Here is a 56,496-nt window from a genome sequence, read left to right on the forward strand (position 1 = left end):
CCCCACGGCACGGCGATGTTCGCGAACTCGACGAACCAGGTCGTCTGGCCCATCCACAGGAACATCGACTCCAGCGGGTTCCCGTTCGCACCAGCCGCGTGCACCAGGTAGCCGCTCGAATCGAACGGCTTGACGATCTTGTCCCAGCCAGCGTGCAGGAACGCATACCCCATCATGAGCCGCAGCGACAGCACGAACCACGCACTCAGGCTGTGTGCCTTCCCCGTGACGTGGATACCACCGAGTCTGCTTTCGAACGTGTTGCTTCCGGACTTGAGTTCGTTGGTTGCCATTGTGATCGTCCTCTTACACCTGAACAGACGCCCCACCACAACATATAAAGAGAACGTAATTCTCGGTTCTACAGAACTGAGAACTGGTACCGCGAGAACTGCCCAAACCGATAGACTGCAGCCACCTCAATGTGCAAGTAGTGTGAGAACAGCCCGCACTGTTGGGGATGTCATTCTACGTATCTGAGAACGGTGTAGAGTCAGGTGAACGCCAGCGAGGAGGGACCGGTGACACTCACGAGCGAAGCGACTGGGTGGGGCGGGACTCGAACTCACTCGTAACGAAGTTGCTCGCTGTTCGACTCCCACAGTCACCGCTCGTGTCCTCACTGACGTTCGGACAACGAGCGGAAGGGGCGGGACTCGAACCAGACCGAGACGGTCCGGGGTGCTCGCGTCGCTGCGCTCCCGGGCTGCGGCTCGGAGGGCTCGAATCCCTTTCTCGTTCTCATGGCTCCCTATCGGTCGCCAGAGAACGGAAGGGGCGGGACTCGAACCACGGTCGGACGTGCTCGCTGACGCTGCGCGAGACCTCCCTGATTCGAGTCCCGCAGTCGCCGCTCGTGTCCTCACTGACGTTCGGACAACGAGCGGAAGGGGCGGGACTCGAACCACGCGAAGCCTTGTATTGTCCGTCGTGGACGACGCCACGACGCGCTCTACCCTGAGCTACCCTTCCTCGGCCGTCCCTACTCACCTGACAGCAAAGTACACATTGGTACGCGCGTCGAATGGAACGGTTTTTATCGGCACCCGCCCGAGTGAATTGACGCTATGAACGTGACACAGGTCTTCCTCGCGACGCTCACCGGGTTCACCGTGGGCGCACTCTTCAAATTCGTCGAGGTCCCCATCCCGGCGCCGCCGAACCTCGCGGGCGTGATGGGCATCGTCGGCATCTTCCTCGGGTTCAAGGCGATGTCGGAGACGGGCGTGACGGTCGGCGACGTGATGCAGGCGCTCGGGCTGGCCTGATACCGGGAAAACGAGAGTCAGTCGAATCGCGGCCCGGGGTCCGTCAGTAAGAGCGGACCTTGGGCTCGTACTTCTTGTTCTCGCCCTCGAGGATGACCGGCCGGTAGAAGATGGTCGGTTCGCCCTCGTGCCACGAGATGAGCGTGTGCTTGAGCCACTCCTCGTCCTTGCGTTCCTGGTGCTCCGCGCGCCAGTGGGCGCCGCGGAACTCCGTGCGGACGAGCGCGCCGAGCGTGATGGTCTCGGCGATGTCGATGAGGTTGCGCGTCTCGATGGTGTGCTGGAGGTCGGTGTTGAACGTGCGCGAGGGGTCCTCGACGTACACGTCCTGGTAGGCCTCGCGGATCTCCCGGATGTCCTTGAGCGCCTGCTTGAGGCCCTCCTCCTCGCGGAAGACGTTGACGTTCTTCGTCATCGTCTTCTGGAGCTTGGCACGGATCTGGGAGTGCTGGATACCCTCGTCCTTCTCCAGCAGGTGGTCCACGCGGTCGCGCTCGGTTTGCACGGCGGCCTCGACGACGCTGTTGGCGTCGGTCGCGACCGCTCCGCCGTCGGCGACGGCGTCGGTCTGCGGGCCGGCCATGCCGACCTCGCCCGGCTGGTAGGGCAGTTCGGTCTCGTCGTACTCGATGTCGCCGCGCTCGCCGGTCTCGATCTCGGCCTCACCGAGGTCGGCGCCGGCGGCGTGGCGGCCGGCGCGGGCGCCGAAGACGATGAGCTCGGGCAGCGCGTTGCCGCCGAGGCGGTTGGCACCGTGGACGGAGACACACGCGGTCTCGCCGGCCGCGTAGAGGCCGTCGATGCAGGTGTGGCCGTTCTCGTCGGTCTCGATACCACCCATCTCGTAGTGCTGGCCGGGCTTGACCGGCATCGGCTCCTTGAGCCCGTCGACGCCCTCGAAGTCCTCCGCGAGGTGGAGGATGTTCTCGAGGCGGTCGACGATGCGCTCCTCGCCGAGGTGGCGCATGTCGAGCATGACGTACTCGTCCTCGAAGCCGCGGCCCTCGTTGACCTCGGTCAGCTCGGCGCGCGAGACGACGTCGCGGGAGGCGAGCTCCCCGTCGTTCTTCGCGTAGCCGTACTCGAACATGAAGCGCTCACCGTCGGCGTTGTAGAGGATACCACCCTCGCCGCGGACACCCTCGGAGATGAGGACGCCCGTGCTGGGCAGGGTGGTCGGGTGGAACTGGACGAACTCCATGTCCTCCAGCGGGACGCCCGCGCGGTAGGCCATCGCGTAGCCGTCACCGGTACAGGCGACCGCGTTGGTCGTGTGGTCGAACGCCTGGCCGGGGCCGCCGGTCGCGAGGATGACCCCGTTGTTGGCCTTGAAGCCCGCGATCTCGCCGGACTTGACGTCGTAGCCCACGAGGCCGTGACAGCTCCGGTCCTCGGGCGTCTCCTCGTCCGTGACGGCGAGGTTCATCACGTACCACTCGTCGTACACCTCGATACCTCGCTTGACGACCTGCTCGTACATCGTGTGGAGCAGGTGGTGGCCCGTCTCGGCACCGGCGTAGGTGGTGCGCGGGAACGACAGGCCACCGAAGGGGCGCTGGGAGACGCGGCCGTCGTCCTCGCGGGAGAACGGCATGCCCCAGTGTTCGATCTGGAAGACCTCGTCGGGGGCGTCCTGCGCCAGCGTCTCGATGGCGGGCGCGTCACCGAGGTAGTCCGAGCCCTTCATCGTGTCGTAGGCGTGCAGCTCCCAGTCGTCGCCCTCGCGAAGGGCCGCGTTGATGCCACCCTCCGCCGCGCCGGTGTGCGAGCGGACCGGGTGGAGTTTCGTGACGATCGCCACGTCTGCACCTTCTTCGTGGGCGGCGATGGCGGCGCGGAGGCCCGCTCCGCCGCCGCCGACCACGAGCACGTCGTGTTCGTACATTGTTATCGTATCACCAGAATTTCAGGTTCTGCTTGACTGCTTCGCGCTTGAGCTCCTGGATGTGCTCGGTCAGCGGGATGTCCTTGGGACAGACCTCGGTACAGGAGAACTGGGTCTGGCACCGCCAGACGCCGTGTTCCTGCTCGAGGATGCGCAGTCGGTGTTCTTTCAGCTCTTCCTCGTTCTCGCGTTCGTCCATGTAGAACCGGTAGGCCTTGTTGATAGCCGCCGGCCCGAGGTACTCGTTGTCACCGGCCGCGATGTTACACGAGGACATGCATGCACCGCACCAGATGCAACGGGTGGACATCTTGACCTTCTCGCGGTTCTCACGGGTCTGGTGTTGCTCCTCGCCCGAGGGTACGTCCTCCGACTGGAAATACGGCTCGACCGCGTGCATCTGGTCGTAGAAGTGCTGCATGTCGACGACCAGGTCCTTGACGACCTCCTGGTGGGGCAGGGGCTCGATGCGGACCGGCTCTTCCATCTCCGAGAGCTGGGTCTTGCAGCACAGGCGCTGGCGGCCGTTGACGAACATCGCGTCGGAGCCACAGACCGCCTGCCGGCAGGAGTGCCGGAACGTCAGCGACGAGTCGTAGTGGTCCCGGGCGTACATGAGCGCGTCGAGGACGGTCATGCCCTTCCGGTACGGGACGTAGAAGTCGTCGAAGCGCGGCTCCTGCTTGCCCTCGACCTCGGGGTCGTAGCGGAAGACCTTGAGGTGGACCGCGTTCTCGGCCGCCTCGAGGTCCTCTTTGGCCTGCTTCTCCGCGTCGCGGAACGCCTTCTTGCGCGCCTTCTCGGCCATCCGCTCGTCCTGGTGCGGCTTGCCGCTCGGTTCGACCTCGCTCTCTTCCGTCTCCGTGTCTGGCAGTTGCGTACTCATGTTAGAGGAACCCGTTCATGACGAGTGCGACTCTGGTGCCCTGGACGACCAGCAGCAGGCCGGCGAGGGCCAGTACGCCCTTGACGGCCGTCTTCGCACTCCCGCTGATGCCCTGGTTGACGAGCGCGTTGTAGACGCCGTTGACGCCGTGGAACGTCGCCGTCACGAGGAACAGCCACATCGTCGCGAAGTAGCCGAGGTCCTGCATGCGGGCCGTCGTCCCGGCGAAGGTGATCTCGAACGCGTGGTGGTAGAAGTGGAGCAGGAAGAAGTGGAACGCGAGCACCACCACGAGGAAGGCGGCCGTGATGCGCTGGAACAGCCAGCCCCAGCCGCCGCGCTCGAAGGAGGTCGGTGCGCCCGCCATCTCAGGCACCCCCCAGTCCCGCCATGAAGGTCGGGACGCTCGCGATGATGATGACGCCCGTCAGCACCAGCGACGCGTAGAACGTCTTGTCCTGCGATTCGAGCCCGATGCCGAGGTCGACCAGCAGCAAGCGGATGCCGTTGAGGATGTGGAACACGGCGACCGCCAGCAGTCCGACCTCGAGCAGGCGGACGACGAAGATGCTCTCGAGCGCCATCAGCGTCGTCGAGTAGACGTCCTCGCCCGCAGCGATTGTACTTGCCGACGCCGACGACGCCTCGATGGCGGTGCTCAGCACGGCGATGTGGGTGAACAGGTACCCGATGAGAACCCATCCCGTGAACTTGTGGAATATCCACGCCCACATCCCGGCCGAGAACTCCTTCCACCGACTGAAGTCCTCGATAAGACCGCGATTGTAAGACTGACTCATACTCTCGTCCGGAGGGTTGGATTGTGCAGTTATAGTAGTTACGTAAGCGAGGTACAACGCCGGTATGTCTCAGGCCATCTCGGCGGGGGTGTCCGGCGGTGCGGACTGTTCGCTCTCGACCGCGCGCAGGGTCGACTGGTCGAGCTCGACGAGGTGGCACAGCGGGTTCCCGGGGTAGACGACCGGGTTCTCGAGGACGCCCACGAGGACGCCCGTGAACGGGGCGTAGATGGGGTCGTTGTCCGTCTTGAACGGGCTGGTGATGGTGCAGATGCGGTCGCCCTCGTGGACGAGCGACCCGCACTCGAAGTGCATGTCGACGATGCCACCGGCGTCCGCGCGCAGCCACGTCTTCTCGTTGTGGCCCTCGATGATGGTCCGCCAGCCGGGCCAGCGCACCGACTCCGCCTTCAGCAGCCCGTACTCCGCGAGGACGCTCCGGACGCCGTCGAGGGCGCGGTCGATGAGGTGGCGCTGGAAGCGGTGGGCCTCGCCCATCTCGATGGTGATGGTCGGGATGCCGACGTCGGAGGCCTCCCGTCGCAGGGTTCCCTCCGGCCCCTCGCTGGAGATGATGACGTTCGAGGCGAACGCGCGCGCCAGCCGCGACACGTCGGGGTCGTCCATGTCGGCGCGGACGTGGAGCATGTTGGTTCGCCCGCGGGTCGACGTGTGGAGGTCGACGCCGAGGTCGCAGGGCTCGATGAAGTTCGTGAAGATGCGGTGGGCCATCCGCTTCGCGCTGGTCGAGTCGTCCCGGCCGGGGAACGACCGGTTGAGGTCGCGATCGTAGATGGGGAGGTAGCGCTGCTGGGCGAGGAAGCCGGGGACGTTCAGCACGGGGAGACAGACGAGACAGCCGTGCAGTTCGTCCAGCGGCCACTCGTGGGCCACCTCGCGGACGACCTCGATGCCGTTGAGTTCGTCGCCGTGGGCCGCCGCGGAGAGGAAGACGGTCGGCCCGGGGTGTTCGCCGTTGATGATGGTGACCGGGATGCGGACCGGGTCACCGAGATACGTCTCGCTGATACCGTAGCGGATGTTCGCCGACTCGCCGGGGTCCACCTTCCCACCGATGTAGGTGAACGCCTCGTTCGTGTCGGTCGAATCCTCCTCGCTGCTCATACAGAGTCTCCGGGGGCACGCTATAAAGGCGTGTGCGTGTCGCCTCGCAGTACAGGTTGCTGGACCGGGTCGCGAATCACGGGCCGGAGCCCAGAATCGTGGGTCGACCATTAAGAGCGTGCCAGTCCTACATCCGGGTATGGAGGTACGTGAAGCGACCCAAGCGGACGCCGAGACGATTCGAGACATCGCCAGCCGGTCCATGCACGCGTCGTACGAGAGCTTCCTCGACGCCGAGGTCATCGACCAGGCCATCGCGGAGTGGTACGACCACGAGGAACTCCACGACCAGCTCGACGACGACAACGTCATCCTGCTCGTCGCCGAAGACGGCGGCGAGGTCGTCGGTTTCTCCCAGAGCGAACTCCTCGCCAGGGAGTCGGTCGATGGGCGCATCACCTGGCTCCACGTCGACCCCGACGCACGCGACCGCGGCATCGGCTCGCGGCTGCTCGTCCGCACGCAGGAGGAGTTGCTCGACCACGGGGCTGAGCGCATCTCCAGTGCCGTCCTCGCGGGCAACGAGTTCGGCAACGAGTTCTACGACGGCCACGGCTACGAGATGGTCGGCGACCGCGTCGTCGAGATCGGCGAGAGCGAGTTCCGCGAGAACGTCTGGCGGAAGGTCGACGGCGAGGAGGTGCCGGAGTGGGAGACGCTCGACCCCTTCGAGACCGAGGACGGCACGGTCTACGTCAGCTACAGCGAGGCGGCCCGCGGCTCGCAGGGGCCGTTCTACCAGGCCTACAGCGACGACGACCGCGACCGCAAGTACGGCTGGTTCTGTGGCGCCTGCCAGTCCTTCGAGAACGCGATGAGCACGATGGGCGAGGTCGTCTGCAACGAGTGCGGGAACCGCCGGAAGCCGACGCGGTGGGACGCCGCCTACCTCTGAATCCGGTACCGCCGGTGTGTGGCCGCCAGAGGCCTGTTGGCGACTCACATCCGTCCTCGTGACTGGCAACGTTTTTGGCGTGGGCGTGAGTTGACGGTGGTATGGATGATACTTCTGACAGCGTGCGCGTAGGGGTGCTAAGCCTTCACAACAGCAAGGAGTCGAAGGCGATCTGCAACGCCGTCGAGGAACTCGGCCACCAGCCGGAGTGGCTGCGCGAGCAGAACACCACGGTCCGTATCAAGGAGGGGGGCGTGACCCTGGAGCCGGACGTCGACGTCATCGCGAACCGGATGCTGCTCTCGAACACCGAACAGCCCTGCGAGGAACTCGGACTCGCGAACACGCTCAACAGCCTCCGACCGATGCTGAACGAGCCGCCGGCGACGCTCCGGGCGACACACAAGATCGCGACCGCCGCTGCGCTGTCGGACAACGGCATCCGCGTCCCCGAGGCGTTCCTCGCGCTCGACGGCGAGAACCTCAACGCCGTCCGCGACGAGTTCGGCGAGGAGGCCGTCTACAAGACCGCCATCGGGACCCACGGCGGCGGGACCTGGAAGGTCGGCCCCGACGAGCGCGTCAACGCCAAGGTCGGCAACCGCTACGCGTTCCTGCAGAAGCTCATCGACCGCGACGGCGAGCGCCACCGTGACATCCGCGTCTACGTCGTCGGCGACCAGGTCGTCGGTGCGATGTACCGCTACGCACCGGACAACGACTGGCGGACCAACGTCGCGCTCGGCGGCGAGGTGCAGGACGCGACCGAGGAACTCCCCGAGAAGGTCCGCAAGATCGCCAAGCGCTCGGCCGACATCGTCGGCCTCGACTACGCCGGCGTGGACATCGTCGAGGGCGACAACGGCTGGTACGTCCTCGAGGTCAACCCGACGGCCGGGTTCAAGGGCCTCTACCAGGCGACGAACCGCTCGCCGGCGCCGTACATCGCGAAGCTCGCCATCGAGAAGGCCGGCGGCGACGTCGACGAGGAGCGCGTCCGCGAACTCTCGGCGACGCTCGACGACTCCTGGCCGTCCTGCGCGCCGCGCGAGCGCACCGAGATGCCCGACAAGCCGGTCGTCGTCGGCTACACCGAGCAGGTCGTCGTCTCCGGGACCTCCGACTCGAAGACCGTTATGGCGAAGTCCGACACCGGCGCGACCCGCACGTCCATCGACACCGGGCTGGCGGCCGACATCGGCGCCGGGCCCATCAAGTCGGTCATGCGTGTGAAGTCCGGCAGCCTGAAACAGGGCAAGTCCCGTCCGGTCGTCGACCTCGTGGTCGGCGTCGGCGGCCAGCAGCACACCGTCACCGCCAGCGTCGAGGACCGCAGCCACATGGACTACCCGGTGCTCCTCGGCCGTGACATCCTGAAGAACTACCAGGTCGACGTCTCCAAGCGCGCCGACAAGGCGAACGAGGACGAGCGCGAGGAAGAGGAAGAGGTCCTCGAGTAGGCCCCGCGTTCGCTCGTTCTGTTCTGCGGCTCTCGCCGGTGTGGTTCGTGCGTCTCGTCCGTGTCTCGCTGTACTACTCCCCCTCCCCGAGCAGCGGCGGCTCCGCGTCGACCCCGAGCTGGTGCTGGTTGTCGCGCAGGTAGTGGACGCCGCCCGCCACGGTGACCGCGACCGCGAACAGGCCCGCCCACGCGAGGCCGGGGACCCCGTCGAAGGGGACGAGGCCGAGGCCCGCGAGCGCGGTGAGCGCGAGACAGAGCCCGCCGAGGCCGAGGTAGAACTGGCTCCACGAGAGCTCGTTCTCCGGGACGACGTCGAGGTACACGTCGAGGTCGTGGCAGGCATCGGTCAGCGTGATGGTGCCCTGGGACGCGTCGTAGTCGACGAGGCCCGCGTCGGCGAGTTTCGGCAGGTGCGTCTGGTGGAGCGCGATGTAGACGCGCTTTCGTTCACTCGAGGAGACCATGTCGATGGGCTCGTCGTTCTCCCACGCTGCGAGCTGGCGCGAGACCTCGCGTTTGGTCGCGGTCTCGTCGTCTTTCTGCAGCAGGTAGTGTAGCGTCTGGCGGCGGCGGCGGTTCGAGAGGACCTCGAATACCTCCTCCTTCGACGGTCCCGACTCCTCGGACGATTCGTCTGGTAGTGGTGTGATCGCTTGCTTCGTTGCCATTGTCCCCATTCCCCCCTGATAACCGAGTGGGTACGTGACACACAACGCGGCCATAACTCTTAATTAACCGGGTTTAGTATTCCGGGCGGCTGATGGTTCTGCCGTTCCGAGAATTCGGGTAGGAACGGCGAAACGGATGCTAGGGGACCGTTACCTGCGGTCTGGCTCCTGCCTACCTGTCGTTACGCTCACGCCAGCAGCCCGAGCGTCCCGGTCGCCCAGTCGACGAGCCACAGGGTCACCATCCCGACGGCGATGGTCGCGAGCACGTCCTCGGTCCGCCACGCGACCGCCGCGGCGACCGCGCCGGCGACGACCTTCGCGGGGTCGTAGGCGAGCGCGAACCCGCCGGTCCCCAGGCCACTTCCCGCAGGACCGACCGTCTCTAGTGCGACGATACTCGGGACCACCAGCGCCGCGAGCACCGCCGCCGGCACGAGCCGGAGCACGGACTCGACCCGGTCCGGGACGTCCTGGATGCGCCCGAGCAGCAGGATGAACGAGAACCGGATGGCGAACGTCCCGACACCGGCGACGACGATGACCGCCCAGACGGCCGCCGAGTCGTACCCCGTCACGGTTCGGCCCCCTCCCGCGCGGCGTCGTGGTCGCCGCCGGTGTCGGGCTCGGTGTCCGTGTCGCTGCGCCAGTCGTAGAGCGTGCCGACCGTGAGCGCGAGCACGGCCGAGACGACCAGGCCGAGGTCGTAGGGGAGCGCGGCCGCCGGAATCGCGATGGCCCCCGCGACGAGCGCGACGAGTTCGGTCGTCCGGTCCGAGAGCGCCGGGAACAGCAGGGCCATGAACGTGAGTGGGATGGCGAACTCGAGCGAGAGCCCGGCGGGGACGCTCGCGCCGAGGGCGACCCCGGCGACGGTCGTGACCTGCCAGACGACCCAGAGGGTGAACGCAGCACCGAGGTAGTACCACTTCCGGCTGCGCTCCCCGGGGTCGGTCTGGCGGTACTCGGTGACCGAGAGGGCGTACGCCTGGTCGGTGAGGACGTAGGCACACAGCGCCTTCCACCGGAGGGCGAACCGGCGGAAGTGCGGCGCGATGGAGACGCTGTACATCATCATCCGCAGGTTGATGACGAGGACGGTGACGACGATGATCGCGAGGGGGGCGTCGCGGCCGAACAGCTCGATCGCGGCCAGCTGGGACGCCCCGGCGAAGACGACGACCGACAACCCGACCGCGTGCAGGGGGTCGAGCCCGGCCTCGACCGCGCTCACCCCCGCGATGAGCCCGAAGGGGACGATGCCGAGGAGCATCGGGACGACGGCCCGCACCCCGGCGAGCAGGTCCGCGCGGTTGCTCACCGGTAGGTCACCTCGGTCGGTCCTGCGTGCCGTGCTGGGCGTGGCTGTCGCATCTACTCCGTGGCATCCACCCGACGACAATAGTTCGTCCGCTTCCGGCGACGGGAGCCGGTATGGCGCGCTTCTTCGGGGGGTCGCTATCGCCCCGGCCGCGTCAGTCGACGACCCGCCAGAGGTACCGGCTGGCGTAGCTCCGGTACGGCCGCCAGCGCTCTGCGGTCTCGACCATCTCGGCCCGCGTCGCCTCGCCGTAGAGTTCCTCCATGCCGCGGCGGATGCCGAGGTCCTCGACCGGGAAGACGTCCTCGCGGCCGAGACAGAAGATGAGGAACATCTTCGCCGTCCAGTCGCCGATACCGGTTATCTCGGTGAGTTCGGCCATCACGGTGTCGTCGTCCAGGGCGTGCAGGCGCTCGACCGAGAGCCCGTCCTCGAAGCGCTCGGCGACGTTCCGGATGTACCGGCGCTTCTGGCTCGACAGCCCCACGTCCGCCAGCGCGTCCTCGTCGGCCGCGAGCAGGGCCTCGGGCGTCACCGCGAACCGGTCGAACAGGCGCTCGCGGATGGCCGCGGCGGACTCGACCGACAGCTGCTGGTTCACGATGGAGACGACCAGTCGCTCGAACGGGTCGGGATGCGGTTCGACCGACAGTTCGCCGTGCTCGTCGACCAGCGGCCCGATGTCGGGGTCTGTACGCAGGAACTCGTGCGGGTCGGCGTCGGACACGTGCGGTTGCAGGACCCCCGGCGGATTAAAGCACGCGCTGTCGGGCGGCGGCTCCGACGAAGAGAAGGAACGGTGCGCCTGCCGCTACAGCCCGCGACCCTCGATGACCTCGACGAGGACCGCCTTGCCGGCGCTCGTGCTGTCGTCGAACTCTTCGACGCGGACCACGACTCGTTCGTCGACGAGTCGCTCGGGGTCGTCGACCCCCTGCACGTACAGTTCGGAGTCGCCGATGCGCAAGAGCGCCTCGCCGTTACGGGCGTCGCTGACGAACCCGGTCACCTCCTCGCCCTGTCCGAACGAGGGGGTGCGGGTCCGGAAGCCGACGCCGGCCAGCAGTGAGGAGAGCAGGCTCATACGCGCTGCACCTCCGCGGACTGGCGGTCGTGGACGTACTCACGGCCGTAGCCGGTCCACGCGGCGACGATGAACACCGCCACGAGGAACCAGCCGTGGAAGACGTACGGCCAGACGCTGACCGGGTTGACGACCATCTCCTGGGTGAACCACGGGATGGACTGGGTCAGGCTCGTCATCGCCCCGTACCCGGCGAGCAGGCCGCCGCCCCACGGGAAGATGTACCCGAGGGCGGAGGTGTTCGCGTCGAGGATGTTCGCGCGCCGGTAGCCGTTCAGGTTGAAGCGGCCACCGAGCTTCGCGATGTACGGCGCGATGGCGATCTCGGCCGCGGTGTTGATGGTGATCATCCCGTTGACGAGCGCGGTGCCCATGACCATCGTGACCTCCGCCTTGCGGACCGAGGTCGCGACGGAGCCGATGAGGAAGTCGAGGATGGCCTCGAAGCCGCCGCCGCGGATCATGATCTCCGCGCCGGCGACGATGAGCAGCGTCAGGACGATGAGCGGGAAGAACCCGATCGCCCCGTTGTAGAGCGCGCCGCCGACCGCGACGGACTGGTCGGGGCCGGCGATCTGGACGAACGGAAGCCAGGTGAAGCTCGAGGCCAGGCTCGTCTCGGCGGGCGCGTAGAACACGATGATGTCCGAGACGGTCGAGAGCCCGAGCAGGAGGTTCGCCGTGATGGCGGTCACGAGCCCCCAGGTGACGGCCTCGACGATGTGCCGGCCGCGGATGGCCGTCCCGATGACCACGCCCATCGAGACGAGGTGGACCAGGCCGACCGCGTTGGCCTGCTCGGCGAGGCTCGTCCCCGCCCCGGTCACGTCGATACCGGCCATCGACAGGCCGGCGAAGACGTACGCGACGAACGCGAACGCCGCCGCGACGAGCGCGTACTTGAGGCGCGAGGAGACCACGCCGCCGATGTCTGCGTCCTGCGTGACCGCACTCACGATGGTCGTGTCCGAGACCGGCGCGAGGTTGTCGCCGAACACCGCCCCCGAGAGGATGGCGGCGAACAGCAGCGTCGGGTTGGCCCCGAGCAGGATGCCGGCCGGGAACACGACGGTCGTGAACGTGATCGCGGTCCCGTAGCCGGTGCCGATACCGGTCGCGAGCAGCGCGGCGAGCACGAACGTCACCGCCGGGAAGAGGCTGCCGGCGACCCCGGTCACGTCGGCGGCCCAGACGAGGCCGTTCACGAACTGCCCTGCCTGCAGGACGTTCGCGAACATCCCGGCCCAGAGCCAGGCGACGACCGCGGTCGCGGCCACGCGCTGTGTCATCCCGTCGAAGATGGTGTCCGCGTAGTCTTTCCACGAGCCCTTCACCAGGAACAGCCCGGCGATGAGGCCGAACAACATCCCGATGACGAGTCCCTGCGTGTCCCCGATGCCGAGCACGCCGCTCTGGAAGATGGCCCAGGCGACGAAGACGGCGAGCGGGACCGCACTCGCGGCACGCCCGCCGTAGAACGAGAGCGACGGCGGGTTCGATTCAGCACTGTCGTCTAACGATTCCATCTCTGCCATCGGGCGTGGGGAGATTATCACTCAGTATAAAACCACACAAAGTGACTGAGGAATATCTGTGTGTCTTACTGTTGCTCCCAGTCAGACCCGTCAGAACGGTCGAGGGTGTCCCCTGTGCCAGATTCAGAGCGTGTACTGGATTTCAGAATCCGAATACTTCGGTGCTATCCCATAGCGCCCGACCATTCTCGACCCTAATTTTAGCCACGGTCGGGGCGAGCCGGTATCGATTCGAAACAGAGAGAAACAAAGCAGATGGTCGTCGGTGCGGGCCCGGCGATGGCCCGTCACACCGCCGCGCCTAGAAGCCCTTGCCGAGCAGCTCGCGGGCGATGATGTTCTTCTGGATCTCGGTCGTCCCCTCGTAGATCTGCGTGATCTTCGCGTCGCGGTAGAACCGCTCGACGGGGAAGTCGTTCACGTAGCCGGCGCCACCGTGGATCTGGACGGCCTCGTCGGCCACGGAGACGGCGACGTTGGAGGCGAACTCCTTCGCCATCGAGGCGAGCATCGTGATGTCCTCGCCCTGGTCGACGTTCCAGGCGGCCTTGTAGGTCAGGTTGCGCGCCGCCTCGGTCTTCGTGTGCATCTCGGCGAGCTTGTGCTGGATGGCCTGGAAGTCCGAGATGGGGCGGTCGAACTGCTCGCGCTCCTTGGCGTAGGAGAGGGCGGCCTCGCTGGCACCCTTCGCGATACCGACGCCCTGTGCGGCGACGGCGGTCCGGGTCTCGTCGAAGAACTGCATCTGCTGGAGGAAGCCCATGCCGCGGGTCCCGATGAGGTTCTCCTCGGGGACGCGCACGTCGTCGAGGATGAGTTCGGCCGTGTCCGAGGCGCGGATGCCGAGCTTGCCCGTGATCTTCTCGGACTTGAAGCCGTCGCGGTCGGACTCGACGACGATCTGGCTGAAGCCGTTGTAGCGGCCCTCGGCCTCGGGGTCGGTCTGGCAGAGGACGACGTAGTAGTCGCCGATGGACCCGTTCGTGATCCACATCTTGTTGCCGTTGATCACCCACTCGTCGCCGTCCTTCTCGGCCTGCGTGCTCACGGAGGAGACGTCGGAGCCGGTGTCGGGCTCGGAGATGGCCGCACCCATGATGGCCTCACCGGTCGGGATGGGCTCGAGGAATCGCTCCTTCTGGTCCTCGGTCCCGAACTCCATGATGGCGTCCGCGCCGAAGGAGGCGGAGGTGAGACAGAGGCCGATACCGGGGTCGACCGCGAACAGCTCCTCGGTGATGAGGGCCGATTCGAGGTTGCCGTAGTCGGCACCGCCGTACTCGAACGGGATGTGTGCACCGAGCAGGCCCGCGTCCGCGGCCTTCTCCATGATGTCCCACGGGTACTTCTCCTCGACGTCGTACTCCTGGGCCACGGGCTCGATCTCGTTCTCCGCGAACCGTCGAACCTCCTCTTTGATCTGTTTCTGCTCGTCTGTAAGGGCGAAGTCCATAGGAAACTATTAACCGATTCAGGGTTAAAAATCTATGTAACCGCTGATAAACTCGAAAAGCGTTTCTGGTTTGGACAGGGGAAACCTTGAAACGGTTGCCAGTTGTCGGTCCGAACATGGAGTTAGAGGAAATCAACACTATCACAGTTCTTGGTGCAGGCAACATGGGCCACGGCATCGCGGAGGTCGCGGCCCTCGCAGGCTACGACGTCAACCTGCGTGACATCAACGACGAGCTCGTCCAGGACGGGTACGACAAGATCGAGTGGAGCCTGAACAAGCTCGCCGAGAAGGAGACCATCACGCAGGACGACGCCGACGCCGCCATCGACCGCGTGACACCCATCGTCGACCTCGAGGAGGCGGTCCAGGACACGGACTTCGTCATCGAGGCCATCGTCGAGCGCATGGACATCAAGAAGGACGTCTGGGGCGAGGTCGACGAGCACGCCCCCGACCACGCCGTCTTCGCGACGAACACCTCCAGCCTCTCCATCTCGGAGATCGCGACCGCGACCGACCGCGCCGACCAGTTCTGCGGCATGCACTTCTTCAACCCGCCGGTGCGCATGGACCTCGTCGAGGTCATCTCCGGCGCGGAGACGAGCGACGAGACGATGGACGTCACCGAGGACCTCGCCGAGGCGATGGGCAAGACGCCCGTCCGCGTCCGCAAGGACGTCCCCGGCTTCATCGTCAACCGCATCCTCGTCCCCCTGATGAACGAGGCCGCGTGGCTCGTCCACGACGACGTGGCGACCATCGAGGAGGTCGACTCCACGACGAAGTTCGACATCGGCCTCCCGATGGGGAGCTTCGAACTCGCCGACTACGTCGGCATCGACGTCGGCCACCACGTCCTCGACTACATGCACGACGAGCTCGGCGACAAGTACGAGCCGTGTCCGCTCCTCGTCGAGAAGGTCGAGGAGGAGAACCTCGGCCAGAAGACCGGCAAGGGCTTCTACGACTACGAGGACGGCGACGGCGCCGACATCCCGATGGACGAGCACAGCGCGGTCGTCAAGGAGCGCCTGCTCGCGTCGATGGCCAACGAGGTCAGCTACCTCATCGGTGACGACGTGGCCTCCGCGGACGAGATCGACGAGGCCGTCAAGCTCGGCGGGCGCTTCCCGAAGGGCCCGGCCAAGATGGCCGACGAGTACGGCCTCAACAAGCTCCTCTCCGCCCTGAAGTCGGCCTACGACGAGACCGAGCACGCCCGCTACGAGCCCGACGAGCACTTCGAGGGCTTCGTCGAGCAGGGCGGCTTCCGCGGCGGCGCGGGTGCGGAGGCCGACGAGGGCGTAGACTTCGACACGCTCAACATCCACTACCCCGGCGACATGGTCGGCCACATCGAGCTCAACCGGCCCCAGCAGATGAACTCCATCTCGCTGGAGCTCATCGAGGAACTCGACGACGCGCTCGACCTGCTCGAGGACGACGACGACGTGCGCGCCATCCTCATGACCGGCGCGGGCGGCAAGGCGTTCTCCGCCGGTGCCGACTTCATGAGCATCGCAGGCGGCGGCGCGGACCCGCTGGGTGCGGTCGAACTCTCGAAGTACGGCCAGGAGACCTTCGGCCGCCTCGGGACGACCGAGATGCCGGTCGTGGCCGCCATCGACGGCTACTGTCTCGGCGGCGGCATGGAGCTGGCGACCTGCGCCGACATGCGCATCGCGACGACCCGCTCGAACTTCGGCCAGCCCGAGTTCGACCTCGGGCTGCTCCCCGGCTGGGGCGGCACCCAGCGCCTCCAGCGCATCGTCGGCATGGGCCGCGCGAAGGAGATCATCTTCACGACGGACCACTTCGACGCCGAGACGATGCACGACTTCGGCTTCGTGAACGAGGTCGTCGAGCCCGGTGAGTTCGAGGAGAAGGCCCACGAACTCGCCGCCAAGCTCGCCGGTGGCCCGCCCATCGCCATGCGCTACACGAAGCGCGCGATGGCCAAGGGCTGGGACGACACCGACGCCGGCCTCGAGATCGAGAGCATGGGCTTCGGCCACGTCGTCGGCACCGAGGACGTCCACGAGGGCATCAACGCGTTCTTCGGCGACGACGACCCCGAGTTCGAAGGCAAGTAAGCCGCCGGTCGGTTTCGAGTTCTCTTCTTTCGCGCGAGTGTGCCGCCACAGACAGGACTTTGTCGACCCGGTCCCGAGCCCCGGGTATGTACACCGGGAAGACGGAGCAACCGTGCTGTCTCTGCGACAACCCGGACACCGCGACCCGCATCGACCTCCCGCCGCGGGCCGTCCCCGAGATGAAGCATTCGGGTCCCATCGCGTGGCGTGACATCGTCGGCGAGGTCTCCATCCACTTCTGTGCCGACGACTGGGAGCTGGTGCGCGACCTCGTCCTGGACATGGGGATGAGCCCGCTCGGGCGGTGCAACGTCGCCCGTGCCTCGTTCGACCTCCGCGAGGACTTCGAGGCGCTGTTGAACGACATCCGGGACGAGCCCGACCACGGCCCCGTCGAGCAGCGCATGCTCGAGGAGAGCGAGGCCGTCCTCGACGACGAGGATGCGACCGACCGGGCGCGCGTCGAGGCCCGGCTCGTCCGGTGGACGCTCGCCGACCGCCTACCCAGTTAGGGAGAACGGGCATCCTGTCTGGGGTAGTTCCTGCGCACATGACACTCCTCGACATCGTCGACCGGGTGCGTCAGCGCGAGAAGACGCTGACGCTCTTCAACCTGCCACCCGGGTCCTCGCTGGACACCCGGCTCGCGTCGTTCTTCGCCGACCAGAACGTCCGCGTCGAGGTCGACGACACCTCGGCTGAGGCACCGTGCTTCGCCACGCTGACCGACCCCGACACCCTCTACGCGGCGGTCGACGCGAGCGACCTGCTCGACCTGCTGGACGGCCCGGCGGCCGGCCCGGACGACCTCGGCATCGACGATTCGGCCCACGCCGCCCTCCTCGCGCCGCTCAAGGAGACGACGTTCACCAGCTACGACCACGAGAACCTGATGCAGGTCACCCGCGAGATCGAGGACCGCGCGTTCCGCGTCGGCGAGGGGACGCTCTCGGCGGGCTTCCAGCAGCTCTCGAACTTCGACCACCAGACCGACGTCTACCGACGCCTCGCGACGACCGACCTCGACCTGCACGTCTTCGGCGAGCCCGACGGCCACGAGGACGTCGAGGGCGTGACGGCCCACGGCCTCGACACCGAGGAGATCCGCAAGACGTGGTTCGTGGTGTTCGACGGCGGCGGCCGCGACGAACTGAAGAGCGCCCTGCTGGCGGTCGACCGCGGCAACGGCACGTTCTTCGGCACGTGGTCGTACGACCCGGCGCTCGTCGACGAGGTGTCCGAGTACCTCCTCGCCCACACCGACCACGTCACGCCCTGACTTCTCGGCTCGACAGGACGACGGTACGGCCGGCGAACCCACAGACGGGAGTGTATACAATCTGCGAACATACCAGAATAAAGAGGGGTGGGCGCGGCATTTATCAACCATAGCCTCCATGGGTCGCATGTGGCAGAAAACGACGGTGAAGGGGCTGGAAGCTCATCGGACGGCCTCGAGGTGCTCGTCGTCGACGACGAGTCACGACTGGCGGACCTCTTCGCGGCGTGGCTCACGAGCGAGTACAACGTCGAAGCGGCGTACGACGGAGAGTCCGCACTCGAACTGATGGAAGAGTCGGTGGAGATCGTCCTGCTGGACCGCCGGATGCCCGGCCTCTCCGGCGACGAGGTGCTCGAACGTATCCGCGAGGAGGGCTACGACTGTCGCGTCGTGATGGTCACGGCCGTCGACCCGGACTTCGACATCATCGAGATGGGCTTCGACGACTACCTCGTCAAGCCCGTCTCGAAGGACGAACTGCTCGAAGTCGTCGAGAACGTCACCTCCCGGTCGGACTACGAGAGCGACATCCAGGAGTACTACTCGCTCGTCTCGAAGAAGTCGCTGCTCGAATCCGAGAAGTCCGAGCGCGAACTCGAGGACAACGAGGAGTACGCCGAACTCTGCGCCCGCGTCGACGAACTCCGCGACAGGGTCGACGACGCGGTCTCCGGAATGCATGACCACGACGACTTCGTCGGGGCGTTTCAGGACCTTCCGGGCGGCAGTTAGGCCGGTTTCACGTCCGAGAACTCGAACCGAGCTCCCCCCTCCGCACTCTCGACCACCGTGGTCGTCCAGCCGTGAGCGCTCGCTACTTCTCGCACCACCCACAGCCCGATACCGAGGCCCTCCTCCGACGTCGTGAACGCCGAGTCGAACGCGTTTTCCCGTATCTCCGCGGGCATCCCCTCGCCGTCGTCGGCGACGTAGAAGCCCGCCGGTCGGGTGATGTCCGGTTCCTCCGGTTGCTCCCCCTCGGGGAACTCGAACCCGCCGGTGCCGTCGATGGCCAGGTCGTCGCCTGCAACCGAGCCATCGCCACCGGTCGGTGACAGCAGGCCCACCTCGATGGCGACGGTCCTGCCGCCGTGTTCGACCGCGTTCCGGAACAGGTTCTCGAGCGCGCGCAGGAGCCGCGACCGGTCGACCGCGATGCGCATGGAGTCGGTGACCGCGAGCGTCGCCTCCTTCGTGTCGACGTTCGACCACGCCTCGCGGACGATGTCCTCGAGGTCGGTCGGCTCGGTCTCGGTGACGGTCTGTCCCTGCCGGGCGATGGCGAGCACGTCGGCGATGATGTCTTCCATGCGTGCGAGGCCGTCCTCGACGTGGCCGATGTACTCCGCGACCGACTCGTCGGTCTGCTCTTCGACCAGGTCGAGGTAGCCCTGTGAGACCCCGAGGGGGTTGCGCAGGTCGTGACTGACGATGCTGGCGAAGGCGTCGAGGCGTTCGTTCTGGCGCTGGAGTTCCTGCTCGCGCTTCTTCCGTTCCGTGATGTCCCGGATGGCGCCGACGCTGCCGCGGAACTCGCCGTCCTCGAAGGGCAGGAGTGCGACCTGCACCTCGCCGGGGTAGGTCCGGCCGTCCTTGGTCTGGACGGTGACCTCCTGGGTCTCGCCCTCCATGCGGCGGTCACGGACCATCCGGCGGATGCTCTCCGCCCCGGCCTCGACGGACTCGTCGTCGAGGATGATGGAGATGTGCTCGCCGAGCAGGCCCTCCCGCGAGTAGCCCGTCATCGACAGCATCGCGTCGTTGACCGTCATGAAGTGCCCGTCGGAGTCGAGCACGTACATCCCGTCGCCGACGGTCTCGACGAGCCGCTCGTACCGCCTGAGGACGCGCTCTTGCTGGTCGATGCGGCCGCGGATGGCGATGGTGTCGAGGACGTGCGAGACGCTGCTCGCGATCTCGCGGACGGCGCTCACCTCCATCTCGTCGAACCCGTCGGAGTCGTTCGAGTAGACGCCGAGGATGCCGTACAGTTCGTCCTCGTACGCGAGCGGGGCGATGGCGACCGCGTTGCAGTCGCGCTCGGTGGCGGTCGCCCGCCACGGGACCGACGCCTCGTGGCCCGGGATGTCGTTGACGACCTGCAGCTCGCGGCTGCGCAGTGCCCGGTCGATGACCGACTGGCGGCCGGAGCGCCCGACCGGGAAGGTCATGCTGATGGGCCAGTCGCCGGTCTCGCTCGCGGCGACCCACGGGACGACCTGTCGCTCGCCGCGGTCGTACTCGCCGACCCAGGCGAACTGGTACCGACCGCCGAGCGTGAGCTGCTCGCAGACCGCCTCCTCGATGTCCATCGGCGAGGAGGCGTCGACCAGCGACCGCTTCACGTCGCGGACGATGTCCTCGGGGCGACTGCCCCCCGGCGGGGAGCCGTCGCGGGGACTGCGGACCACCGAGTTGGCGACCCAGCCGGCGAAGGCGTCGTCGGAGCCGGCCGTCCCGATCTCGTCGAGGAAGTCGACGACCTCCATGACGGCGACGCCGTCCCCTCGCTGGGTGTGGTACTCGGAGAGGACGAGCAGGGGGAGGTCGGGGTGCCGTTCGCGCGTCGCCTGGAAGATGGCCGGGGAGTCCATCGCGGTCGTGTCGTCGGTGACGATGCAGTCGAGCGAGCCGTCGTCGAGGTGGTCGATGATACCGTCGAAGCCCGCCGCCGTCAGCACGTCGACGTTGGGGTAGGACCACTCCAGCGGGGCTGCGAGACGCTGGCGCAACTCGGCGTCGTTACTGATGACGAGGACGGTGTTCGTTGTGCTCATCGACTGCGGTACACCTCGGCACGGACCGACGACTGTTCAGAGTATCCCCACGCGGACATCGAGAGTGTTGTCGCAGATGTTCGCTGGTTCGGATAAAGACGCTTGTGGTTAGCGGGGTCTGCGCCGGTGAGTCGGCCGCCGTGGTCAGGCCTGGCGGTAGACGAGGTTGCGCTGGATGGCGTTGGCGCCCTCGTAGATGACCGGGATGCGCACGTCGCGGTAGACCCGGGCGATGCGACGCTCGTCGAGGACGGACCGGCCGCCGTGGAGTTGCATGCCCTTCTCGGCGTTGTGGGTCGCCGTCTCGGTCGCCTTCGTCTTGGCCATCGCCGCCCAGTAGCCCGCGTTCTGGCCGGACTCGACCTTCTCGCAGGCCCGCCAGGTGAGCGACCGCGCGGACTCGAACTCGATGAGCATGTCGGCGAGGTCGTGCTGGACCGACTGGAAGTCGCTGACCTTGCGCCCGAACTCCTCGCGGTCGTGGACGAAGTCCCACGCCTCCTCGATGGCGGCCGCGGCGAGGCCGAGGCCGTGGCCGGCGACGACGACCCGACCGTGGTTGAAGAACTCGGCGAGCATCATGAAGCCGTTGCCCTCGTAGCCGATGAGGTTCTCCTCGGGGATGCGGCAGTCGTCGAAGGTGATGTGGGCCTGCTTGGACGCCCGGAAGCCCATCTTCTCGGGGATGTGCTCGGCCTCGTACCCGTCGGTGTCGGTCGGGACGATGAACATCGAGTGGTTCCCGTAGCGGTTGTCCGGGTTGTCACCGGTCCGGGCGTAGACGGTCACCCAGTCGGCCTCGACGCCGTTGCCGATCCAGTACTTCTCGCCGTTGAGGACGTACTCGTCGCCCTCTTTCTCGGCGGTGGTCTGCATGCCGGCGAGGTCGCTCCCCGTCTCGGGTTCGGAGACCGCGAGCCCCGAGAGCTGTTCGCCCTCCGCGACCGGTCGGATGTACTGCTCTTTCTGCTCCTCGTTGCCGTACTCGTAGGTTATCTCGCAGCCGAAGCTCGCCAGCTGGAGCGTGAGCGCGATGCCGGCGTCGGCGCGGTAGAACTCCTCGGTGATGGCGAGGATCTGCGGGAGCGAGAGGCCGCGGCCGCCGTACTCCTCGGGGATGTCCTGGGCGACCAGCCCCGCCTCCTGCCCGGCCTCGAGGATGTCGGTCGGGTACTCGCCCGACTGGAAGTACTCCTGGGCGTTGGGTTCGATGTGCTCGGCCGCGAACTCGCGGGCTTCCTGCTTGATGTCGAGCGCGTCCTCGGGGACGATGGAGTCGTCGAGAAGGTCCATGGTCCGGCTTCGACCCGTGGGCCCATATACCGTTTGGCGAGGTGAACGACTGGCCGCTTTCGTCAGCCTGTGGGCCCCCTCAGAGGCCCCGCCGGGTCCGGCGCACCTGGTAGGCCGTCCCGTCGAAGACGAACCGCCGGCGCCGGGCCCGTTCGAGGCCGACGGCGCCGAGGGCGCGCTGGACGACCCGGGGCGACGTCTGGAGGTACACCGCCGAGAGCGAGTCGTCCGCGCGCAGGTACGTGAGCGTGTTCCGCAGCCCGTCGAGTTGCATGACCTGCTCCAGGATGAGCGTCTCGTCGGGACGGTCGCCGGTGTCTCCGACGCGTGTACACTCGAGGAGCGGGTCGTCGGGGCGACGGCGCCGGGACAGCACGAGGTACGTCTCGCCGTCGCGGTCGGTGTCCTCGACGTGGTTCGTGGGGGTGAGGTCGGCGTCGCCGCCGGCGAGAGACAGCAGCGCCGCGAGGCAGGTGGACCCCCTCTCGCGCTCGACCTTCCCGAATCGGACGGCGTAGGTCCCCGGTCGTAGCCCCGGCAGCCCCAGTGTCCCCGACCCCGTCCCGAGGACGCCGGCATCGGCACCGAGCGCGAGGGTCCGGGTCGCGGGCCACCCCGGCGTGAGGGGGTCGTACTGCCGTGTGACGCCGGCGGGCGGCCTGATGGGCACCCAGCGCTCGTCCTGCCGCCGGTACAGCTGGAGCCGCGTCGGCCTGACCGTGCCCTCGCCGTAGCGCTGCAGCGTCACGTCGACCGTCTCCGGCAGCTCGATGCGCTCCTGGGCCGGCGCGAGGAACGCCTCGGCCCCGGCCTCGCGAGCCTGGTGGAACCACGCGGCCGAACAGTCCGGCAGGGACGGGACGAGGCCGCCGGGGAAGGGGTTCGCGTCGCCGGCGAAGACCGACTCGCGTGCCTGGGCTTGCTCCGGGTTCCACACGGAGATGCCGAACGAGAGGTTCGGGACGGCCGACTCGAAGCGGTAGACGCCCGGCTGGAGGCAGGTGTCGCTCCCGGGGTCGGTCAGGACCAGATACTCGCGCCCGACCGTCTGGTCGCTCTCGATGGTCACCTCGATACCGTCCACGTCGGTCGGTATCGCGTCCGTCGCCAGCCAGCAGCCGTCCTCGGGGTCGGCGGGGCGGACCGACGCGAAGCGCTCGTCGCGCAGGGGGACGAGTACCAGTTGCGGGCGCTCGACCATCGTGTCGGCGTCGCTCAGGTCGTCCCCGGGCCGACGGCCGACCAGCCCGTCGAAGGGCACCAGCCCCGGGAACTGGAACTCGCCCCCGCTCGGGAAGGTGTTCGTCACGCCGACCCAGAGCCGCGGCGGGGTCCCCGTCGAGCCGTCGCCGGTGAACCCGACGGTCGCGGAGAGACCGTCCTGCCCGTCGGTGACGTCGCCGACGGCCAGCCGCCGTGGCGGTCCCTCGACGAGCGAGAAGGCCGTCTGCGACGGCTCCGTCGGTGGTGACGCGGAGACCTGCGGCTCCCGCTCGGTCGCCGTCGTCTCGACGCGGAACGGCTCCCGGGTCTGGCGGTCAACCACCTCCCCCAGTCCGTTGCACCCCGCGAGCGCGGACAGCGACCCGGTGAGCCCGGCGAGGAGCGCGCGTCGCTTCACGGTTCGTCCCTACTTCGGGCCGGCGAGACTACTGTCTTCGGGAGGCGGGTATCCACGATGCGGGGGCGCTACAGGGGCCGAGAACTCACTTGTCCGCCGGCACCTGCGCCCGGTACGTGGCCCCGTCGAAGGTGAAGGTGACCGGCCCGCGCCGGGTGTGCTCCCCGGACCCGGTGTCCGGCGCCGACGCCGGGCCGAGCACCTCTGCCACCGCCCCGGTGGTCGTGGTCAGCCGGACCCGCGAGAGACGCTGATCGGCGTGGAGGAACGCCAGCGTGTCCCGGAGCGCCTGGCGCTGGAACACCTGTTCGAGGAGGAAGGTGGTCTCCGGTGCTGCGGCCGGCGCCCGGCCGACCGCGATGGTCGCCCGGTCCTCGTCGGGTTGCGGCGCGCTGCTGGTCGGACCCGCCTCGACCGACAGCACGCCTCCGTCCCGGCTGGTCCGGGTCACGAAGTCGGAGGGGGTGAGCGACACCGGGTCGCCGGTGACCTGCACCATGGCAGTCACACAGCGCGTCGTCTCCACGTCGCGGTAGGCCCCGAACAGCACGGCGTACCGGCCCGAGCGAAGCCCGGGCAGCGTCTCCCGGGAGTCGACGAACGCCGGTTCGACCCCGAGCCGGAGGGTCCGGCGGGCGGTCTGGCCCGGGAACAGCGCGGTCGGTCGCGGCTCGCGACTCGGCGGGAGCAACGCGACCCACTCACCGTCGACCAGTCTGAACACCTGCACCGCGGTCGGGACGACGCGCTGGTCGCTCAGGTCGTGCAGGGTCACCCGGAGCGTGACGGGGGTCTCGACCGCCTCGCTGGTCGGTTCGAGGTAGACCTCGCGCTCGCCCTCGTGGAACCAGTGCGTCGCACAGGCCGGCAGGTCCGGGACCGCCGTGCCCCTGAACCGCGACTCCGGCGGCGGGTCCGGTTTCCACACCGAGACGGTGAACGTTCCCCCGTATCGGTCCTCGCGGAAGCGGTAGACGCCGGGGACCAGGCAGTCGCCCGTGGCCGGCGAGACGAGGTCGTACGCCCGGCCCACGCGCTCACCGGGGTAGAGTTCGACGTGCTCCTCATCGGCCGGCGGGGAGAACTCGTCGGCGACCCGCCAGCACGTCTCGTTGTCGGCGGCCCAGTCGGTCTCGAAGCGGTCGCCGTCAGCTGGCAGGAGCAGGAGCCGGGGCGGTCCGGACGCGATGCCCGACGCGGTGGCGGTCGGGCCGTTCGTCCGGGCCTCGTAGCTCCCGACGAGGTCGCCGACCGGGGCCGAGCCATCGAACCGGAACTCGGCCGGAATCGGGCCACGGTTCGCCACCTCGACCCAGAGCCGGGCCGGGTGCTCGGGCGTCGCGTCGGCCGCGAACCCGACGCGAAGGGCGAGGTGGTCCTCGGCGGTCCCCACGTCGGCGACCGCGAACTGGATGGCCGTCTCGCCGAGTTCGGAGACCGCCCGGGGACGGAGACGGTCGGGTCGGGACGAATCGAGGACGCCGGGCTCGCCCGTGGTCGCGGTCGTCGTGGTCGCCACGGAGAAGGGCCGCCGCGTCTGGGTCTCCGCGACCCCGCCCCCGAACCCGTTACAGCCAGCCAGCGCTGTCAGGGCGCCGGTGACGCTGCCGAGCAGGGTCCGTCGTCGCACGGTCGGTACGAGCATCGGGGCGCGACACAATCGTTCTTCGGGTGGTGCTCACGCCCGGCGCACGAACTCGTAGGTGACGCCGTCGTAGGCGACCGCGAGAGACTGCGCGGACTCCCCGAGCACCTGCGCGACCGCCCCGGTCGTCGTGGTGAGCCGGACCCTGTCGAGGGGCTCGTCGCTGGCCGTCTGCTTCTCGTGGATGAACGCCAGCGTGTCCCGGAGCGCCTGGCGCTGGAACACCTGTTCGAGGACGAGGGTTGTCTGCGGGTCACGCCCGGGCGCCCGGGAGAGTTCGACCGTCTCGCGGTCCGCCTCCGGAATCGAGTCGCGCCCCGGCGGGGCCGCCTCGACGACGAGGGTGCCGGACTCGGTTCCCCTGGCTGGCGGCCCGACGAACGGTGAGGGCGAGAGCGACACGGGCGACCCGGCCGTCACGTCCAGCAGGGCCGCGAGGCAGGTCACCGTCTCCAGGTCGCGGGACGCCCCGAAGGAGACGGCGTAGCGGCCGGACCGCAGCCCCGGCAGTGCGGTCCGGTCGACGATGGCCCGCGGGTCGCCGCCGACCCGGAGCGTCCGCGTCTCGGTCTGGCCGGGGAACAGCGCGGTCGGTGGGTCGGACCGCGGTGGCGGCAGCAACGGCACCCACCCGCCGTCGACCAGTCTGAACACGCGGGTCGCCGTCGGGACGACGCGCTGGTCGCCCAGGTCGTACAGCGTGTACCGGATCGGGACGGGCGTCGTGGCTGCCTCGGCGGACGGTTCGAGGAACACCTCGCCGTCGGTCTCGTGGAACCACCGCGTCGCACAGCCCGGGAGTTCGGGGACCGTCACGTCGCCGAACCGCGAGGGCGGGGGCTGGTGTGGGTCCCAGACCGAGACGACGAACGTCGCGTCGACCGAGTCGTCGCGGAACCGGTAGACGCCGGGCACCAGACACTCGGCGTCCTTCGGGGTCACGATGTCGTACACCCGGTCCGTGGTTTCGCCGGGGGCCAGCTCGACCGACTCCGTGACCTCGGGCGGGTCGAAGGCCGAGGGGAAGCGCCAGCACTGCGCGCTCGCCCAGGACCACGCCACGTCGAACCGCCGGTCGTTCGTCGGCACGAGCAGCAACCGTGGGCCGTCGCTTCCGGCTTCGTCGCCGTTCCCGCCGCCACCGGCGGGTGCGGCCGGGCCGGTCGTCGGTGCCTCGTACGTCCCGACGTGGGCCCCGAAGGGCGCGACGCCGTCGAACTCGACCGTGGTCGCCGTCTCACCGACGTTGGTGGCGGTCACCCGCACCCGGGGTGGGTTGGCCGGCGTCCCGTCCGCGACGAAGCCGACGCTGTAGCCGAGACTGTCGGCCGCAGCCTCGACGCCCGCGACCGCCAGCTGGACCGGCGCGTCGCCGAGAGTCGAGACCGCCCGGGTTCGGAGGCTGTCGACCTCGTCTTCCGTCTCGGCAGACCCGTCGGGTGTCGTCGGCACCGAGAACGGCTCGCGGGTGCCGGTCCTGCCTCGTGCGTCCTCGCCGAGACCGTTACAGCCGGCGAGGGCGCTGAGGCTCCCGGTGATGCCCGCGAGCAGGGTCCGTCGTCGCACGATAGTCGTGCATGGGGTCGCGAGACGATTGTTCTTCGGGTCGTGTTCACGTGTCGCGTGCCAGTTGGTACCCGACTCCGTCGTAGGTGAAGCGCACGCCGGACTCGTCACCGGTGACCCCGAACCGGTCGAGCCACCGGGCGGTCCGGCCCACACGCTCTGCCGACGTGGTGAGGACGACCCGGGCGAGCGTTTCGTCGTGCAGGAACCCGAGGGTGTCGCGGAGGGCGGGTACCTGCAGCACCTGCTCCCGGAGGAGGTGACCGGTCGGAGGGCCGTCCGCCTCGTCGAGGCGCGAGACGACGAGCCCGTCGCCCGACTCGTCGTGGTGGGCCACGCGCAGTTCCTTCCCCTCGCGGCCGACCCGCTTCGCGCCCGGGGTCGGGGCCAGCGGGGCCGGGTCGCCGACGAGTTCGACCAGTGCGGCCTCCGAGGCCAGCCGGGTCGAGGTGCCGCGTGGGTCGACCTCGACGCGACCGTGCTCGACGGCGTAGCGGCCCGGGCCGAGGCCACCGGCCGCGAAGGTCGCGGCGCCGTCGAGGTCGCCCACGTCGGGGGCCGTCGTCCCGTTCGTCAACCGCCCCCGGATGGTGTGGGACTCGCCGGGGCGGACCCTGACGGTCTCCTCGGGGAGGCGGCGCGGCGCGACGTAGTGCCAGTGCCCGTCGTGGAGTTTGAACAGCCGCCAGCCCGCCTCGCGGATGGTGAACGCCGCGTTCGCGTAGCTGACGAACGTCAACGAGAGGCGACCGTCAGAGAGCTGGAGTCGCTCGGCGCTCGGCTTCATGTAGATGGCGGCGTCTGGCTGGTTCCGGTGGTACCAGTCCGTGACGGACACGTCGGGCAGGTCGGGGACCTCCTCGCCGACGAACCGGGACTGGCCGACCCTGTTCTCCCGCGGGTCGAACACCGAGAGGGTGAAGCCGCCGAACTCGTCCCCGGCGAACCGGTACTGGCCGGTCGGCAGGCAGGCGTCCTGGTCCGCGGGCGTGACGAGTGCGTACTCGCGGCCCAGGGTGTCGCCGGGGCCGAGCTGTTCGCTGGCGGCCTGCTGGGCGGTCGGCGGCTCGTAGGTGGGGCTGGCGCGCCAGCAGTCCCCGGCGCGTTCGACGAAGCGCGTCGGCTCCCCGTCGGGGACCGGCCGGAGCGCGATGCGCGCCCCGGTCTCCGGGTCGACGCCCCGGAGCGAACTCACCGGTGGCTCCTCGCCCACGCGCAGGCCGCGCGAGGAGGAGCCCTCGTTGGTGAGGCCGACCCAGAGACGGATGGGCGAGGCGATGGTCGCGGCACTGGTGAAGCCGACGGTCACCGCGAGCCGGTCGTCGGTCTGGGGTTCGAGCGCGACCAGCAACCGGAGCGAGCCGATGCCCTTGTGGGTGACCGGCTGGGCGCGGGCGAGGTCGCCCGGGTCGAGGGTCGCCCGGTCGGCTGGCAGGTCGGTGGTCCGGGTCCGGCGCGCCACGTCGAAGGGCTCCCTCGTCGGGCGGTCGAGGGCGTCGAGGCCGTTACAGCCGGCCAGCAGACTCGTCGTGAGGGTACCGAGAAGTGCGCGCCGGCGCATACGGTTGCTGTGGACGGGTGCGACAAGTAGCTTTCAGTAGCTGCAATCGGGCCGAGCGTGGGGGGAAGACGAAGGGAGGGCGCCTCAGTCGTCGTCGCCTTCGGGCGCGGCCTCCTCGGGCGCCTTGCCCTCGACGAGGTCCCTCTCGTCACCGTACTGCTCGCGCAGCACCTTCTTGTTGAACTTCCCGGTCGCGGTCTTCGGGACCTCCTCGATGTACACCACGTCGTCCGGGACCCACCACTTCGGGTACTCGGACTGGATGGACTCGAGCAGGTCCTGCTGCAGCGCCTCGGTGTCCGCGCCCTCCGAGGGGACGACGAACGCGACGGGGCGCTCCTGCCAGCGTTCGTGGGGGATGCCGATGACGGTCGCCTCGGCCACATCGTCGTTGGCCATCAGCGCGTTCTCCAGTTCGACGCTGGAGATCCACTCGCCGCCGGACTTGATGACGTCCTTGGCGCGGTCGACGATCTGGATGTAGCCCTCCTCGTCGACGGTGACCACGTCGCCGGTCTTCAGCCACGTGCCGTCGGGGTCCTCGACGAAGTCCTCCTCGTTCGCCTCGGGGCGCTCGAAGTACTCGGTCGTCACCCACGGCCCGCGGACCCAGAGCTCGCCGAAGTCCTCGCCGTTGTGCGGGACCTCCTCGCCGTTCTCGTCGATGACCTGCATCTCCAGGCCGGGTACCAGGAGGCCCTGCTTGGCCTGCTTCTCGTACTTCTTCTCGGCGGGCCAGTCCTCCATCTCGGGCTTGAGGTGGGCGACGGTGCCGATGGGGGCCATCTCGGTCATGCCCCACGCGTGGACGACCTCCACGTCGTACTGCTGGTCGAACGTCTTGATGACGGACTTCGGCGCGGCCGACCCCCCGATGATGATGCGTTCGAGCGAGGAGAGGTCGACCTCGTTGTCTTTCGCGTACTCCAGCAGGCCGAGCCAGACCGTCGGGACACCCGCCGTGAGCGTGACCTCCTCCTCCTCGATGAGCTGGGCGAGGTCTGCCGGGTCCGGCGACGGCCCCGGGTAGACGTGTTTCGCGCCCGCCGCCGTGGTCGAGAACGGCATGCCCCACGCGTTGACGTGGAACATCGGGACGACCGGCATGACGACCTCGTCGGCGTCGATGCCGATGCCGGAGTCCGGCAGGGTCGCCATCGTGTGCGCCCACAGCATCTGCTGGGTGTACTCGACGCCCTTCGGGTCGCCCGTCGTCCCGGAGGTGTAGCACATCCCGGCCGGGGCGTCCTCGTCGACCTGCGGCCAGTCGTAGTCGGTCGGCTGGTCCTCGATGAACGACTCGTAGTCCACCACGGGGTCGAGCGAGGTGTCTGGTACCTCGCTGCCCATCACGACGAACTGCTTCACCCCGTCGAAGGCGTCGGACTGTGCGGGTTCCTCCAGTTTGGGGAGGAGCGACTGGTCGACGAACAGGACGCGGTCGTCGGCGTTCTCGACGATGTACTCGATGTGGTGGTCCGGCAGGAGCGGGTTGATGGTGTGCAGTTGCGCCCCCATGTTCGGGATGCCGAAGTACGTCTCGAAGTGCCGGTGGTGGTTCCAACAGAAGGTGCCGACGCGCTCGCCCTCCTCGACCCCGAGGTCGTCCAGCGCCCCCGCCAGCTGGGCGACGCGGTCGGCGTACTCGTCGTAGTCGTAGCGGACGATGCCCTCGTGGGTCCGCGAGACGACCTCCCGGTCGGAGAACAGTTTCTCGGCACGCCACAGGAACGGTCGGAGCGTCTGGGCTGTTGCGCCAGGCATACCGGCCTGTTCGGAGGGAATCATAATGATATTTGCTCACAGGCAACATCCCCCGGTTGCTCGGCCCGCGAGGACCCGGCCGGACGAAGGTATTTTATCCCGTGGTGACAAGAACTCGAAAATAGATGGTTTCCGAGGGTGGGAACGACCCGCGAGACGCGCCGACATGCGAGGACTGTGGCGCGTCGGTCGGCCGCGACGACAACTTCTGTACGACCTGTGGGGCTGCACTCGCCGGGGGGAGTCGTGCCCAGCCGACCGACGACTGGGCCTGGGGCCTCGACGGCGACGGAGCCGGGGCCGGCCCCGAGTTCGGGTCGGCGACCTGGGACGACGAGGGTGGAGACGCGGACCCGGTGGGAGAGTGGGAGGATTCGACCGCCGGAGAGCCGGCCGGCGACCCACAGCCGGAGGGGTCCACCACCACCCCGCCACGACCGCCGGATTCCGAGGACAGCGCCGAGACTCCTGACGCGGCAGCCAGCACGGCGAGTTCGCCCCGCGACGACGACCTCGCGAAGTGGCAGAAACGCTGCCCGGACTGCGGCGCCGTCCTCGTCTCGCAGGCCGTCAAGTGCACGAACTGCGGTGCGACACAGCCCGACGCAGCGTCGGGGACGCCGGACACCGGCCGGGAATCAACCTCGACGACCCGCGACTGGCCCCACGCCGACGCCCGTCCCGACGAGTCGTTGGGCACCGGTTCCGGGCCCGGTGAGTCCCGGCACGTCACCGACGCGGGCAAGGGCGAGGTCCAGTACGAGCGCGAGCGGGCCCGGGACCGGAACAGGGGACAGACCCGGGCCGACCAGCCCGCACCCGAACCGCGGGACGCCCCCCGCGAACACGAGGCGTCGGCGTACCCGGACCGGGGCCGGCGCGACCGCGGGAGCCGACCCCGGCGACCGCCGGACCGGTCCGAGCACTGGATCGAGGACATCGGTCGAGAGCCGCCGGCCGAGGGCTGGGGCGGGAAGCTCGCGGGGGCGGGCAAACCCGGCCAGAAGCAGCGGTCTGTCCAGCGCGGCGAGCGCCCCTTCGAGCCCGAGCCCCCGAGCGAGAACTGGTGGCTCGGCGTGTTGCTCCCGGCCAGCCTGACCCTCCTCGGGCTGTTCGTCGGCCTCTCCCAGCAGCCCGACCTGCTGGCGCAGGGCTACCTGCCGTGGACCGGCGACGCCTTCGGCGTCTTCGAGGTCGCCGCGGCCCTCACCCCGACGCTGGCCCCCTTCGCGCTCTACTTCGACCGGAAGTTCCTGCGCCAGACCACGGGCTGGCTCCCCTCGAAGGCGTTCTTCCTCGTGGCGGTCCCGTACCTGAACCTGCTCGTGACCGCCATCTACCTCTGGAAGCGCGACCGGTACGTCGACACGCTCTGAGTCGGCTGTCCGGTCGTTCCCCGTCCGTCTGGCCGGTCCCCGAACTGTTACGTCCCACGACCGCACAGGTCCCGCCATGTACCTCGCAGACCAGACCTGGCCGGACCTCGGTGAGTACGTCGCCGAAGAGTCCGTCGCCGTGGTCCCGCTCGGTTCGACCGAACAGCACGGCCCGCACCTCCCGCTGAGCACCGACCACACGATAGCCGAGGGGCTCGCCCGCGAGGCTGCCGACCGAACCGGCTTCCTCTGTACGCCCACCATCGACATCGGCGTCAGCACCCACCACCTGCAGTTCCACGGGACGATGTCGGTCGACCCGCCCCAGTTCCGCGACTACGTCGAGAGCTTCTCGCGCAACCTCACCCGCCACGGCATCGACCGCATCGTCTACGTCAACGCCCACGGCGGCAACATGCAGCACCTGCGCGAGGTCGGCCGTCGGCTCCGGGAGGACCGCGACGCCTACGCGGTCGAGTGGATGTGGGACGAGTCCATCCCGGACCTCGTGGACGACCTGTTCGAGCACAACGGCCCCCACGGCGGGCCGAAGGAGACCGCGATGATGCTCCACCTCGACCCGGAGCACGTGAAGGCGGACAAACTGGCGGAGGCGCGCGACGGCGGGCGGGTCCACCTCGAAGACGGCGACCCGACCATCCACGGCGCCCGGAACTACTACGACGCCATCGACAACTCCCCGAACGGGGTGTTCGGCGACCAGACCGACGCCACCGCCGAGAAGGGCGAGGAACTGTTCGAGGCCGCCACCGAGCAACTGGTCGCGCTGCTCGAGTGGCTCGACGAGAAGCCCTTCGACGACCTGATGGCGAAACCCCACGTCGACCCGCAACCCGGCAGCCGTCGGGAGTGACACCGGCAAATTCCACCACCCTTTCGAAACGAATATTCGTGCGTTGACGAATGACGAGGTATGGACGAACGAGTGCGTGAACACGCACGGATTCTCGTCGAGAAGTGCACCGACATCCAGCAGGGCGACTGCGTCGCCATCAACGCGCCGGCCGAGGCCGAGGACCTCGCCGTCGCCATCGCGGAGCGCCTCGGCGAGAAGGGCGCCCACCCGACGACCAACGTCAGCCTCCCGGCCGTCCAGCGTGCCTACATGCTCGCGGCCGACGAGGACGACTTCGAGACGCCCGCCCACATCCAGGCGATGGCGGAGAACACGGACGCCTTCATCTCGGTCAAGGGCTCCCAGAACATGTTCGAGACGAGCGACGTGCCCCCGGCGAAGAACCAGGCCCGCGCGAAGCACATGAAGCCCATCCAGGAGGCCTACATGGACTCGAAGTGGGTCGTCACGCAGTACCCCTGCGCCGGCGACGCCCAGAAGGCCGAGATGAGTACTCCGGCGTACGAGGACTTCGTCTGGGGCGCCATCAACAAGGACTGGGACGAACAGCACGAGTTCCAGGAGAACATGGTCGAGATCCTCGACGACGCCTCGGAGGTCCGCATCGTCTCCGGCGAGACCACCGACGTCACGATGTCCGTCGCGGGCAACCACGCCATCAACGACACCGCCGAGAACAACATGCCCGGCGGCGAGGTGTTCACCGCTCCCGTCCCCGACAGCGTCGAGGGCGAGGTGCTGTTCGACAAGCCGCTGATGGCCCAGGGCCGCGAGGTCACCGGTGTCTGGCTCAAGTTCGAGGAGGGCGAGGTCGTCGAGCACTCCGCCGAGAAGAACGAGGAGGTCCTGACCGCCCAGCTGAACACCGACGAGGGTTCGAAGCGCCTCGGCGAACTGGGCATCGGGATGAACCGCGACATCGACCGGTTCACCTACAACATGCTGTTCGACGAGAAGATGGGCGACACCGTCCACATGGCCATCGGACGCGCCTACGAGGAGAACGTCGGCGAGGACAACGAGCAGAACCAGTCCGTCGTCCACACCGACATGATCGTGGACATGAGCGAGGACTCGTTCATCGAGGTCGACGGGGAAGTCGTACAGCGCAACGGGACGTTCAGGTTCGAAGACGGGTTCGAGGGGTAGGGAGGTTCTGAGCGGAGCGAAGAACCTCGGGAGCGAGCGGCGGAGCCGCGAGCAGTAGGGAGACGCGACCGCAGGGAGCGTCTCCAAGTCCGAACGGGGAGCGGAACAAGAACCTCGAATTCTGGACGAGAACCCTCTATTCGAAACCCCGGACCAGCGACTGTCTCGGGTCGGACTGCTTCGGTCCAACTCGTTTCGCCCACCCCAACGTGACACGCGAACAGAACTGATTCTTCAGTTCTCGGACTGCCAACCGTGACAGCACAGGAGCAGCGCGACCTCGAGTGACCGGACGAATACACAACCAGTATCTGTCACTTCGTCGATTCGGGCACACGTTTTTGTGGTCTCCAATCCGAACAATAGTGAAGAGTCCTTCGGCCGAATCCGGCTCGGCTACCGGCGTCTATTGTGAGAACCAGTACCGTCATTCGACTGTCCTAGTGCTCCACACCGATTCGTTCGGCAACATATAAAATTTCAGAAACTTATACGGTGGCGCAGGTGTAGTGCGTACTCGATGGGAGCACTATCACGACTGCTGCCGGGGCGACTCAGGAGCAGCTACGCCGCGAAGTTCTTCGTGGCGCTGTTGCTGGTCACGGTGGTCTCGGGGTCCATCGCCGCGTACGTGTACGTCAACGCGGGCGATGCGCTACAGGAGGAGACGGAGGAGGAGCTGACGACGACCGCGGCGTTACAGAGCAGCCAGCTCGACGAGTGGTTCGGGTCGATGACCAGCAAGACGCGGTCGGTCGGGGCGACCGTCGCGACGGTGAGCAACCGCGACGACGCCTACGGCCGCATCCAGGACGAGTTGCGCGGGACCATCCAGCGTAACCCGCACGTCACCGCGGCGTTCCTCGTCGAGGAGGACGACGGTGACGTCATCCTGAAGCAGGGTGGCCGCCGCGCGATGCAGAACGAGTCGACGCTCAAACAGCCCGTCACGAGTCGGGTCACGCAGTTGACGGGGGACGACTCACAGGAGATCGAGATCTCGGACGCCTTCCTCTTCGACGAGGGCAGCCAGGGTGCGGGTGGGGCTCCGCACGTCCTCTTCGTCACGGAGGTCCAGGGCAAGGAGAACCAGGCCGTCGTGCTGGTCGCGAACATGCAGACGCTCGGGCAGGACATGCTCCAGAACCCCGAGGGTGGGCAGACGGTCGTCACGAACGACCAGCAGGAGGTTGTGATGTCCACCGAGGAGGGGACGGCCCTCCTCGGGGTTGACGGGATGAGCCTGCCGGGCGAGGAGAAGGGCTTCGCGTCCAGTATGGAGGACGGGAACACGTCGATGGCCGTGAGTTACGCGGCCGCGAACGAGATGCCGTGGACGGTGTCGGCGCGCGTCCCGACCAGCGAGGCGTACGCCCTCCAGCAGGCCATCTCGAACCAGATGCTCGTGCTGGTCGGGGTCGTCGTCGCCAGCATGGGCCTCATCGGGCTGACGCTGGGGCGCAACACCATCCTCTCGGTCCGGATGCTGTCGAACTCGGCACGCGAGCTCCAGTCGGGGAACCTGGACGCCGACGTGCCGACCGACCGCGCCGACGAGATCGGAGACCTCGGACGGGCGTTCGATGAGATGCGCGCGTCGCTGAAGACCCGTATCGAGGAGGTCGAGGTGGCCCGGAACGAGGCCGAGCAGGCCCGCCGCGAGTCCGAGCGTCTGAGCAACCACCTGGAACGCAAGGCCGACGAGTACCAGGAGACGATGGCGAGCGTGGCCGAGGGTGACCTCACGCAGCGCCTGGACCCGCAGAGCGAGTCCCGCGCGATGCACGCGGTCGCCGCCTCGTGCAACGAGATGCTGGACGAGTTCGAGACGGCCGTCGGCGAGACGAAGGCGTTCGCCGCGGAGGTCCGGGCCGCCAGCGAGACCGCGGCCGACTCCGCGACCGAGGTGCGGGCCGCCAGCGAACAGGTGACCGAGTCCGTCCAGGAGATCTCGGTGGGGGCGGACCGCCAGCACGACAACCTCGCCTCGGTCAACAGCGAGATGGAGAGCCTCTCGACCACGACCGAGGAGATCGCCGCGACGACCAACGACGTGGCCGACGTGGCCGAGCGCACCGCACAGGCCGGCCGGGCCGGGCAGGATGCCGCCCAGGCCGCCATCGCGGGGATGGCCGAGATACAGGACGAATCCGAGGCGGCGGTCGACGCGATGGACACCCTCGAAGCGGAGATGGCCGAGATCGACGAACTGGTCGAGTTCATCTCCGACGTGGCCAAGCAGACGAACATGCTCGCGCTGAACGCCAACATCGAGGCGTCGCGCGGGAGCGGCGGTGGCGACGGCGACGGCTTCGCCGTGGTCGCGAAGCAGGTCAAGGAACTCGCGACCGACACGAAGGAGGCGGCCGAGGACGTCGAGGAGCGCCTCGAACGCATCCGGGCCGAGACCGACCGGACCGCGACCGAGGTCCGCCGGACGAAGCAGAAGGTCGCCGCGAATGCCGACAGCGTCCGCGAGGCTGCGGCGGCGCTCGAACAGATCGCCGAGAACGCCGACCGGACGAACGACGGGGTACAGGAGATCTCCGCGGCGAGCCAGCAGCAGGCCGCCTCGACCGAGGAGGTCGTCGCGATGGTGGAGGAGGCGACCGCCATCTCCCAGCAGACCAGTGCCGAGGCCGAGACGGTGGCCGCGGCCGCCGAGGAGCAGACCGCGAACCTGACGGACGTCTCCTCGCGCGTCGAACAGCTCGCCTCGCGGGCCCGCGCACTCTCCGAGACGGTCGACACCTTCGAGGTCGCCGAGTCCGAGAAAGCGGTCGACACGGACGTCGCCGAGCTCGAGGTCGTCGAGGCGACCGGCGGGACGGGACAGCAGGCACAGGACGGGGCGGAACCGACCAGCGACGACGAGGGCGGCGACGAGTGGGCGGACCGCTTCCAGCCGGCCGACTTCGAGTAGGCACGGTCCCTGGACTCACCTTCTCGAACCTCTTTCCTGGCGTCGTCAGCCCAGGTAGTAACTCACAGCGATGCCCTCCCCGACCGGCAGGACCACCGTCTCGAAGTCGTCGTCGTTCCTGACGGCATGGAGGTAGTCGTAGATGCCCTGGGTGTGCTCGTTGACGTCGTCCGGGTCGGACTCCTCGTCCGCGACCATCTCGAGCAGTTTGTCGAACTCGATGGGGCCGGCGGTCATCGCGTTGTCCGCGACGACGACGGCGCCGGGGGCGAGCTTCGGTCGCACGGCCTCGAACGCCTCCCGGTAGCGGTGTTTCTGGTGGTCGACGAGCACGCAGTCGAAGGGGCCGTCGTAGCGCTCGATGGCGTCGAGGGCGTCGCCGTGTTCGTAACTGGCGAGGTGGTCGACGCCCCCGCGGGTGAGGAACTCGCGGGCCTGGTCGAGTTCGTCCGCGTCGAACTCGGTTAGCACGACCTGCCCGTCGTCCGGGAGTGCCTGCGCCCACCAGTACGCCGAGTAGCCGAAGCCGGAGCCGAACTCGAAGACCCGCCTGGCGTCGACCATCCGGGCGAGCATCCGGAGCAGGCCGCCGACCTCCGGGCCGACGTGGGGGAACCCCTCCGCCTCGGCGTAGTAGTCCATCTCACGGGCGAGGTCGTCCGGTTCCGGGGCGGTGGCGGCGACGAATCGGGCGATGTCGTCCGACGGGATGTCCATGCCGGGTGGTGGTCGCGCGGGCCACCTAAGCGTTTCCTGCGGACGACTCAGAGGGCGGGCCGGTCGATCGCGAAACCGTCGACGGGCAGGTCGGTCTCGCCGTGGAGCGCGAGGTCGGCCAGCGCCTCGCCGATGGCACTCGAGAACTTGAAGCCGTGCCCCGAGAAACCGGCGGCGACGACCACATCGGGCCGGTCCGGCAGCGTGTCGACCACGAAGTCCATGTCGGGCGTGTTCGTGAACATGCACGTCGAGAGCCCCATCGTCGGCCCGTCGGCGGCCGGGAAGTGCTCGGTCAGGACCGCCCGGAGTGCCTGCTCGTCCCGGCGGGTCGGGGCTGCCACGTCGTCGGGGTCGACGTCCTCGTGCAGATGGCGATAGACGCCGACCTTCATCCCGGGGCGGTCGTACCGCGGGAAGCCGTAGTACTCCGCGCCGTCGTCGGATTCGGTGACGAAGACGGGGAAGGTCTCGGGCGTGAAGTCCGCGGGCTCGGGCGGCTGGAACCAGCCCAGCACCTGTCGCTCGGGGACCGCGGTCCCGTCCAACTCCGGCAGGAGGTCGCCCGCCCATGCGCCGGCGGCGAGCACGAGCGAGTCGGCCGCGTACTCCCCGCGGTCGGTCTCGACCCGGACGCCGTCCTCCCCGGCGCTCCAGTCGGTGACCTGCTCGCGGGCGTGAACCGTCCCTCCTTCCGACTGGGCGCGCTCGACGTGGGCGATGACGGATTGCTCACAGTCGAGGAACCCCCCGTCGGGCTGGTAGAGCGCGTCGTAGTCGTCGGGGACGCCGTAGCCCGGGAATCGCTGGTTCAGTTCCGCGCCGGTCATGGAGTCGTAGGGGAGGTCGTGTTCCTCGCAGGCCTGCCGGGCGTTCGCCACGAGGTCGCCGTCGGCCGGGGCGGCACAGACCGACCCCGTGACGTGGAGCAGGTCCCGACCCGTCTCGGCCTCGAGCTCCCGCCAGTTCTCGTAGGCGCGCTCGACCAGGGGAACGTAGTCGGGGTGCTCGTGGTACGCCTTCCGGATGATGCGGGTCGAGCCGTGCGAGGAGCCCTTCGCGTGTGGCACGTCGAAGCGTTCGATGCCCAGCACGTCGACGCCGCGCGAGGCGAGGTGGGCACAGGCCGCGCTCCCCATCCCGCCGACGCCGACGACGATGACGTCGTACTGTTCGGTCATTGGCGATGCTGTCGGGAGGCTGGCGCAAAAGGGTGCCGGCGTGTCGGGCCGGTCGTCGGCGCTGCCCTACCGGAACCGCCCGACGGGATAGCCGACCTTCTCGGGTTCGGCCTGGAAGCGCTGGACGATCTCGTCGTAGAGTTCGTTCCGGGTCGACTGCATCCGCTTGGGGTGGACGAGGTAGCGCACGCGGAGCACGACCCACGTCTGCTCCATCCGGACGTTCACCGTCGGGCGGTCGCTGACCTCCAGTTCGACCGGCGTGTCGTCGAGTTTGCGCCGGTAGCGCTGGGTCCGGGCGGCCATCTCGTCGCCGAGGTACTCGTCGGTGACCTCGCGCATCGTCTCCTTCACGAAGTCGAGGTCGGTCTCGTAGGAGACCTGCACCTCCAGTTCGTTCCAGACGAACGGGAAGTCGTCGATGGCGTAGTTGAACACCTGTGCGGAGAGCACCTTGCTGTTCGGCACGGTGACCACCCGGCCGGAGGGCTGGTGGGTGCTCACGAGGTCACCCTGGACCTCCCACAGCGTCGTGACGAGGAAGTCCACGTCGATGACGTCGCCCCGGGCGTCGTCGATGCGGATGCGGTCGCCGACCTGGTACGGCCGCACCGCCATGATGTACACCCAGCCCAGCAGCGAGGAGAGGGGCTGCTGGAGCGCGAAGGTGACCGCGAAGCCGACGATACCGAGCGAGAACAGCACGCCGACCCACTGGCCGGTGAAGACGCCGGCGACGGCGATGGCGGCCGCGACGATGAACGAGAGTCGGACGACGTTTCGCACGTCGTGGCGGCGGCGCTTGTCGCGGACGATGCGCGAGAGGCCGAGGCTCGCGAGCAGGTAGAGGCCGTAGGCCGCCCCGGCGATGGTGATCGAGAGCAGTCCCTTCTCCACCCACGGGATGAGTTTCGTGTCCGGCGTCCCCGGCAGCGCCGGCCAGACGGCGTCGACGAAACTGAAGCCGAGGAAGGCGACGAAGGCGATGGCGAGGACGAGGTACCCGAGACGACGTTTCACGGGGAGGCAATCGACAGCCCCTCACAAAACCGTTGTGCCACGTCGCCTTTTTTGGAGTGGCCCTCGAATGGGGCCGTATGTCCCAGGACATCGTCGAACGTGTAGACGGACTGGTCCACCCGGAGACGCAGGTTCGCGACCACGGCATCGACCTGACCGTGGGCGCCATCCACGAGGTCGTCGGGCCGGGGCGCATCGACTTCGGCGAGAACGAACTCGAGGAGGCCGAGTTCGAGCCCCACGAGCTGACGACCCGGAACCCCGACGACGACTACCAGTGGTGGGACCTCGACGCGGGGCAGTACGTCGTCCAGTACAACGAGTTCATGGTCGACGAGGGCGAGGCTCGCCTGCTCCTCCAGCCCCGGAACAAGCTCATGGCCCGGGGGGCCTCGCACCCGACGGTGACCATCGGCGACCACCTGCCCCTGATGCCCCTGTCGGTCGGCGGTGCCGGCCTGAAGGTCAAGGAGAACGCCCGCATCTCGACGCTCGTCCCGGTCCACGCCGGCCCCGGCGCGCTCGGCGACGAACCGCTCGACGACGAGACGACCGTCGTCGAGGAGTAACCACCGCCACCTCCTTTCGCGGCCGGCGTTCTGCTCGGCAACCGCGCCGTGTGCCCCGGTACCAACCATTAAGCCCTCTTCTCCCGAACTATCACACGGGTGTTACTCCCAATGAGTGCAAAGAAAATCCTGCTGCTGGCCGGTGACTTCGTCGAGGACTACGAGATAATGGTGCCCTTCCAGGCGCTCCAGGCGGTGGGCCACGAGGTCCACGCGGTCTGTCCCGAGAAGACAGCCGAGGACTCGGTGAAGACCGCCGTCCACGACTTCCGGGGGGACCAGACCTACCTCGAGACTCGCGGGCACGACTTCGCGCTGAACGCGACGTTCGCCGACATCGACCCCGCCGACTACGACGCGCTGGTCGTACCCGGCGGGCGCGCGCCGGAGTACCTCCGGAACTACGAGGAGGTCATCTCGGCGGTCCAGCACTTCTTCGAGGCCGAGAAGCCGGTCGCCTGCATCTGTCACGGCGCACAGATCCTCGCGGCCGCCGACGTCATCGAGGGCTACGGCTGCACCGCCTACCCCGCCCTGAAGTACGACGTCGAGGCGGCCGGCGGCGAGTGGCACGACGGCGTCACGACCGACGGGAACCTCGTGACGGCGCAGGCCTGGCCGGACCACCCCGAGTGGCTCTCGCAGTTCCTCGACGTGCTCGGCACCGAGGTAACGCACCGGGAACCCGTCACCGCGGACGACTGAGTGCGGCCACAGTACCCACGGGACGCGGCGAACTGATATATCCGCCCGGCGTATCTCTGTCATGGAGACAGGGTCCCGGGCTCCCGCTGTCGGTGTTCTCAGCCTTCACAGCAGCAAGGAGACCAAAGCCATCTGCAACGCCCTCGTCGCCCTCGGCGCCGACGCCGAGTGGCTTCGCGAGGAGAACACGGCCATCCGGATACGAGACGGCGAGGTCGACCTCGACCCGCCGGTCGACGTGGTGGTGAACCGACTGTTGCTCTCGAAGGCGGACGCACCACTCGAGGAGCTGTGCCTGGCGAACCGGCTCGCGCACCTGCGGCCGACGCTCAACCACCCGGAGGACGTCATGACGGCGCTCGACAAGTACGCGACCGCCATCGTCCTCGCCCAACACGGCATCCCGGTGCCGGACGCGCTGCTGGCGCTCGATTACGACGAGTTCAACGAGTCGCTCCAGGCCTTCGGCGAGAAGGCCGTCTACAAGACCGCCATCGGGACGAACGGGGCCGGCACCTGGCTCGTCGAGACCGACGAGCAGAAGACCCCGACGGTCGGCATGAAGCAGGCGTTCCTCCAGGAGTACGTCGAGACCACGGGCGAGCGCCACCGCGACATGCGGGTGTACGTCGTCGGCGACGAGGTCGTCGGGGCGATGTTCCGGTACGCGCCGCCGGGCGACTGGCGGACCAACGTCGCTCTCGGCGGCGAGGTCGAGGACGCCGGCGACGCCCTCACCGACGAGGTCGCCCGCATCGCGCTCGACGCGACCCGGGTGCTCGACCTCGACTACGCCGGCGTCGACCTGGTCGAGGGGCCGGACGGCTGGTGCATCCTCGAGGTCAACCCGACCGCCGGGTTCAGGGGGCTCTACGAGGCGACGGGGCGCTCGCCGGCGCCCTACATCGCGAAACTGGCCATCGAGGCGGCCGGCGGGACGGTCGACGACGAGCGCGTCGCCGAACTCGCCGCGACGCTCGACGATTCCATCCCCGCCTGCGCGCCGCTGGCGGTCACGGATGGGGCGGAACCCGCCACCGTCGGCTACATCGAGGAGGTGACCGTCATCGGGACGAGCGGGGCCGAGACCATCTACGCGAAGTCCGACACCGGTGCGGGCCGGACCAGCATCGACACCCGACTCGCGGCCGCCATCGGGGCCGGGCCGGTCCGGAACAGCATCCGAATCAAGTCCGGGAGCCTGAAGGCCGGTCGCGTCCGCCCCATGGTCGACGTGGTGGTCGACCTCGGCGGCGAGCGCCACACGGTCCAGGCCAGCGTCGAGGACCGCAGCCACATGGAACACCCCGTCCTGCTGGGGCGAGACGTGCTCCAGTACTATCACGTGGACATCAACTCCCGCGCCGACGGGAGCGCCTGAGGAAGCTAACCGCCAGCAGGCGGCCGGGTGACTCCCCTACAGGGCGGACATTTCGTTACCCGGTGGTGACAGGGTGACTAGGTGTTGTTTTCGTCACCCGGGACCGCGCAAGCTATACCGTGTCACACCCTATCTATGTGCATGGATACCGGCGGGAGGGACGACATGGATCCCTTCTTCGAGGAGTTCGAGAGGTTGTTCAGCGACGCTCTGGGGGGTCGCTTCGATAGCAGCGGCTGGCTCTCCGACAGGATTCTCTGGAGCGTATACCAGGAAGAGAACGTGATCTTCGTCGTGGCGGACGTGCCCGGCGGGGTCGACCGGGAGGACATCGCCATCCGATGTACGGGTCGGACCGCGTCGCTACGGGTGAGTCACCCGTACGCCGGCGAGTGGTCGGTCTCGTTGCCGACCACCGTCGAGACGAGTCCGGTCAGCACCCGCTACAGCAACGGCGTGCTGGAACTCGTCTTCGAGAAGGCACCGACCGTCACGGTCGAGTAGCGCCACGTCTCTTCTCTCGTCACGACCCGGTGAGCCGACGGCTCGCGTGGGTGGCAGGACTCCCGACGGTGCTACCGCACCGGGTGGCGGTGCTACCGCACCGGGTCGGCCGCCGCCACGAGCGCCGCGACTCGCTCCTCGGCGACCGGGTTCGTGGTCTCGCCGCCGTCCTTGAGCGCGGTCCCGACGATGACGCCGTCGGCCAGGTCGAGGGTCTGGGCGACGCTCGACTGGGTGACGCCGCTGCCGACGAACAGGGGGACCTCGGGGAACTCCTCGTCGAGCAACGTCCTCGCGTCCTCCAGCACGGTGTGGGAGGTCGGGTCGCCCGTCCCGCTCCCCGAGACGATGATGCCGTCGGCGAGGCCGCGCTCGCAGGCGTCGGCCAGTTCCTCCTTGAGGGGTCGGTCGCCCAGCGAGGTGGCGTGCTTGACGCCCACGTCGACGAGGACGGCCACGTCGGCGTCGAGCCGGTCGCGCAGCCGCAGGGTCTCGTGGGCCTGCCCCTGCAGGAGCCCCTGGTCGGTGACGGTCGCACCGACGTGGACGTTGACACGGACGAAGTCGGCGTCGACCGCGGCCGCGATGGAGAGGGCGGCGTCGGCGTCGTTCCGCAAGACGTTCACGCCGACCGGCACGTCGACCGCGTCGACCAGTTCCTGGCAGAGGGCGGCCATCTGGGCGACCACGTGCTTTGGCACGTCGTCGGGGTAGAACGGGGCGTCGCCGAAGTTCTCGACCATGATGGCGTCGACGCCGCCGGCTTCGAGGGCGCGGGCGTCGGCGAGCATGGTTTCGCGGATGGCCTCGCGGTCGCCGTCGAACCGGGGCGCGCCCGGCAGGGGCGGCAGGTGGACCATACCGACGACCGGCTTCGCGGTACCGAAGAGGGACTCGCAGTGCATGTCCCGCGGTTGCGCGGCCACCGCGATAAACGACGCCTTTCTGCGTCTGCTGGCCGGGCGGGTCGTCCCACTACCGGCAAAGGCGGCTGTCTCCGGCACGGGTTTTTGAGGGGCCGGCCAACCCCGGGCAATGAGCGACCTCTTCAGTTCCCTCTCGATACGCCAGACGACGGTCCCGAACCGCGTGATGGTCTCCCCGATGTGCCAGTACTCCTGCGAGTTCGACGGGCTGGCGACGGACTGGCACGAGCAACACCTGGGCAGCCGGGCCGTCGGCGGTGCCGGCATCGTGATGACCGAGGCGACCGCGGTCACCCCGGAAGGACGCATCTCGCCGCGCGACCTCGGCATCTGGAGCCAGGAGCACGCCGACGCCCTCGCGCCCATCACCCAGTTCATGCGCAGCCAGGGCTCGGTTCCGGCCATCCAGCTCGCCCACGCCGGCCACAAGGGGACGAAGACCCCGCCCTGGGAGGGCTCGGAGCCGGTCCAGCCCGGCGAGGGCGGCTGGGTCGCGCCCTCGCCCTCGGCCGAGGCGTACCCCTACGACGACGACAAGCAGGTCGAGACGATGTCGACCGGGGCGGTCGAGCAACTGGTCGACGACTTCGCGCGGGCCGCCGAACTCGCGCTCGACGCGGGCTTCGAGATCGCCGAGGTCCACGCCGCCCACGGTTACCTGCTCCACGAGTTCCTCTCACCGGTGACGAACCGGCGCGAGGACCGCTACGGCGGCGACTTCGAGGACCGGACCAGGGTCGTCCGCGAGGTCACCGAGGCGGTCAGGCAGGTGTGGCCCGACGAGAAGCCCGTCTTCGTGCGTGTCTCCGCCACGGACTGGCTCCCCGACCGCGAGTCTTGGGACGTCGACCAGACGGCCCGGCTCGCCGGCGACCTCACCGAGCTGGGCGCGGACCTCGTCGACGTGTCCGCGGGCGGGCTCCACCCCGACCAGCAGCTCCCCGACACCGGCCCGAACTACCAGGTCCCCTTCGCGGAGCGCGTCGGGGCAGAGACCGACGCCCTCGTCGGCGCGGTCGGTGGCATCACGAACGGCCAGCAGGCCGACGCCCTCATCCGGAACGGCCGGGCCGACCTCGCCATTGTCGGCCGCCAGCACCTTCGGGACCCCTACTTCACGCTGCACGCCGCCGAGGAACTGGGACGCGAGGACGCGGTCGAGTGGCCCGTGCAGTACCGGCGGGCGGTGTAGGACCGACCGACAGCCCCCGACACGATTCCCGGGGTCGTTTCAGACCCGTGATTATCCGGGTCAACTATCATTACACTCTCGGGAGAAGTGCGAACCGTCATGCCTGTCGATGGCCACAACCTCTCGGACTACGAGGCACGGCGCGAGAACTTCTCCTGGGACGATATCTACGCGGAGGCCGACTGGGACGCCCCGGAACGACTGAACATCGCCCACGAGGTCTGCGACCGCCACGCCGAGGACCGGTCGCGGGTCGCGCTCTACTACGTGGGAACCGACGGGGAGTCGGAGACCCTGTCGTTCTGGGAGCTCCGGGACCGCTCGAACCAGTTCGCGAACGTCCTCGACGACCTCGTGGACCAGGGCGACCGCGTCTTCTCGTACATGCCGCGGGTGCCAGAGCACTACATCGCGCTCGTCGGGACACTCAAGACCGGCGCGGTGTGGGGGTCGGTGAACGAGCGCTTCGGGCCCGACGGCATCTCCTACCGGCTCGACGACTGCGACGCGAAGGTGGTCGTCACGACCGCCGAGAACCGCGACACCATCGACCGGGCCCTCGAAGACGCGCCCTCGGTCGAGCACGTCATCGTCCTCTCCGAGGACGGCCGGGGCATCCGGCAGGGCGACATCAGTTTCCGCGCCGCCGTCGAGGAGGCGAGCCGGGAGTACGAGCCCGCAGAGACCGGGGGCGAGGACGACGCCCTGCTCTACTACACCAGCGGGACGACCGGGCTCGCGAAGGGCGTCCAGCACAGGCACCGGTGGGTCGCCGGCGTCGCCGCCACCCAGCGGTTCGCGGTCGACCTCCAGCCCGACGACCTCTACTGGTCGACCGGTGACCTGGGCTGGCTCACCGGGCCCATCAACACCCTCGGCGCGTGGTTCTGGGGTGCGAGCCTGTTCACCTACGAGGGCGAGTTCGACCCCGAGACGTGGGCCGAGTTGCTCGACGAGTACCCCATCTCGGTGCTGTTCTCGGTCCCGACCGCCTACCGGATGCTCCGGGCCAACGAGGAGGTGCTGGACGGGACCTCGCTGGACCTGCGCCACGCGCTCTCCATCGGGGAACCGCTTTCGGGTGGGGTCGTGGAGTGGGCCGAGGACCGCCTCGGCGTGACCGTCCACGACACCTACGGCCAGACCGAGACGGGCAACATGATCATCAACAACTACCCGACGATGGAGGTCAAGCCCGGCAGCATGGGCCGGCCCCTGCCCGGCATCGAGGCCGCGGTCGTGGACCCCGAGACGGGGGAGGAACTGGAACCGGGCGAGACCGGCGAGATCGCCCAGCGCGGGGACTACCCCTGCTTCTTCGCGGGCTACTGGCAGAAGCCCGAACAGACCGAGGACTGCTTCGTCAACGACTGGTACCTGTCGGGGGACCTCGCGCACGTCGACGAGGACGGCTACTTCTGGTTCGAGGGCCGCGCCGACGACGTCATCCTCTCCTCCGGCTACCGCATCGGCCCCTTCGAGGTCGAGTCCTCGCTGGGTGAACACCCCGCCGTCGCGGAGGCCGCGGTCGTCCCCAAGCCCCACGAGGAGCGCGGCAACATCGTGAAGGCCTACGTCGTCCTGACCGACGAGTACGATGGGTCCGAGGCGCTGGCCTCGGAACTGCAGGACCACGTCAAGGAGGAGCTCTCGGCCCACGAGTACCCGCGTGAGATCGAGTTCGTCGACGAACTGCCGAAGACGGTGACCGGGAAGATCCGCCGGACCGAGCTGCGGGACCGGACCGAGGACCCGACGGCCTGAGGACCCGACGGCCTGAGGACCCGACGGCCTGAGGACCCGACGGCCCGCCGGCTCTCTGGCGAGTCGCCTCTGCAAAAAACCGCTATCTCTCCTATTCGTCCGTGCGTTCTATCGCGTCGACCTGCTTCTGCTGGACCGTCATCGCGCCCACCGTCCCGCCGAGGACGAACAGCAACAGGGCTGCCAGCAGGGCGAACGGCGGGAACAGCACCATCACGAGCAGGACACCTCCGAACCCGGCGAGGACCGTCGCCTGGACCAGTTTCGACGTCCTCGCCCGTGCCAGATACACCGGGAACAGCAGGATGCCCATGACGACCGATACGAACTCGGCGAGTCCCCCCAGAACTCGTCGTACTCCAGTGGTGCGCGACCCCCCAAATTGTCGCATGGTATAAATCTAAGCGACACCGGTTTATCTCGTTTTCCCGGGGATGTGCAGGTGTTTCGCGGGTAAGACGGTGAGCCGCGGGAACTTACCTCCCAGTAAGCGAGAGTGTTCGAGCGCGGCCTACTCGTCCGTCCACTTGATGGAGCAACCCTGCGACGGCTGCCACTCAAGGTCGACCGCCTCGCCGGCCAGCATGGCGTCGATGGCCTCCCGGATGTGGAAGCGCGTCGGCTCGGCGTCGGGGTTCATCGCGTCGTCGAGGCGACCCTGGTAGACCAGTCTGAACTCGCCGTCCTCGCGCTCGAAGAGGAACGGGTCGGGCGTGCAGACCGCGCCGTAGGCCCGGGCGACCTCCTGGCTCTCGTCGCGGAGGTAGGCGTCGTACTGGATGCGGCCCTCCTCGGTCCACTCCTGCATGGCCTCGAAGGAGTCGTCGGGGTATTCCTCGGCATCGTTCGGGTTGATGCCGACGACGGCCACCTCGTCGTACTCCGCGGCCAGGTCGTTCAGCAGGTCGAACTTGGCCTGGGCGTACGGACAGTGGTTGCACGTGAACACGACCAGCAGGCCCTCGTAGTCGCTGAAGTCGTCGAGGGAGTACGTCTCGCCGTCGACGCCGGGGAGCTCGAACGCGGGTGCGGCGTCGCCCTTCTGCATCTCGGTGTCGGATTCGAGCAGAACCATGCGAGAGGGTAGTCGGGCGCGGTGTTAGTGGTTTTCGCTCGGCGAGCCCCGCCCGCGTTTCCGTATCAGGAGAAAGATACTTCGTCCCGTGGTCCGCGTGCTAGTGCATGGCAGAGCGCGCGTCGCGGTTCGCACCGAAGCGGTTCGCCGTCGCCCTGGTCACGGTCGTACTCGGGGCGGTGCTCGGGATGGAGTACATCCCGCTGGTCGGGACGTACGTCGGCACGCTGCTCGGGGCGTTCGTCGCCGGGCTCGCGGTCGACGAGAAGCCGACGCTGGAGGCCGGCGTCGCCGCGGTCGTCGCCGTCTTCGGCGTCAGCCTGGCGGCGACGATCATCGGCGAGGGCATCGTGGCGGCCATCATCGCCCTCATCACGGTGAACCCGCAGACGCTCGGCATCGCCGCCGCCCTGAGCTTCGGTGCCGGCAGCCTCGGCGCCCACTTCGGGAACGACCTCCGCGACGGCCTCACCCGGCCGGTCGACGAGTCCGGGCGGCTCCCCGACGACAGATAGCGACCACGCAGGTACGATACCCATGTTCTGGAACCCACGCGAACGCACCACGGGAGGTCGACGATGACCGGGATGGACACCGGCGGCTGGTCCCGCCGCGACCTGCTGAAGAGCGCCGCGACCGGCGGCGTCCTCGCCGGCCTCGGGGCCGTCGTGCTCGACCAGATGAAGCGGTACATCGTCGGGGCGCGCGAGCCGGACGCCGCGACCGCCGCGGCCTCCGTCTCCGACGTGCGCCACGAACGCATCGAACTCGGCGGCGACTCCCCACTGACGCTCGTCGTGGGCGCCTACTCCGACGCGAGCAGCCAGTCCCTGCGCGCTCGCGAGGACGTGGCCTTCGTCCAGCGCGACCGGAAACTGACGCTGTACTCCGCCCCTGACGGGGGCGCCAGCGACCGCACCGCAGGTAATCAGGTCCTCCCGTGGGGCATCGACCGCGTCGACGCCGACGTGGCCCACGCCGAGGGCGCGACGGGCGAGGACGTCGACGTCGGCATCATCGACGGCGGCATCGACCCGACCCACCCCGACCTCGAGGCGAACATCGCGGACCCGTCGGTCGAGGGGAACCACCGGGCGTGGGTCGACTGCCGGGGCGACGGCTGTGACCACCCCTGGGCGGACGACGGCGACCACGGCACCCACGTCGCGGGGACCGTCGCCGCCGGGGACGGCGACAGTGGCGTCGTCGGGGTCGCCCCCGACGCGACCCTGCACGCGCTGAAGGTCTGCGGGGGCGGTGGCGGCTGTCGCACCTCGGACATCGTCGGGGCCATCCGCCACGCCGCCGACGAGGGCTGGGACGTGGTGAACCTGAGCCTCGGCTCCCCGCGGGAGTCGCCGGCGCTCCAGGCCGCCGGCGAGTACGCCCGCGAGAAGGGCGTCGTGCTGGTCGCGGCGGCCGGCAACCGCGGGCAGCCCGACTCGGTGGGCTACCCCGCGGCCTACGAGGAGTTCGTCGCCGTCTCCGCGACGACCATCGACGACGACATCGCCTCGTTCTCCTCGACCGGCCCGGAGGTCGACATCGCGGCCCCCGGCAAGAGCATCTGTTCGCCCGTCAGGGACGGCCACCGGACCCTCGACGGGACCTCGATGGCGGCCCCGCACGTGACCGGCGCGGTCGCCCAGCTGGTGGCCGCCGGATACTCCCCCGAGGAGGTCCGGGACCGGCTGACGGGGACCGCCGAGGACCTCGGCAGGTCCGGCGACGAGCAGGGCGCCGGGCTGCTCGACGTGGCGGCCTCGCTGGACTACGACTCCGGCGACGACGGCACCGGCGACGGGACGAGCTGTCCCGCCGGCGAGTGAACGCTTGCTGTCTCCGGGGGTCCACTCTTATTACCCACCATCCCGAGGGTTCGCGTATGCCCGAACTCACCATCTCCCCCGAACAGCGCGAGTTCCTCGAATCGTTGCGAACCGAGATACAGGACGAGGTCCGCTACGGCCACGTCAGACCGCAGGACGCGCTCCAGTACCTCATCGACCACTACGACGGGGACGACATCGACCTCGAGATGGAGGCCACCGGGGACTCCCCGGCCCAGACCGAGGAGGCCGACTGGTCCGACGACGGCGAGACGGAGCAGGAGGCGGCCGAGGCGGTGGAGGCGGCCGAATCGGAGGACGAGGCCGAGGCGGAGAGCGAGGACGCCGGCAGCGACGACGCGGCGGAGACGGCCGAGGCCGACGGCGGCGCGACCACGTCCTCGACCCCCGATAGCGGCGAGGACCGCCTCAACGCGATGATGAACCTGATGGACACCCACGACGACAAGTGGCGCGAGGCGTCGAAGGAGGACGCCCGGTACGAGGTCGACATGCCGGACGGGACGACCGAGTACGTCCAGACCAAGGACGACGTGCGGGCCCACCTGTTCAAGAACTACTGAGCCGCGGTGCGGCCAGCCCGCGAGCCCCCTCGAGAAGCGGGTGCCAGCACCTGTCAGGCGGGTTTATCTCCTCGGCGAGCGATGTGTTACCCATGGGATTCTTCCAGCGTCTGAGCCTTGGCTGGCGCCTCGCCATGGACAGCCTCGGCGTCCTCCGCCGTGACCCCGAACTCGCGGTGTTCCCCCTCGTCGGGGGCCTCGCGGGTGCGGTGTACCTCGCGCTGCTCCTCGGCGGGGCGGCGCTCGTCGTCGGCACCGACCCCGGCATCCTCGCCTGGGTCGTGCTGTTCGTCCTCTACCTCGGGTCGACGTTCATCGCCTCGTTCTTCACCGCCGGGCTGATGCACGAGGCCCGGGCGTCGATGGAGGGTCGCGAACCCTCGCTCGCGGGCGGCCTCCGGGCCGCCTGGCGCAACGCCGGCACCATCTTCGCGTGGGCGTCCATCGCCGCGACCGTGGGCGTCCTCCTGCAGGTCATCCGCAGCGACGAGGGCGTCCTCGGCGACATCCTCGCGGGCATCCTCAGCGTCGGCTGGAGCATCCTGACGTACTTCGTCGTCCCCGTCATCGTCTTCGAGGACGTGTCTGTCACCGAGGCCATCCGGCGCAGCGGTGACACCTTCAAGCGCACCTGGGGCGAGACCGCGGGGGCGCACTTCGGCGTCGGCCTCGTGAGCATCCTGTTCACGCTGGTCGGCCTCGGGCTGGCCGCCGGCGTGTTCGTCCTCGTCGGCGGGTCGCCGGTCGGCTTCCTCGGCGCGGTCGCGTTCGCCGTACTGGTCGTCCTCGTGACGGTCCTGTTCGGCCAGACCCTCACCGGCATCGCCAAGACCGCCCTCTACGTGTTCGCGACCGAGGGCCGCGAGCCCGAGGGCTTCGAGAACGTCGACTTCGCCCACGCCCGGGCCCGGTAGGCCCGCGGCGTCCCGGCGCCGGCCACCGACCCCGGCGAACCACGACGGGGAAGAAACGCTTTTGACACACCCACGTGCTGTGTGGTAGTATGAGCGCACGGGACGACCTGCTCGACCTGCTGCTGGAGAACGCCCGTCACACGACGGCGGACCTCGCCCGGATGACCGACATGACCGAGGAAGAGGTAGCAGCGGCGATCGCAGACCTCGAGGACGAGGGCGTCGTCCGTGGCTACCAGGCCATCGTCGACTGGGACGAGACGGACCGCGAGGTCGTCCGCGCGACGGTCGAGCTCAACGTCACCCTCGACCGCGAGACGAGCTACCAGGACATCGCAGAGCGCATCGCGCGCTTCCCGCAGGTGAAGACCCTGCGCCTGGTCAGCGGCGACTACGACTTCCTGATGGAGGTCGAGGACGAGTCGATGCACGACGTCTCCATCTTCATCTCGGAGAAGGTCGCACCCGTGCCCGAGGTCACCCAGACGGTCACCCACTACGTCATGACGACGTACAAGGACCGTGGGGTCACGTTCGGTGACGGCGACGACGACGACCGCCTCTCCGTCTCACCGTGACGATGAAGGTCTCAGACAGGGTGTCCTCGGTCCCACCGTCGGGTATCCGCAAGTTCTTCGAACTCGCCGAGGAGCGCGACGACGTCATCTCGCTGGGTGTCGGTGAGCCCGACTTCTCCGCGCCGTGGGCGGCCCGCGACGCGGCCATCGACGCCCTCGAACGCGGGAAGACCAGCTACACCGCCAACCGGGGCAAGCGCGAGCTGCGCGAGGAGATAGCCCGCCACGTCGCCGACCGGTACGACCAGCACTACGACCCCGACGAGGAGATACTCGTCACGACCGGGGTCAGCGAGGGCGTCGACGTGGCCCTCCGCGCGCTGGTCGACCCCGGTGACACCGTGGCCGTCGTCGAACCGGCGTACATCTCCTACGTCCCCGGCGTCATCTTCGCCGGCGGGGAACCCCTTCGCATCCAGACGAAGGAGGAAGACGAGTTCAAGTTGACCCGCGAGGCACTGGCATCGGCCGGCGCCGCCGACGCGGACCTGCTGATGCTCTGTTACCCGAACAACCCGACCGGGGCCGTGATGACGAAGGCCGACCTCGAACCCATCGCCGAGTTCGCCCGCGAGCACGACCTGACGGTCATCTCCGACGAGATCTACGCCGACCTCCAGTACGAGAACGACCACACCTCCATCGCCACCCTCGACGGGATGCGCGAGCGCACCGTCGTCTTCAACGGCTTCTCGAAGGCCTACGCGATGACTGGCCTGCGCCTCGGCTACGCGATGGCCCCGCCGGAGGCCATCGCCGCGATGAACCGCATCCACCAGTACGTCATGCTGTCCGCACCGACGACCGCCCAGCACGCCGCACTGGAGGCGCTGCGGAGCTGTGACGACGAGGTCGAGTACATGCTGAGCCAGTACGACCGCCGCCGGCGGTTCGTCCTCTCCCGGTTCGAGGAGATGGGCATCGACTGCTTCCGGGCGCGTGGCGCCTTCTACGTCTTCCCGGAGGTGCCCGACGGCTACACCTCCGAGGGCTTCGCCGAGGCACTGCTGAAGGAACAGGGCGTCGCGGCGGTCCCGGGTAGCGCCTTCGGGGAGAGCGGCGAGGGGCACCTGCGCGTCTCCTACGCGACCGGCCTCGACGACCTGCGCGAGGCGATGGACCGCATCGAGGCGTTCATCCAGTAGTCGCGCCGGTCCGGTACCGGCCCCTCGATTCCTCTCACGGACCCAACCGTTATCCGCTCGACCAGCGATTGCGCGAACGATGTCGAAGTCTCCGGGACGATACGGGACGCGGGTGCCAGAGAAGACCGTAGCGATACTCTCGACCTTCGAAGGGCGGTCCGGGGTGGCCCACCTGTCGGCGGGGCTGCTCGCCTGTCTGGTCTGGGCGGGTGGCTCCGTACTCCTCGGCGAGGTGGGGTCACTCGTCGCATTCGCGACCGCCGGTGTCGGCTGTGGTCTCGTCCTCGGCGTCGCGTTCACGCGGGCGCTCGGTGGGCCGGTGTTGAACCTGCTCGCGAGCCTGTTCTGTCCGGGACTCCTCGCCGGAACCGGGACAGTTGCGGGGGTGTTCCCCGTCGCGATGCTCTACCGGCTCGACGTGGAACTCGCCCTCGTCCTCCCGTCGTTCCTCGTCACGCTGGGATGCATGCTCGCGTGGTTCTCGGTGCTCGGCCCGGACAGGATAGAGGGGTGGTCACGTCGGCACCTGCCCGCAGCCTTCCTGACTACGGCGACGGACACCTCTCCCTCCGAGTAGCCATCCGCATGGCAGCCCACCAGCTATCCTCGGGCGTGCTTTCAATAGTTGCCGCCCCATTGACCGAGGCATGACAACCCTACTCGTCGGCACCGACCAGGAGGCGACGAGTCACCGGCTCTGTGACTACCTCGAGGACCGCATCGAGACGGTCGAGACGCTGCACGTCGTCAACTCACTCAAGGGTGGCAACGACGACGCGAAGGTCGCGGCGGGGCAGGCCGCCCTCGACGTGTTCACCGACCGCTTCGGTGACCGGATCGCGGTCGAGACCCACCAGTACACCCGGGGCAACGACGCCACGGCCGACCTGCTGACGGCGGCCCGCGAGTTCGACGTGGCCGAGGTGGTCCTCGGCATCGACCAGAAGCGCACGCAGGTGAACAAGCTCATCTTCGGGAGCGTCGCCCAGGCCGTCCTGTTGCAGACGGACCGGCCGGTCGTCGGCGTCCCGCTCCCGCCGGAGGACTGACCATGGCGGCCACCAACAACGGGTCGGAGACGGTGCCGGCGCCGGTCGCGGCCATCGCGGGCGGGCTGGCCGGCGTCACCGTGATGTCGGTCCTGTTCGTCGTCTTCGAGGTCCAGACACGGACGCAGATGGAGCTGTTCCAGGTCGTCGCCCGGTTCGCGGGCGTCCCCGGCCGGGTGTACGTCGGGTTCGCGCTGTTCGTGGTCGCGGGGACGGTCGCGTGGCCGCTCCTGTTCGTCGCGCTGGAGACCTACGTCCCGCTGGAGCTCGACCCCGCGGCGGCCGGGATGGGCTTTGCCACCGTCCTCTGGCTCGCCTTCGTCGTCACCGGCCGCGGGTCGCTCACGGGCGCCATCCTGCTCGTGTACGCGGTGTCGACGCTCATCGCCCACCTCGCCTACGGCTTCACCCTCGGAGCCGTCTACGCCCACCTCACGGGAATCAGACACACCCACTCGTCGACGCCGACCTGAAGGGGTTCCCGACCTGCCTTGGCGCCGCCTATTTCCGGCTGTTCCGTGAAGGTCCTGCCAATGGCCTCCCCGCTCGCGTCCGGGCTCGTCCTCGGAATCCTGGCGGTTCTCGTGCTCGTGCTCGTCGCCGTGGTCGTCGGTCGTCGCTTCGAGGACACGCGATTCGGCGGGACACGGCTCCTCGCGGACGGGGGCTACCTCACCGGGACGAGTCGGCTCACGAACAAGCCGACTGGTCTCATCCGCTGGCTGACGACGGTCGACCACAAGGACATCGGCATCCTCTACCTCGTGTTCGGGACCGTCGCGGCGCTGTGGGGCGGGATGGACGCGATGATGATGCGGACCGAACTCGTCACCGCCCAGGTCGACGTGTGGAACACGGAGACGTACAACCAGCTCTTCACGACCCACGGGCTGACGATGCTGTTCTTCTTCGCGACGCCCGTGTTCACCGGCATCGGGAACTACGTCCTCCCCCTGCTCATCGGCGCGGACGACATGGCGTTCCCGCGCATCAACGCCATCGCGTTCTGGCTGCTGCCGCCGGCGCTGTTGCTGGTCCGGGCGGGCCTCGTCACGGACGTCGTCGGGAAGGCGCTGGTGGCGGTCGGGCTGCCGGCAGCGGCCCTGCTGGAACTCGTCCCGCCGGCCGTCGGCTGGACCATGTACGTCCCGATGTCCCAGTCCTCGGCCATCCCGGGGCACGTGAACCCGCAGGTGTCGACGATGCTCCTCGGGTTGCACCTGAGCGGCGTGGCGACCACCATGGCCGCCATCAACTTCGTCGTCACCATCTTCACCGAACGCCCCGACGAGGTCGGCTGGGACCGCCTCGACATCTTCTCGTGGGCGCTCCTGACGACGAGTGCCATCATCATCTTCGCGTTCCCGCTGCTGGGGAGTACGCTCGTGATGTTGCTGCTGGACCGGACCGTCGAGACGACGTTCTTCACGGTGAACGGGGGCGGCCCGATGCTGTTCCAGCACCTGTTCTGGTTCTTCGGCCACCCCGAGGTGTACATCCTCGTGCTGCCCGCGTTCGGGCTGGTCAGTTTCATCCTCCCGAAGTTCTGCGGCCGCAAACTGTTCGGGTTCAGGTTCATCGTCTACTCGACGCTCGCCATCGGCGTGTTGAGCTTCGGCGTCTGGGCGCACCACATGTTCGCGACCGGGGCCGACCCGCGGGTCAAGGCGTCGTTCATGGTCGTCTCGGTCGCCATCGCGGTCCCCTCCGCGGTGAAGACCTTCAACTGGATCACGACGATGTGGAACGGGCGGGTCCGGCTCACCGCCCCGATGCTGTTCTGCATCGGCAGCATCGCCCTGTTCATCGTCGGCGGCGTCACCGGCGTCTTCCTCGCCTCGATTCCGGTCGACCTGCTGCTCCACGGGACCTACTACGTCGTCGGCCACTTCCACCTCATCATCGTCGGCATCATCCCGTTCTCGATGTTCGCGGCCAGCTACTACTGGTACCCCCTCATCACCGGGCGGCTCTACAACGAGCGCCTCGCCAGGGTCCACGCCTGGCTCAGCATCGTCGGCGTCGCCCTCACCTTCGTCCCCCTGCTCGTCATCGGGTACGCCGGCCTCCCGCGTCGCTACGCCTCCTACCCGGTGGGGTACGAACCCCTCCAGCAGGTCGCCACGGTCGGCGCCTACCTCATCGGGGTCGGCGTCATCCTCTGGCTCTACAACATGCTGAACTCGCTGCGGACCGGCCCCCGCGTGAGACAGGCCGACGTCTGGAACCTCGAGGAGACCGACCAGTTCACCCGGGAGTGGCAGTGGTTCGAGGAGCAACTGGAGAAGCGGCGGGAGGACTGACGGGGGTCGCCGCATCCCCACCGATACCCCTGTGTCACGAGATGACAGGGGAGAGGAAGCTACTTCTCCGCTGGCGGCCATCCTGTATCCATGCCCGACTACCGCCCGCTCTCCGAGGAGGATCGGGAGACCTTCCACGCGTACACGAGCTACGCGTTCCGGCCCCACGAGGAGCCGGACGAGTTCGACCCCGAGGAGGACCACTGGGACCTCGGGGCGAACCGCGCCATCTACGACGGCGACGAGCCGCTCGCGGTCTGCCGACACTACTGGTTCGAGACGACGTGGCGCGGCGTCGACATCGAGTTGCCCGGCCTCTCCGCGGTCGCCTCACCGCCCGAGCACCGCCACGGCGGCAACGTCCGCCAGTTGCTCCTCGACTCACTGCAGGAGTACCGCGAACGCGGTGACCCGCTCTCCGCGCTCTGGCCGTTCAAGTACGCGTTCTACCACAAGTACGGCTGGGACACCACGAACCACCGGGGCGAACTCGAGTTCGACCCCGCGGTCCTCGAACCCATCGTGGCCGACCTCGACGACGAGGGGAGCTTCCGCCGGCTCGACGGCGGCGACTGGGAGGCGGTCGATGCGGTCCACCGCGAACTGACCGCCGGCGAGGACTTCGCCATCAGGCGCTCCGAGGGCTGGTGGCGCCACCGCTGGTTCGAGGGCTGGGACCAGGACCCCTACGTCTACGGCTGGGAGCGCGACGGCGAGATCGCGGGCTACGTCAACTACAAGGTCGAAG

General features: G+C 68.4%; 53 protein-coding genes, 1 tRNA gene and 1 pseudogene (1 of these 55 only partly in view). 28 read left to right on the forward strand and 27 right to left on the reverse strand.

What is annotated here, in order from left to right; genetic code table 11:
* A pseudogene (locus NOV86_RS22715) lies at positions 1–293 on the reverse strand (DoxX family protein); the annotation flags it as partial.
* A 591-nt stretch (positions 294–884) separates the two neighbouring features.
* A tRNA-OTHER gene (locus NOV86_RS22720) sits at positions 885–972 on the reverse strand.
* 95 nt (positions 973–1,067) lie between these two features.
* Between NOV86_RS22720 and NOV86_RS22725 the strand changes: the two genes are divergently transcribed.
* The gene (locus tag NOV86_RS22725) at positions 1,068–1,268 is read left to right on the forward strand and encodes a XapX domain-containing protein (RefSeq protein WP_267644159.1); all 201 of its coding nucleotides are present in this window, start codon (positions 1,068–1,070) and stop codon (positions 1,266–1,268) included.
* Between the two features lie 43 nt (positions 1,269–1,311).
* Here the strand turns inward: NOV86_RS22725 and NOV86_RS22730 are convergent, their stop codons facing one another.
* From NOV86_RS22730 to NOV86_RS22750, 5 genes are all read right to left on the reverse strand, one after another.
* Positions 1,312–3,153, reverse strand: a complete 1,842-nt coding sequence (locus NOV86_RS22730) for an FAD-binding protein (protein WP_267644160.1) — start codon at positions 3,151–3,153, stop codon at positions 1,312–1,314.
* A 10-nt stretch (positions 3,154–3,163) separates the two neighbouring features.
* Complete coding sequence (locus NOV86_RS22735) at positions 3,164–4,039, reverse strand: succinate dehydrogenase/fumarate reductase iron-sulfur subunit (RefSeq protein WP_267644161.1); 876 nt, start codon at positions 4,037–4,039, stop codon at positions 3,164–3,166.
* 1 nt (position 4,040) lies between these two features.
* A complete protein-coding gene (locus NOV86_RS22740) occupies positions 4,041–4,406 on the reverse strand; it encodes a succinate dehydrogenase hydrophobic membrane anchor subunit (protein WP_267644162.1) in 366 nt (121 codons plus the stop codon).
* Between the two features lies 1 nt (position 4,407).
* Positions 4,408–4,839: a succinate dehydrogenase, cytochrome b556 subunit gene (gene sdhC, locus NOV86_RS22745; RefSeq protein WP_267644163.1), complete on the reverse strand. Its 432-nt coding sequence runs from the start codon at positions 4,837–4,839 to the stop codon at positions 4,408–4,410.
* A 69-nt stretch (positions 4,840–4,908) separates the two neighbouring features.
* Positions 4,909–5,964: a succinylglutamate desuccinylase/aspartoacylase family protein gene (locus NOV86_RS22750; RefSeq protein WP_267644164.1), complete on the reverse strand. Its 1,056-nt coding sequence runs from the start codon at positions 5,962–5,964 to the stop codon at positions 4,909–4,911.
* A 139-nt stretch (positions 5,965–6,103) separates the two neighbouring features.
* On the opposite strand from NOV86_RS22750, the gene NOV86_RS22755 reads away from it, so the two are divergent.
* Positions 6,104–6,859 carry a GNAT family N-acetyltransferase gene (locus NOV86_RS22755; RefSeq protein WP_267644165.1) on the forward strand — a complete coding sequence of 252 codons (756 nt, stop codon included), beginning with the start codon at positions 6,104–6,106 and terminating at the stop codon, positions 6,857–6,859.
* A gap of 101 nt (positions 6,860–6,960) precedes the next feature.
* Entirely contained in the window at positions 6,961–8,319 is a 1,359-nt protein-coding gene (locus tag NOV86_RS22760; RefSeq protein WP_267644166.1) for a RimK family alpha-L-glutamate ligase, read from the forward strand.
* Between the two features lie 73 nt (positions 8,320–8,392).
* Here the strand turns inward: NOV86_RS22760 and NOV86_RS22765 are convergent, their stop codons facing one another.
* The 7 genes from NOV86_RS22765 to NOV86_RS22795 form a co-directional block, all read right to left on the reverse strand.
* Entirely contained in the window at positions 8,393–8,989 is a 597-nt protein-coding gene (locus NOV86_RS22765) for a DUF7344 domain-containing protein (RefSeq protein WP_267644167.1), read from the reverse strand.
* A 188-nt stretch (positions 8,990–9,177) separates the two neighbouring features.
* Positions 9,178–9,567, reverse strand: coding sequence for an AzlD domain-containing protein (locus NOV86_RS22770; protein WP_267644168.1), 390 nt, complete (start codon positions 9,565–9,567; stop codon positions 9,178–9,180).
* Positions 9,564–10,262, reverse strand: a complete 699-nt coding sequence (locus NOV86_RS22775) for an AzlC family ABC transporter permease (RefSeq protein ID WP_303647915.1) — start codon at positions 10,260–10,262, stop codon at positions 9,564–9,566. Before NOV86_RS22775 ends, NOV86_RS22770 begins: the two co-directional genes overlap by 4 nt.
* Before the next feature lie 202 nt (positions 10,263–10,464).
* Positions 10,465–11,037, reverse strand: a complete 573-nt coding sequence (locus NOV86_RS22780) for a DNA-3-methyladenine glycosylase family protein (protein WP_267644170.1) — start codon at positions 11,035–11,037, stop codon at positions 10,465–10,467.
* An 84-nt stretch (positions 11,038–11,121) separates the two neighbouring features.
* Positions 11,122–11,394, reverse strand: coding sequence for a DUF7513 family protein (locus NOV86_RS22785; RefSeq protein WP_267644171.1), 273 nt, complete (start codon positions 11,392–11,394; stop codon positions 11,122–11,124).
* A complete protein-coding gene (locus NOV86_RS22790) occupies positions 11,391–12,920 on the reverse strand; it encodes a Na+/H+ antiporter NhaC family protein (protein ID WP_267644172.1) in 1,530 nt (509 codons plus the stop codon). The genes NOV86_RS22785 and NOV86_RS22790 overlap by 4 nt, the downstream gene beginning before the upstream one ends.
* A 310-nt stretch (positions 12,921–13,230) precedes the next feature.
* On the reverse strand, positions 13,231–14,382 hold the full coding sequence (locus NOV86_RS22795; protein WP_267644173.1) for an acyl-CoA dehydrogenase family protein: 1,152 nt from the start codon (positions 14,380–14,382) through the stop codon (positions 13,231–13,233).
* A gap of 116 nt (positions 14,383–14,498) precedes the next feature.
* Between NOV86_RS22795 and NOV86_RS22800 the strand changes: the two genes are divergently transcribed.
* The 4 genes from NOV86_RS22800 (at position 14,499) to NOV86_RS22815 (ending at position 18,492) form a co-directional block, all read left to right on the forward strand.
* Positions 14,499–16,478, forward strand: a complete 1,980-nt coding sequence (locus tag NOV86_RS22800; RefSeq protein WP_267644174.1) for a 3-hydroxyacyl-CoA dehydrogenase/enoyl-CoA hydratase family protein — start codon at positions 14,499–14,501, stop codon at positions 16,476–16,478.
* Positions 16,479–16,564: 86 nt separating this feature from the next.
* A complete protein-coding gene (locus NOV86_RS22805; protein ID WP_267644175.1) occupies positions 16,565–16,990 on the forward strand; it encodes a DUF7960 family protein in 426 nt (141 codons plus the stop codon).
* A gap of 38 nt (positions 16,991–17,028) precedes the next feature.
* Positions 17,029–17,757 carry a DICT sensory domain-containing protein gene (locus tag NOV86_RS22810; RefSeq protein ID WP_267644176.1) on the forward strand — a complete coding sequence of 243 codons (729 nt, stop codon included), beginning with the start codon at positions 17,029–17,031 and terminating at the stop codon, positions 17,755–17,757.
* A 129-nt stretch (positions 17,758–17,886) separates the two neighbouring features.
* Positions 17,887–18,492 carry a HalX domain-containing protein gene (locus tag NOV86_RS22815; RefSeq protein WP_267644177.1) on the forward strand — a complete coding sequence of 202 codons (606 nt, stop codon included), beginning with the start codon at positions 17,887–17,889 and terminating at the stop codon, positions 18,490–18,492.
* Here the strand turns inward: NOV86_RS22815 and NOV86_RS22820 are convergent.
* The 7 genes from NOV86_RS22820 to NOV86_RS22850 all read right to left on the reverse strand — a co-directional run bounded on the left by NOV86_RS22820 (position 18,489) and on the right by NOV86_RS22850 (position 29,987).
* Positions 18,489–20,537, reverse strand: coding sequence for a hybrid sensor histidine kinase/response regulator (locus NOV86_RS22820; RefSeq protein WP_267644178.1), 2,049 nt, complete (start codon positions 20,535–20,537; stop codon positions 18,489–18,491). The genes NOV86_RS22815 and NOV86_RS22820 overlap by 4 nt on opposite strands.
* A 144-nt stretch (positions 20,538–20,681) precedes the next feature.
* Complete coding sequence (locus NOV86_RS22825) at positions 20,682–21,830, reverse strand: acyl-CoA dehydrogenase family protein (protein WP_267644179.1); 1,149 nt, start codon at positions 21,828–21,830, stop codon at positions 20,682–20,684.
* A gap of 79 nt (positions 21,831–21,909) precedes the next feature.
* Entirely contained in the window at positions 21,910–23,451 is a 1,542-nt protein-coding gene (locus NOV86_RS22830) for a hypothetical protein (RefSeq protein ID WP_267644180.1), read from the reverse strand.
* 85 nt (positions 23,452–23,536) lie between these two features.
* The gene (locus tag NOV86_RS22835) at positions 23,537–25,081 is read right to left on the reverse strand and encodes a hypothetical protein (protein WP_267644181.1); all 1,545 of its coding nucleotides are present in this window, start codon (positions 25,079–25,081) and stop codon (positions 23,537–23,539) included.
* Between the two features lie 48 nt (positions 25,082–25,129).
* On the reverse strand, positions 25,130–26,662 hold the full coding sequence (locus NOV86_RS22840; RefSeq protein ID WP_267644182.1) for a hypothetical protein: 1,533 nt from the start codon (positions 26,660–26,662) through the stop codon (positions 25,130–25,132).
* A 46-nt stretch (positions 26,663–26,708) separates the two neighbouring features.
* Complete coding sequence (locus tag NOV86_RS22845; RefSeq protein ID WP_267644183.1) at positions 26,709–28,223, reverse strand: hypothetical protein; 1,515 nt, start codon at positions 28,221–28,223, stop codon at positions 26,709–26,711.
* Positions 28,224–28,307: 84 nt separating this feature from the next.
* Entirely contained in the window at positions 28,308–29,987 is a 1,680-nt protein-coding gene (locus tag NOV86_RS22850; protein WP_267644184.1) for a long-chain fatty acid--CoA ligase, read from the reverse strand.
* Positions 29,988–30,112: 125 nt separating this feature from the next.
* Between NOV86_RS22850 and NOV86_RS22855 the strand changes: the two genes are divergently transcribed.
* The 4 genes from NOV86_RS22855 (at position 30,113) to NOV86_RS22870 (ending at position 36,312) form a co-directional block, all read left to right on the forward strand.
* Positions 30,113–31,363 (forward strand): zinc ribbon domain-containing protein, encoded by a 1,251-nt coding sequence (locus tag NOV86_RS22855; protein WP_267644185.1) that lies wholly within the window; start codon positions 30,113–30,115, stop codon positions 31,361–31,363.
* 76 nt (positions 31,364–31,439) lie between these two features.
* The gene (locus NOV86_RS22860; protein ID WP_267644186.1) at positions 31,440–32,237 is read left to right on the forward strand and encodes a creatininase family protein; all 798 of its coding nucleotides are present in this window, start codon (positions 31,440–31,442) and stop codon (positions 32,235–32,237) included.
* Positions 32,238–32,297: 60 nt separating this feature from the next.
* Entirely contained in the window at positions 32,298–33,389 is a 1,092-nt protein-coding gene (locus NOV86_RS22865) for an aminopeptidase (protein WP_267644187.1), read from the forward strand.
* A 520-nt stretch (positions 33,390–33,909) separates the two neighbouring features.
* Entirely contained in the window at positions 33,910–36,312 is a 2,403-nt protein-coding gene (locus NOV86_RS22870) for a methyl-accepting chemotaxis protein (RefSeq protein ID WP_267644188.1), read from the forward strand.
* A 45-nt stretch (positions 36,313–36,357) separates the two neighbouring features.
* On the opposite strand, the gene NOV86_RS22875 is transcribed toward NOV86_RS22870, so the two are convergent.
* The 3 genes from NOV86_RS22875 to NOV86_RS22885 all read right to left on the reverse strand — a co-directional run bounded on the left by NOV86_RS22875 (position 36,358) and on the right by NOV86_RS22885 (position 39,230).
* Positions 36,358–37,029 carry an O-methyltransferase gene (locus NOV86_RS22875; protein WP_267644189.1) on the reverse strand — a complete coding sequence of 224 codons (672 nt, stop codon included), beginning with the start codon at positions 37,027–37,029 and terminating at the stop codon, positions 36,358–36,360.
* 47 nt (positions 37,030–37,076) lie between these two features.
* Positions 37,077–38,210: an N-methyl-L-tryptophan oxidase gene (gene solA / locus NOV86_RS22880; RefSeq protein ID WP_267644190.1), complete on the reverse strand. Its 1,134-nt coding sequence runs from the start codon at positions 38,208–38,210 to the stop codon at positions 37,077–37,079.
* Between the two features lie 66 nt (positions 38,211–38,276).
* Positions 38,277–39,230: a mechanosensitive ion channel family protein gene (locus NOV86_RS22885; RefSeq protein ID WP_267644191.1), complete on the reverse strand. Its 954-nt coding sequence runs from the start codon at positions 39,228–39,230 to the stop codon at positions 38,277–38,279.
* 77 nt (positions 39,231–39,307) lie between these two features.
* Here NOV86_RS22885 and NOV86_RS22890 point away from each other — a divergent pair, with 77 nt between their 5' ends.
* The 4 genes from NOV86_RS22890 (at position 39,308) to NOV86_RS22905 (ending at position 42,389) form a co-directional block, all read left to right on the forward strand.
* On the forward strand, positions 39,308–39,799 hold the full coding sequence (locus NOV86_RS22890) for a dCTP deaminase/dUTPase family protein (RefSeq protein WP_267644192.1): 492 nt from the start codon (positions 39,308–39,310) through the stop codon (positions 39,797–39,799).
* A gap of 111 nt (positions 39,800–39,910) precedes the next feature.
* On the forward strand, positions 39,911–40,504 hold the full coding sequence (locus NOV86_RS22895) for a DJ-1/PfpI family protein (RefSeq protein ID WP_267644193.1): 594 nt from the start codon (positions 39,911–39,913) through the stop codon (positions 40,502–40,504).
* 61 nt (positions 40,505–40,565) lie between these two features.
* Positions 40,566–41,885, forward strand: a complete 1,320-nt coding sequence (locus NOV86_RS22900; RefSeq protein ID WP_267644194.1) for a RimK family alpha-L-glutamate ligase — start codon at positions 40,566–40,568, stop codon at positions 41,883–41,885.
* 141 nt (positions 41,886–42,026) lie between these two features.
* A complete protein-coding gene (locus NOV86_RS22905; RefSeq protein WP_267644195.1) occupies positions 42,027–42,389 on the forward strand; it encodes an Hsp20/alpha crystallin family protein in 363 nt (120 codons plus the stop codon).
* Positions 42,390–42,481: 92 nt separating this feature from the next.
* Here NOV86_RS22905 and NOV86_RS22910 read toward each other — a convergent pair whose 3' ends face one another.
* Positions 42,482–43,294: a BtpA/SgcQ family protein gene (locus NOV86_RS22910; protein ID WP_267644196.1), complete on the reverse strand. Its 813-nt coding sequence runs from the start codon at positions 43,292–43,294 to the stop codon at positions 42,482–42,484.
* A gap of 130 nt (positions 43,295–43,424) precedes the next feature.
* Here NOV86_RS22910 and NOV86_RS22915 point away from each other — a divergent pair, with 130 nt between their 5' ends.
* The gene (locus NOV86_RS22915) at positions 43,425–44,507 is read left to right on the forward strand and encodes an NADH:flavin oxidoreductase/NADH oxidase (RefSeq protein WP_267644197.1); all 1,083 of its coding nucleotides are present in this window, start codon (positions 43,425–43,427) and stop codon (positions 44,505–44,507) included.
* A gap of 99 nt (positions 44,508–44,606) precedes the next feature.
* Complete coding sequence (locus NOV86_RS22920) at positions 44,607–46,271, forward strand: acetate--CoA ligase (RefSeq protein WP_267644198.1); 1,665 nt, start codon at positions 44,607–44,609, stop codon at positions 46,269–46,271.
* A 91-nt stretch (positions 46,272–46,362) separates the two neighbouring features.
* On the opposite strand, the gene NOV86_RS22925 is transcribed toward NOV86_RS22920, so the two are convergent.
* Together NOV86_RS22925 and NOV86_RS22930 are read right to left on the reverse strand one after the other, a co-directional pair.
* Positions 46,363–46,662 carry a hypothetical protein gene (locus NOV86_RS22925; protein WP_267644199.1) on the reverse strand — a complete coding sequence of 100 codons (300 nt, stop codon included), beginning with the start codon at positions 46,660–46,662 and terminating at the stop codon, positions 46,363–46,365.
* A 120-nt stretch (positions 46,663–46,782) separates the two neighbouring features.
* Positions 46,783–47,346, reverse strand: coding sequence for a thioredoxin family protein (locus NOV86_RS22930; RefSeq protein ID WP_267644200.1), 564 nt, complete (start codon positions 47,344–47,346; stop codon positions 46,783–46,785).
* 107 nt (positions 47,347–47,453) lie between these two features.
* Between NOV86_RS22930 and NOV86_RS22935 the strand changes: the two genes are divergently transcribed.
* From NOV86_RS22935 to NOV86_RS22985, 11 genes are all read left to right on the forward strand, one after another.
* Positions 47,454–47,861, forward strand: coding sequence for a DUF8526 domain-containing protein (locus tag NOV86_RS22935; protein ID WP_267644201.1), 408 nt, complete (start codon positions 47,454–47,456; stop codon positions 47,859–47,861).
* Between the two features lie 63 nt (positions 47,862–47,924).
* Entirely contained in the window at positions 47,925–49,175 is a 1,251-nt protein-coding gene (locus tag NOV86_RS22940) for a S8 family peptidase (protein ID WP_267644202.1), read from the forward strand.
* A gap of 56 nt (positions 49,176–49,231) precedes the next feature.
* Positions 49,232–49,759, forward strand: a complete 528-nt coding sequence (locus NOV86_RS22945) for a hypothetical protein (protein ID WP_267644203.1) — start codon at positions 49,232–49,234, stop codon at positions 49,757–49,759.
* 92 nt (positions 49,760–49,851) lie between these two features.
* Positions 49,852–50,673, forward strand: a complete 822-nt coding sequence (locus NOV86_RS22950) for a DUF6159 family protein (RefSeq protein ID WP_267644204.1) — start codon at positions 49,852–49,854, stop codon at positions 50,671–50,673.
* An 89-nt stretch (positions 50,674–50,762) separates the two neighbouring features.
* Positions 50,763–51,251: an Lrp/AsnC family transcriptional regulator gene (locus tag NOV86_RS22955; protein WP_267644205.1), complete on the forward strand. Its 489-nt coding sequence runs from the start codon at positions 50,763–50,765 to the stop codon at positions 51,249–51,251.
* A 2-nt stretch (positions 51,252–51,253) separates the two neighbouring features.
* The gene (locus NOV86_RS22960; RefSeq protein WP_267644206.1) at positions 51,254–52,396 is read left to right on the forward strand and encodes a pyridoxal phosphate-dependent aminotransferase; all 1,143 of its coding nucleotides are present in this window, start codon (positions 51,254–51,256) and stop codon (positions 52,394–52,396) included.
* A 79-nt stretch (positions 52,397–52,475) separates the two neighbouring features.
* On the forward strand, positions 52,476–52,973 hold the full coding sequence (locus tag NOV86_RS22965; protein WP_267644207.1) for a hypothetical protein: 498 nt from the start codon (positions 52,476–52,478) through the stop codon (positions 52,971–52,973).
* 70 nt (positions 52,974–53,043) lie between these two features.
* Positions 53,044–53,445, forward strand: a complete 402-nt coding sequence (locus NOV86_RS22970; protein WP_267644208.1) for a universal stress protein — start codon at positions 53,044–53,046, stop codon at positions 53,443–53,445.
* A 2-nt stretch (positions 53,446–53,447) separates the two neighbouring features.
* Positions 53,448–53,918 carry a DUF6789 family protein gene (locus NOV86_RS22975; RefSeq protein WP_267644209.1) on the forward strand — a complete coding sequence of 157 codons (471 nt, stop codon included), beginning with the start codon at positions 53,448–53,450 and terminating at the stop codon, positions 53,916–53,918.
* 60 nt (positions 53,919–53,978) lie between these two features.
* Complete coding sequence (locus NOV86_RS22980) at positions 53,979–55,748, forward strand: cbb3-type cytochrome c oxidase subunit I (RefSeq protein WP_267644210.1); 1,770 nt, start codon at positions 53,979–53,981, stop codon at positions 55,746–55,748.
* 90 nt (positions 55,749–55,838) lie between these two features.
* A protein-coding gene (locus NOV86_RS22985; protein ID WP_267644211.1) for a GNAT family N-acetyltransferase crosses the window boundary here: on the forward strand, positions 55,839–56,496 show its 5' portion. It continues 533 nt past the right edge of the window; the window shows 658 of its 1,191 coding nt (coding positions 1–658); it begins with the start codon at positions 55,839–55,841; its stop codon lies off the right edge, out of view.

This window comes from Haloarchaeobius amylolyticus (genome assembly GCF_026616195.1).
GTDB lineage: Archaea > Halobacteriota > Halobacteria > Halobacteriales > Natrialbaceae > Haloarchaeobius > Haloarchaeobius amylolyticus.

Coding starts and splice junctions, on each gene's coding strand:
- NOV86_RS22725 (WP_267644159.1), top strand. CDS start 1,068: ATGAACGTGACACAGGTCTTCCTCGCGACGCTCACCGGGTTCACCGTG.
- NOV86_RS22730 (WP_267644160.1), bottom strand. CDS start 3,153: ATGTACGAACACGACGTGCTCGTGGTCGGCGGCGGCGGAGCGGGCCTC.
- NOV86_RS22735 (WP_267644161.1), bottom strand. CDS start 4,039: ATGAGTACGCAACTGCCAGACACGGAGACGGAAGAGAGCGAGGTCGAA.
- NOV86_RS22740 (WP_267644162.1), bottom strand. CDS start 4,406: ATGGCGGGCGCACCGACCTCCTTCGAGCGCGGCGGCTGGGGCTGGCTG.
- sdhC (WP_267644163.1), bottom strand. CDS start 4,839: ATGAGTCAGTCTTACAATCGCGGTCTTATCGAGGACTTCAGTCGGTGG.
- NOV86_RS22750 (WP_267644164.1), bottom strand. CDS start 5,964: ATGAGCAGCGAGGAGGATTCGACCGACACGAACGAGGCGTTCACCTAC.
- NOV86_RS22755 (WP_267644165.1), top strand. CDS start 6,104: ATGGAGGTACGTGAAGCGACCCAAGCGGACGCCGAGACGATTCGAGAC.
- NOV86_RS22760 (WP_267644166.1), top strand. CDS start 6,961: ATGGATGATACTTCTGACAGCGTGCGCGTAGGGGTGCTAAGCCTTCAC.
- NOV86_RS22765 (WP_267644167.1), bottom strand. CDS start 8,989: ATGGCAACGAAGCAAGCGATCACACCACTACCAGACGAATCGTCCGAG.
- NOV86_RS22775 (WP_303647915.1), bottom strand. CDS start 10,262: ATGCTCCTCGGCATCGTCCCCTTCGGGCTCATCGCGGGGGTGAGCGCG.
- NOV86_RS22785 (WP_267644171.1), bottom strand. CDS start 11,394: ATGAGCCTGCTCTCCTCACTGCTGGCCGGCGTCGGCTTCCGGACCCGC.
- NOV86_RS22790 (WP_267644172.1), bottom strand. CDS start 12,920: ATGGAATCGTTAGACGACAGTGCTGAATCGAACCCGCCGTCGCTCTCG.
- NOV86_RS22795 (WP_267644173.1), bottom strand. CDS start 14,382: ATGGACTTCGCCCTTACAGACGAGCAGAAACAGATCAAAGAGGAGGTT.
- NOV86_RS22800 (WP_267644174.1), top strand. CDS start 14,499: ATGGAGTTAGAGGAAATCAACACTATCACAGTTCTTGGTGCAGGCAAC.
- NOV86_RS22805 (WP_267644175.1), top strand. CDS start 16,565: ATGTACACCGGGAAGACGGAGCAACCGTGCTGTCTCTGCGACAACCCG.
- NOV86_RS22810 (WP_267644176.1), top strand. CDS start 17,029: ATGACACTCCTCGACATCGTCGACCGGGTGCGTCAGCGCGAGAAGACG.
- NOV86_RS22820 (WP_267644178.1), bottom strand. CDS start 20,537: ATGAGCACAACGAACACCGTCCTCGTCATCAGTAACGACGCCGAGTTG.
- NOV86_RS22825 (WP_267644179.1), bottom strand. CDS start 21,830: ATGGACCTTCTCGACGACTCCATCGTCCCCGAGGACGCGCTCGACATC.
- NOV86_RS22845 (WP_267644183.1), bottom strand. CDS start 28,223: ATGCGCCGGCGCGCACTTCTCGGTACCCTCACGACGAGTCTGCTGGCC.
- NOV86_RS22850 (WP_267644184.1), bottom strand. CDS start 29,987: ATGCCTGGCGCAACAGCCCAGACGCTCCGACCGTTCCTGTGGCGTGCC.
- NOV86_RS22855 (WP_267644185.1), top strand. CDS start 30,113: ATGGTTTCCGAGGGTGGGAACGACCCGCGAGACGCGCCGACATGCGAG.
- NOV86_RS22860 (WP_267644186.1), top strand. CDS start 31,440: ATGTACCTCGCAGACCAGACCTGGCCGGACCTCGGTGAGTACGTCGCC.
- NOV86_RS22865 (WP_267644187.1), top strand. CDS start 32,298: ATGGACGAACGAGTGCGTGAACACGCACGGATTCTCGTCGAGAAGTGC.
- NOV86_RS22870 (WP_267644188.1), top strand. CDS start 33,910: ATGGGAGCACTATCACGACTGCTGCCGGGGCGACTCAGGAGCAGCTAC.
- NOV86_RS22875 (WP_267644189.1), bottom strand. CDS start 37,029: ATGGACATCCCGTCGGACGACATCGCCCGATTCGTCGCCGCCACCGCC.
- solA (WP_267644190.1), bottom strand. CDS start 38,210: ATGACCGAACAGTACGACGTCATCGTCGTCGGCGTCGGCGGGATGGGG.
- NOV86_RS22890 (WP_267644192.1), top strand. CDS start 39,308: ATGTCCCAGGACATCGTCGAACGTGTAGACGGACTGGTCCACCCGGAG.
- NOV86_RS22895 (WP_267644193.1), top strand. CDS start 39,911: ATGAGTGCAAAGAAAATCCTGCTGCTGGCCGGTGACTTCGTCGAGGAC.
- NOV86_RS22900 (WP_267644194.1), top strand. CDS start 40,566: ATGGAGACAGGGTCCCGGGCTCCCGCTGTCGGTGTTCTCAGCCTTCAC.
- NOV86_RS22905 (WP_267644195.1), top strand. CDS start 42,027: ATGGATACCGGCGGGAGGGACGACATGGATCCCTTCTTCGAGGAGTTC.
- NOV86_RS22910 (WP_267644196.1), bottom strand. CDS start 43,294: ATGCACTGCGAGTCCCTCTTCGGTACCGCGAAGCCGGTCGTCGGTATG.
- NOV86_RS22915 (WP_267644197.1), top strand. CDS start 43,425: ATGAGCGACCTCTTCAGTTCCCTCTCGATACGCCAGACGACGGTCCCG.
- NOV86_RS22920 (WP_267644198.1), top strand. CDS start 44,607: ATGCCTGTCGATGGCCACAACCTCTCGGACTACGAGGCACGGCGCGAG.
- NOV86_RS22925 (WP_267644199.1), bottom strand. CDS start 46,662: ATGCGACAATTTGGGGGGTCGCGCACCACTGGAGTACGACGAGTTCTG.
- NOV86_RS22930 (WP_267644200.1), bottom strand. CDS start 47,346: ATGGTTCTGCTCGAATCCGACACCGAGATGCAGAAGGGCGACGCCGCA.
- NOV86_RS22935 (WP_267644201.1), top strand. CDS start 47,454: ATGGCAGAGCGCGCGTCGCGGTTCGCACCGAAGCGGTTCGCCGTCGCC.
- NOV86_RS22940 (WP_267644202.1), top strand. CDS start 47,925: ATGACCGGGATGGACACCGGCGGCTGGTCCCGCCGCGACCTGCTGAAG.
- NOV86_RS22945 (WP_267644203.1), top strand. CDS start 49,232: ATGCCCGAACTCACCATCTCCCCCGAACAGCGCGAGTTCCTCGAATCG.
- NOV86_RS22950 (WP_267644204.1), top strand. CDS start 49,852: ATGGGATTCTTCCAGCGTCTGAGCCTTGGCTGGCGCCTCGCCATGGAC.
- NOV86_RS22955 (WP_267644205.1), top strand. CDS start 50,763: ATGAGCGCACGGGACGACCTGCTCGACCTGCTGCTGGAGAACGCCCGT.
- NOV86_RS22960 (WP_267644206.1), top strand. CDS start 51,254: ATGAAGGTCTCAGACAGGGTGTCCTCGGTCCCACCGTCGGGTATCCGC.
- NOV86_RS22965 (WP_267644207.1), top strand. CDS start 52,476: ATGTCGAAGTCTCCGGGACGATACGGGACGCGGGTGCCAGAGAAGACC.
- NOV86_RS22970 (WP_267644208.1), top strand. CDS start 53,044: ATGACAACCCTACTCGTCGGCACCGACCAGGAGGCGACGAGTCACCGG.
- NOV86_RS22975 (WP_267644209.1), top strand. CDS start 53,448: ATGGCGGCCACCAACAACGGGTCGGAGACGGTGCCGGCGCCGGTCGCG.
- NOV86_RS22980 (WP_267644210.1), top strand. CDS start 53,979: ATGGCCTCCCCGCTCGCGTCCGGGCTCGTCCTCGGAATCCTGGCGGTT.